This window comes from Bradyrhizobium sp. Crot121 (assembly GCF_059512385.1).
The window spans coordinates 1-55,055 of sequence record NZ_JCAMOR010000036.1; the positions used below are offsets into that span (position 1 = coordinate 1).

At 63.2% G+C, this 55,055-nt stretch carries 58 protein-coding genes (1 of these 58 running past the window's edge); 20 read left to right on the forward strand and 38 right to left on the reverse strand.

Features of this window, described 5'->3' with window-relative positions; all coding sequences use genetic code 11:
- Positions 1–546 precede the first annotated feature (546 nt).
- The 3 genes from AC5ZGW_RS26845 to hemH all read right to left on the reverse strand — a co-directional run bounded on the left by AC5ZGW_RS26845 (position 547) and on the right by hemH (position 3,347).
- Positions 547–993 (reverse strand): NfeD family protein, encoded by a 447-nt coding sequence (locus AC5ZGW_RS26845; protein WP_130229434.1) that lies wholly within the window; start codon positions 991–993, stop codon positions 547–549.
- Positions 994–1,040: 47 nt separating this feature from the next.
- On the reverse strand, positions 1,041–2,039 hold the full coding sequence (locus AC5ZGW_RS26850) for an SPFH domain-containing protein (RefSeq protein ID WP_028162981.1): 999 nt from the start codon (positions 2,037–2,039) through the stop codon (positions 1,041–1,043).
- 273 nt (positions 2,040–2,312) lie between these two features.
- Positions 2,313–3,347, reverse strand: coding sequence for a ferrochelatase (gene hemH / locus AC5ZGW_RS26855; protein WP_130229435.1), 1,035 nt, complete (start codon positions 3,345–3,347; stop codon positions 2,313–2,315).
- 87 nt (positions 3,348–3,434) lie between these two features.
- Here hemH and AC5ZGW_RS26860 point away from each other — a divergent pair, with 87 nt between their 5' ends.
- Complete coding sequence (locus AC5ZGW_RS26860) at positions 3,435–3,833, forward strand: MAPEG family protein (RefSeq protein ID WP_130229436.1); 399 nt, start codon at positions 3,435–3,437, stop codon at positions 3,831–3,833.
- 168 nt (positions 3,834–4,001) lie between these two features.
- On the opposite strand, the gene AC5ZGW_RS26865 is transcribed toward AC5ZGW_RS26860, so the two are convergent.
- The 3 genes from AC5ZGW_RS26865 to AC5ZGW_RS26875 are packed head-to-tail and all read right to left on the reverse strand — an operon-like array spanning position 4,002 to position 7,847.
- The gene (locus AC5ZGW_RS26865) at positions 4,002–5,132 is read right to left on the reverse strand and encodes a nickel/cobalt transporter (protein ID WP_130229437.1); all 1,131 of its coding nucleotides are present in this window, start codon (positions 5,130–5,132) and stop codon (positions 4,002–4,004) included.
- The gene (locus AC5ZGW_RS26870) at positions 5,129–5,764 is read right to left on the reverse strand and encodes a DUF1007 family protein (protein ID WP_130229438.1); all 636 of its coding nucleotides are present in this window, start codon (positions 5,762–5,764) and stop codon (positions 5,129–5,131) included. The genes AC5ZGW_RS26865 and AC5ZGW_RS26870 overlap by 4 nt, the downstream gene beginning before the upstream one ends.
- Before the next feature lie 10 nt (positions 5,765–5,774).
- Positions 5,775–7,847: a M3 family metallopeptidase gene (locus AC5ZGW_RS26875; protein WP_130229439.1), complete on the reverse strand. Its 2,073-nt coding sequence runs from the start codon at positions 7,845–7,847 to the stop codon at positions 5,775–5,777.
- Between the two features lie 129 nt (positions 7,848–7,976).
- Between AC5ZGW_RS26875 and AC5ZGW_RS26880 the strand changes: the two genes are divergently transcribed.
- The 6 genes from AC5ZGW_RS26880 (at position 7,977) to AC5ZGW_RS26905 (ending at position 12,913) form a co-directional block, all read left to right on the forward strand.
- Positions 7,977–8,237: a hypothetical protein gene (locus AC5ZGW_RS26880; protein ID WP_130229440.1), complete on the forward strand. Its 261-nt coding sequence runs from the start codon at positions 7,977–7,979 to the stop codon at positions 8,235–8,237.
- A 655-nt stretch (positions 8,238–8,892) separates the two neighbouring features.
- A complete protein-coding gene (locus tag AC5ZGW_RS26885; protein ID WP_028162988.1) occupies positions 8,893–10,035 on the forward strand; it encodes a type III PLP-dependent enzyme in 1,143 nt (380 codons plus the stop codon).
- 139 nt (positions 10,036–10,174) lie between these two features.
- Positions 10,175–10,765: a GNAT family N-acetyltransferase gene (locus AC5ZGW_RS26890; protein WP_130229441.1), complete on the forward strand. Its 591-nt coding sequence runs from the start codon at positions 10,175–10,177 to the stop codon at positions 10,763–10,765.
- An 11-nt stretch (positions 10,766–10,776) separates the two neighbouring features.
- A complete protein-coding gene (locus AC5ZGW_RS26895; protein ID WP_208823941.1) occupies positions 10,777–10,947 on the forward strand; it encodes a hypothetical protein in 171 nt (56 codons plus the stop codon).
- Between the two features lie 97 nt (positions 10,948–11,044).
- On the forward strand, positions 11,045–11,434 hold the full coding sequence (locus AC5ZGW_RS26900) for a RidA family protein (protein WP_130229443.1): 390 nt from the start codon (positions 11,045–11,047) through the stop codon (positions 11,432–11,434).
- Positions 11,435–11,482: 48 nt separating this feature from the next.
- Positions 11,483–12,913, forward strand: a complete 1,431-nt coding sequence (locus AC5ZGW_RS26905; protein WP_130229444.1) for a homospermidine synthase — start codon at positions 11,483–11,485, stop codon at positions 12,911–12,913.
- Positions 12,914–13,081: 168 nt separating this feature from the next.
- Here the strand turns inward: AC5ZGW_RS26905 and arsC are convergent, their stop codons facing one another.
- The 3 genes from arsC to AC5ZGW_RS26920 all read right to left on the reverse strand — a co-directional run bounded on the left by arsC (position 13,082) and on the right by AC5ZGW_RS26920 (position 14,628).
- Positions 13,082–13,486, reverse strand: coding sequence for an arsenate reductase (glutaredoxin) (gene arsC, locus AC5ZGW_RS26910; RefSeq protein WP_130229445.1), 405 nt, complete (start codon positions 13,484–13,486; stop codon positions 13,082–13,084).
- Positions 13,483–14,184 (reverse strand): aquaporin, encoded by a 702-nt coding sequence (locus tag AC5ZGW_RS26915; RefSeq protein WP_130229446.1) that lies wholly within the window; start codon positions 14,182–14,184, stop codon positions 13,483–13,485. Before AC5ZGW_RS26915 ends, arsC begins: the two co-directional genes overlap by 4 nt.
- Before the next feature lie 81 nt (positions 14,185–14,265).
- On the reverse strand, positions 14,266–14,628 hold the full coding sequence (locus AC5ZGW_RS26920) for an ArsR/SmtB family transcription factor (RefSeq protein ID WP_130229447.1): 363 nt from the start codon (positions 14,626–14,628) through the stop codon (positions 14,266–14,268).
- Positions 14,629–14,755: 127 nt separating this feature from the next.
- On the opposite strand from AC5ZGW_RS26920, the gene AC5ZGW_RS26925 reads away from it, so the two are divergent.
- Genes AC5ZGW_RS26925 through AC5ZGW_RS26935 form a run of 3 tightly spaced genes read left to right on the forward strand, consistent with a single transcriptional unit; the run spans position 14,756 to position 17,658 of the window.
- Positions 14,756–15,073, forward strand: a complete 318-nt coding sequence (locus AC5ZGW_RS26925) for an ArsR/SmtB family transcription factor (protein ID WP_028162996.1) — start codon at positions 14,756–14,758, stop codon at positions 15,071–15,073.
- Between the two features lie 49 nt (positions 15,074–15,122).
- Positions 15,123–16,490 carry an NAD(P)-binding domain-containing protein gene (locus AC5ZGW_RS26930; RefSeq protein WP_130229448.1) on the forward strand — a complete coding sequence of 456 codons (1,368 nt, stop codon included), beginning with the start codon at positions 15,123–15,125 and terminating at the stop codon, positions 16,488–16,490.
- A 10-nt stretch (positions 16,491–16,500) separates the two neighbouring features.
- The gene (locus tag AC5ZGW_RS26935; RefSeq protein WP_130229449.1) at positions 16,501–17,658 is read left to right on the forward strand and encodes an MFS transporter; all 1,158 of its coding nucleotides are present in this window, start codon (positions 16,501–16,503) and stop codon (positions 17,656–17,658) included.
- Positions 17,659–17,962: 304 nt separating this feature from the next.
- On the opposite strand, the gene AC5ZGW_RS26940 is transcribed toward AC5ZGW_RS26935, so the two are convergent.
- The 4 genes from AC5ZGW_RS26940 to AC5ZGW_RS26955 form a co-directional block, all read right to left on the reverse strand.
- Positions 17,963–18,703, reverse strand: a complete 741-nt coding sequence (locus AC5ZGW_RS26940; protein WP_130229450.1) for an acetoacetate decarboxylase — start codon at positions 18,701–18,703, stop codon at positions 17,963–17,965.
- Positions 18,704–18,827: 124 nt separating this feature from the next.
- On the reverse strand, positions 18,828–19,154 hold the full coding sequence (locus AC5ZGW_RS26945; RefSeq protein WP_463328068.1) for a hypothetical protein: 327 nt from the start codon (positions 19,152–19,154) through the stop codon (positions 18,828–18,830).
- A gap of 131 nt (positions 19,155–19,285) precedes the next feature.
- Positions 19,286–20,323 (reverse strand): cytochrome-c peroxidase, encoded by a 1,038-nt coding sequence (locus tag AC5ZGW_RS26950; protein WP_130229415.1) that lies wholly within the window; start codon positions 20,321–20,323, stop codon positions 19,286–19,288.
- A 166-nt stretch (positions 20,324–20,489) separates the two neighbouring features.
- Complete coding sequence (locus tag AC5ZGW_RS26955) at positions 20,490–22,151, reverse strand: ABC transporter ATP-binding protein (RefSeq protein WP_130229414.1); 1,662 nt, start codon at positions 22,149–22,151, stop codon at positions 20,490–20,492.
- A gap of 206 nt (positions 22,152–22,357) precedes the next feature.
- Here AC5ZGW_RS26955 and AC5ZGW_RS26960 point away from each other — a divergent pair, with 206 nt between their 5' ends.
- From AC5ZGW_RS26960 to AC5ZGW_RS26975, 4 genes are all read left to right on the forward strand, one after another.
- Positions 22,358–23,962, forward strand: coding sequence for a hypothetical protein (locus AC5ZGW_RS26960; protein WP_130229413.1), 1,605 nt, complete (start codon positions 22,358–22,360; stop codon positions 23,960–23,962).
- Between the two features lie 362 nt (positions 23,963–24,324).
- Positions 24,325–26,586 (forward strand): TonB-dependent receptor, encoded by a 2,262-nt coding sequence (locus AC5ZGW_RS26965; RefSeq protein ID WP_130229412.1) that lies wholly within the window; start codon positions 24,325–24,327, stop codon positions 26,584–26,586.
- Between the two features lie 18 nt (positions 26,587–26,604).
- Positions 26,605–28,137, forward strand: a complete 1,533-nt coding sequence (locus tag AC5ZGW_RS26970) for a hypothetical protein (RefSeq protein ID WP_130229411.1) — start codon at positions 26,605–26,607, stop codon at positions 28,135–28,137.
- A gap of 184 nt (positions 28,138–28,321) precedes the next feature.
- Positions 28,322–29,164 carry a Crp/Fnr family transcriptional regulator gene (locus AC5ZGW_RS26975; RefSeq protein ID WP_130229410.1) on the forward strand — a complete coding sequence of 281 codons (843 nt, stop codon included), beginning with the start codon at positions 28,322–28,324 and terminating at the stop codon, positions 29,162–29,164.
- 24 nt (positions 29,165–29,188) lie between these two features.
- Here the strand turns inward: AC5ZGW_RS26975 and AC5ZGW_RS26980 are convergent, their stop codons facing one another.
- Positions 29,189–29,386 (reverse strand): hypothetical protein, encoded by a 198-nt coding sequence (locus tag AC5ZGW_RS26980; protein ID WP_028163005.1) that lies wholly within the window; start codon positions 29,384–29,386, stop codon positions 29,189–29,191.
- 132 nt (positions 29,387–29,518) lie between these two features.
- Positions 29,519–30,136, reverse strand: a complete 618-nt coding sequence (locus AC5ZGW_RS26985) for a phasin (RefSeq protein ID WP_245475035.1) — start codon at positions 30,134–30,136, stop codon at positions 29,519–29,521.
- A 312-nt stretch (positions 30,137–30,448) separates the two neighbouring features.
- On the opposite strand from AC5ZGW_RS26985, the gene AC5ZGW_RS26990 reads away from it, so the two are divergent.
- The gene (locus AC5ZGW_RS26990) at positions 30,449–31,981 is read left to right on the forward strand and encodes an MFS transporter (RefSeq protein WP_130229409.1); all 1,533 of its coding nucleotides are present in this window, start codon (positions 30,449–30,451) and stop codon (positions 31,979–31,981) included.
- Positions 31,982–32,013: 32 nt separating this feature from the next.
- Here AC5ZGW_RS26990 and AC5ZGW_RS26995 read toward each other — a convergent pair whose 3' ends face one another.
- From AC5ZGW_RS26995 to AC5ZGW_RS27045, 11 genes are all read right to left on the reverse strand, one after another.
- The gene (locus tag AC5ZGW_RS26995) at positions 32,014–32,730 is read right to left on the reverse strand and encodes an MgtC/SapB family protein (RefSeq protein WP_130229408.1); all 717 of its coding nucleotides are present in this window, start codon (positions 32,728–32,730) and stop codon (positions 32,014–32,016) included.
- A 33-nt stretch (positions 32,731–32,763) separates the two neighbouring features.
- Entirely contained in the window at positions 32,764–33,780 is a 1,017-nt protein-coding gene (locus tag AC5ZGW_RS27000) for a WD40 repeat domain-containing protein (protein ID WP_463328070.1), read from the reverse strand.
- Positions 33,780–34,829: a CobW family GTP-binding protein gene (locus AC5ZGW_RS27005; RefSeq protein WP_130229407.1), complete on the reverse strand. Its 1,050-nt coding sequence runs from the start codon at positions 34,827–34,829 to the stop codon at positions 33,780–33,782. Before AC5ZGW_RS27005 ends, AC5ZGW_RS27000 begins: the two co-directional genes overlap by 1 nt.
- A gap of 61 nt (positions 34,830–34,890) precedes the next feature.
- Positions 34,891–35,763 (reverse strand): metal ABC transporter substrate-binding protein, encoded by an 873-nt coding sequence (locus AC5ZGW_RS27010; RefSeq protein WP_130229406.1) that lies wholly within the window; start codon positions 35,761–35,763, stop codon positions 34,891–34,893.
- Positions 35,764–35,768: 5 nt separating this feature from the next.
- On the reverse strand, positions 35,769–36,638 hold the full coding sequence (locus AC5ZGW_RS27015; RefSeq protein WP_130229405.1) for a metal ABC transporter permease: 870 nt from the start codon (positions 36,636–36,638) through the stop codon (positions 35,769–35,771).
- Between the two features lie 4 nt (positions 36,639–36,642).
- Complete coding sequence (locus AC5ZGW_RS27020; RefSeq protein ID WP_130229404.1) at positions 36,643–37,395, reverse strand: metal ABC transporter ATP-binding protein; 753 nt, start codon at positions 37,393–37,395, stop codon at positions 36,643–36,645.
- Positions 37,396–37,398: 3 nt separating this feature from the next.
- On the reverse strand, positions 37,399–37,602 hold the full coding sequence (locus tag AC5ZGW_RS27025; protein WP_130229403.1) for a hypothetical protein: 204 nt from the start codon (positions 37,600–37,602) through the stop codon (positions 37,399–37,401).
- A 51-nt stretch (positions 37,603–37,653) separates the two neighbouring features.
- Positions 37,654–38,154, reverse strand: a complete 501-nt coding sequence (locus AC5ZGW_RS27030) for a hypothetical protein (RefSeq protein ID WP_208823980.1) — start codon at positions 38,152–38,154, stop codon at positions 37,654–37,656.
- Positions 38,151–38,753: a permease gene (locus AC5ZGW_RS27035; RefSeq protein ID WP_130225394.1), complete on the reverse strand. Its 603-nt coding sequence runs from the start codon at positions 38,751–38,753 to the stop codon at positions 38,151–38,153. The genes AC5ZGW_RS27030 and AC5ZGW_RS27035 overlap by 4 nt, the downstream gene beginning before the upstream one ends.
- A gap of 281 nt (positions 38,754–39,034) precedes the next feature.
- Positions 39,035–39,421 carry a fluoride efflux transporter CrcB gene (gene crcB, locus AC5ZGW_RS27040; RefSeq protein ID WP_130225395.1) on the reverse strand — a complete coding sequence of 129 codons (387 nt, stop codon included), beginning with the start codon at positions 39,419–39,421 and terminating at the stop codon, positions 39,035–39,037.
- Between the two features lie 202 nt (positions 39,422–39,623).
- Positions 39,624–40,220, reverse strand: coding sequence for a superoxide dismutase (locus AC5ZGW_RS27045; RefSeq protein WP_130225396.1), 597 nt, complete (start codon positions 40,218–40,220; stop codon positions 39,624–39,626).
- A 262-nt stretch (positions 40,221–40,482) separates the two neighbouring features.
- On the opposite strand from AC5ZGW_RS27045, the gene AC5ZGW_RS27050 reads away from it, so the two are divergent.
- Both AC5ZGW_RS27050 and AC5ZGW_RS27055 read left to right on the forward strand, forming a co-directional pair.
- Positions 40,483–41,010: a GNAT family N-acetyltransferase gene (locus AC5ZGW_RS27050; protein WP_130225397.1), complete on the forward strand. Its 528-nt coding sequence runs from the start codon at positions 40,483–40,485 to the stop codon at positions 41,008–41,010.
- A 189-nt stretch (positions 41,011–41,199) separates the two neighbouring features.
- On the forward strand, positions 41,200–41,640 hold the full coding sequence (locus AC5ZGW_RS27055; protein ID WP_028163020.1) for a DUF2147 domain-containing protein: 441 nt from the start codon (positions 41,200–41,202) through the stop codon (positions 41,638–41,640).
- Between the two features lie 4 nt (positions 41,641–41,644).
- Here the strand turns inward: AC5ZGW_RS27055 and AC5ZGW_RS27060 are convergent, their stop codons facing one another.
- Both AC5ZGW_RS27060 and htpG read right to left on the reverse strand, forming a co-directional pair.
- A complete protein-coding gene (locus AC5ZGW_RS27060; protein WP_130225398.1) occupies positions 41,645–42,799 on the reverse strand; it encodes a DUF3095 domain-containing protein in 1,155 nt (384 codons plus the stop codon).
- A gap of 177 nt (positions 42,800–42,976) precedes the next feature.
- Positions 42,977–44,842, reverse strand: coding sequence for a molecular chaperone HtpG (htpG, locus tag AC5ZGW_RS27065; protein WP_130225399.1), 1,866 nt, complete (start codon positions 44,840–44,842; stop codon positions 42,977–42,979).
- A 165-nt stretch (positions 44,843–45,007) separates the two neighbouring features.
- On the opposite strand from htpG, the gene AC5ZGW_RS27070 reads away from it, so the two are divergent.
- Both AC5ZGW_RS27070 and AC5ZGW_RS27075 read left to right on the forward strand, forming a co-directional pair.
- Positions 45,008–45,250: a type II toxin-antitoxin system Phd/YefM family antitoxin gene (locus tag AC5ZGW_RS27070; RefSeq protein ID WP_130225400.1), complete on the forward strand. Its 243-nt coding sequence runs from the start codon at positions 45,008–45,010 to the stop codon at positions 45,248–45,250.
- On the forward strand, positions 45,247–45,696 hold the full coding sequence (locus AC5ZGW_RS27075; protein WP_130225401.1) for a type II toxin-antitoxin system VapC family toxin: 450 nt from the start codon (positions 45,247–45,249) through the stop codon (positions 45,694–45,696). The genes AC5ZGW_RS27070 and AC5ZGW_RS27075 overlap by 4 nt, the downstream gene beginning before the upstream one ends.
- A 42-nt stretch (positions 45,697–45,738) precedes the next feature.
- Here the strand turns inward: AC5ZGW_RS27075 and AC5ZGW_RS27080 are convergent, their stop codons facing one another.
- From AC5ZGW_RS27080 to AC5ZGW_RS27105, 6 genes are all read right to left on the reverse strand, one after another.
- Complete coding sequence (locus AC5ZGW_RS27080) at positions 45,739–46,545, reverse strand: MBL fold metallo-hydrolase (protein ID WP_130225402.1); 807 nt, start codon at positions 46,543–46,545, stop codon at positions 45,739–45,741.
- A 167-nt stretch (positions 46,546–46,712) separates the two neighbouring features.
- Complete coding sequence (locus AC5ZGW_RS27085) at positions 46,713–47,003, reverse strand: hypothetical protein (RefSeq protein ID WP_130225403.1); 291 nt, start codon at positions 47,001–47,003, stop codon at positions 46,713–46,715.
- Positions 47,004–47,285: 282 nt separating this feature from the next.
- Positions 47,286–47,471, reverse strand: a complete 186-nt coding sequence (locus AC5ZGW_RS27090; protein WP_130225404.1) for a hypothetical protein — start codon at positions 47,469–47,471, stop codon at positions 47,286–47,288.
- Between the two features lie 214 nt (positions 47,472–47,685).
- A complete protein-coding gene (gene rnk, locus AC5ZGW_RS27095) occupies positions 47,686–48,084 on the reverse strand; it encodes a nucleoside diphosphate kinase regulator (RefSeq protein ID WP_028163028.1) in 399 nt (132 codons plus the stop codon).
- 497 nt (positions 48,085–48,581) lie between these two features.
- A complete protein-coding gene (locus AC5ZGW_RS27100) occupies positions 48,582–49,223 on the reverse strand; it encodes a DUF4142 domain-containing protein (protein WP_130225405.1) in 642 nt (213 codons plus the stop codon).
- A 53-nt stretch (positions 49,224–49,276) separates the two neighbouring features.
- A complete protein-coding gene (locus AC5ZGW_RS27105; protein WP_130225406.1) occupies positions 49,277–50,671 on the reverse strand; it encodes a cytochrome B6 in 1,395 nt (464 codons plus the stop codon).
- A 360-nt stretch (positions 50,672–51,031) separates the two neighbouring features.
- On the opposite strand from AC5ZGW_RS27105, the gene zigA reads away from it, so the two are divergent.
- A complete protein-coding gene (gene zigA / locus AC5ZGW_RS27110; protein ID WP_130225407.1) occupies positions 51,032–52,237 on the forward strand; it encodes a zinc metallochaperone GTPase ZigA in 1,206 nt (401 codons plus the stop codon).
- Positions 52,238–52,260: 23 nt separating this feature from the next.
- Here zigA and AC5ZGW_RS27115 read toward each other — a convergent pair whose 3' ends face one another.
- The 4 genes from AC5ZGW_RS27115 to ada form a co-directional block, all read right to left on the reverse strand.
- The gene (locus AC5ZGW_RS27115) at positions 52,261–52,770 is read right to left on the reverse strand and encodes a methylated-DNA--[protein]-cysteine S-methyltransferase (RefSeq protein ID WP_130225408.1); all 510 of its coding nucleotides are present in this window, start codon (positions 52,768–52,770) and stop codon (positions 52,261–52,263) included.
- Between the two features lie 119 nt (positions 52,771–52,889).
- Entirely contained in the window at positions 52,890–53,639 is a 750-nt protein-coding gene (locus AC5ZGW_RS27120; protein WP_130225409.1) for a 2OG-Fe(II) oxygenase, read from the reverse strand.
- Between the two features lie 52 nt (positions 53,640–53,691).
- Positions 53,692–53,880 (reverse strand): hypothetical protein, encoded by a 189-nt coding sequence (locus AC5ZGW_RS27125; RefSeq protein ID WP_130225410.1) that lies wholly within the window; start codon positions 53,878–53,880, stop codon positions 53,692–53,694.
- Positions 53,881–54,073: 193 nt separating this feature from the next.
- On the reverse strand, positions 54,074–55,055 hold the 3' portion of the coding sequence (gene ada, locus AC5ZGW_RS27130) for a bifunctional DNA-binding transcriptional regulator/O6-methylguanine-DNA methyltransferase Ada (RefSeq protein WP_165435174.1). Its footprint extends 125 nt past the window's final position; the window shows 982 of its 1,107 coding nt (coding positions 126–1,107); the start codon falls outside the window, past its right edge; the stop codon is at positions 54,074–54,076.

Consider the following 55,055-nt stretch of genomic DNA (forward strand, 5'->3'; position numbering starts at 1 on the left):
TTCAACCGAAGCATTCCGGCTTTCCCTGCGCGATGGTGTTACGGTTTCCTTCGTGCTCTCCCCGGTGACCGGGCTCTCTTGCCACCGTCATCTCTCGCGCAACTTGTTCGCACGAAAAACTTAGCGCCAGCGTCGGGGCGCCAGGACCACACGACTTCGCCGTCCGTGATGCGTGTGCTCGTCAGTCACACCCATCACGTCCACCGCATCTCACCGCAACGTTCGTGACGATCGCGACCCGCCCCTCATTCGCGCTGAGACGCGCGGAGTTAAATCACTGATTTGCCCGACGGCGAAAGCGGAATGTTTTTCGCGCGAGGGCTGGACACGTTTCTGCTGATTTGCCCGACGGGTTGTTTTGTCGCACTCCAAGCATCCACATCGTCATTGCGAGCGCAGCGAAGCAATCCATAGCGCCGCAAGTGGAGGAATGGATTGCTTCGCTGCGCTCGCAATGACGGCTGCGTGGGGGTTAGAGGGAATGGCGGATTATGCCGTTCGCTTTCGCTGTTCGGGCGAGAGCGAAAAACTCATCCGCCTACACCGCTACGCCGCCGCCACCGTCAAACTGGCGCCGTCGGCGCTGACAACCTTGACGCGGCTGCCGGCGGGCGCGTCGGGGCCGGCGACGCGCCAGATCGTGTCATCGATCCGCACCGTGCCTGAGCCGTCGATGATCGGCTTCTCCAGCGTGAACTCGCGGCCGATCAGGGCTTCGGTGCGCCGGTTGAGGAACGGGCTGCTCGCGCTCGCCGAGGTCCCGCTCTTGGCGAAGTGCCGCCATGCCGGCACGGCGGCGACCGCGAACGCGGCGAACATGAGGAACTGCGTCTGCCAAAGCGGATTGATGACGAACGACACCAGTCCGACCATGAGCGCTGATAGCCCGAGCCAGAACAGGAACACGCCGGGCGCCGCCAATTCCAGCGCCATCAGGATGAAGCCGAAGATCAGCCAGTTCCAGGTACCCAGTGTCGAAAACATCTCGGTCATGACACGACCTCTAATTCCGCAGACGCAATGCTAGCACGCCCGCGCCCTCACCGCTCCGGCGCGATTGGCGGCGGCGTCGGGCCGGCCGGCGGCACCGAGGAGCGGCGCGCGGCGGCGGCTGCTGAAGCTGTGCTTTCGCCGAAGGTGGCGCGCGCGATCTCGCCGATGCCGGCAAGCGAGCCGAGCACGCTCGATGCCTCGATCGGCAGCATCACGATTTTCTGGTTCGGCGCTTCCGCCAACTGCCCGAACGCCTTGATGTACTTGTCGGCGATGAAGTAGTTCAGTGCGGCGACGTCGCCCCTCGCGATCGCTTCGGACACCATCTGCGTTGCCTTCGCCTCAGCCTCCGCCAGTCGCTCGCGCGCTTCGGCGTCGCGGAAGGCGGCTTCGCGGCGACCTTCGGCCTGCAGGATCTGTCCCTGCTTGGCACCCTCGGCGCGCAAAATCTCCGATTGCCGCTGGCCTTCCGCCTGCAGGATGTCGGCGCGCTTGACGCGCTCGGCCTTCATCTGCCGGCCCATCGCCTCCACGAGATCCGCCGGCGGCACGATGTCCTTGATCTCGATGCGATTGACCTTGACGCCCCAGGGCGAGACCGCGGCGTCGACGACGCGGAGCAGCCGCTCGTTGATCTCATCGCGATGCGACAGCACCTGGTCGAGGTCCATCGAACCCATCACCGAGCGGATGTTGGTCATGGTCAGCACCGTGATCGCCTGGTGCAAATTGGCGACTTCGTAGCTCGCCTTCGCGGCGTCGAACACCTGGAAGAAGGCAACGCCATCAACGGTGACGGTGGCATTGTCCTTGGTGATCACCTCCTGCTCGGGGATGTCGATCACCTGCTCCATCATATTCATCTTGCGCCCGATGCGGTCGAAATAGGGCACGATGAGATTGAGGCCAGGGAGCAACGTGCGCGTGTATTTGCCGAAGCGCTCGATGGTCCAGCCATAGCCCTGCGGAACGGTCTTGACCCCGGCGAACAGCGTGACGATGACAAGCAGAACAAGGGCGATGGCGAAAATGTCGAAACCACTCATAAAGTCCTCCAAGACCGGCGAAAGCCGGCGCGGCCCTGCATTTGGTCTGCAAAACCGCAACGCCGGTTCAGCCGGCTGTTGGTTGACACATAGTTAAGGAGCGGTTTGCGAGGCTGCCAGATATAGCCTGCGAACGTAAATGATGTGTGGGCCGTCACGCGGATGCTCGTTCAGTAGCCCGGGTGGAGCGAACGCGTAACCCGGGACATCTGCATCTGCGTTTGCGACTGGCCCCGGGTTGCGCTGGCGCTCCACCCGGGCTACGGGCCGACGTTAGATCCACCCTTGCAGTTCGCGCAGCACGAGTTGGCGGATCACGTCCATGCCGGGCTCGCTGTCGTTCAGGCAGGGAATCGCCGCAAACTGCTCGCCGCCATTTTGCTTGAAGATGTGCGCGTTCTCCTGCGCGATCTCTTCCAGCGTCTCCAGACAGTCGGCGGAGAAACCGGGCGTGACGACGGCAATTCGTCGCACGCCGTCCTTGGCGAGCTTTTCGACGGTCTTGTCGGTATAGGGCTGCAGCCAGACATCGTTGCCGAAGCGCGACTGGAAGGTCAGCATCAGCCTGGAGGCATCGAGCCCGAGGCGCTTGCGCAGGCATTCCGTCGTGGCGACGCACTGGGCGAAATAGGGATCACCCTGATCGACATATTTCTGCGGCATGCCGTGGAAGGACGCCAGGATCAATTCCGGCTCGAACGGCAGCGTCGCCAGGTGCGCGTTGATCGAAACCGAGAGCGCGTCGATATAGACAGGATCGTCATAGTATGGCGAGGACACCCGCAAGGTCGGCTGCGCACGCAAGCTGGAGAGCACCCGGAACGCCTCGTCGCAGACGGTCGCCGATGTCGCGGCGGAATATTGCGGATAGAGCGGCACCACCAACAACCGGTTACAGCCCTGCGCCGTCAGCGCCTCGATCCCCGCCCGGATCGAGGGATTGCCGTAGCGCATCGCCCAATCGACCACGACATGATCTTCCCCGATCGCCGCCGCTAGCTTCTCGGCCTGCGAGCGCGTGATCGTCTTCAGCGGCGACTCGTCCTTCTCGGTATTCCAGATCTTCCGGTAGTCGAGAGCCTTGGTGCGCGGCCGCGTGCGCAGGATGATGCCGTTGAGGATCAGCTTCCACAGCAGCCCCTGATCCTCGATCACGCGCGGGTCGGAGAGGAATTCCCTCAAATAGACCCGCACGCCCGGGGCGTCGGCGGTGTCGGGCGTGCCGAGATTGACCAGCAGCACGCCGATGCGATCCGGCTGGGCTTGCGCTGCCGGCGTCGTGTTTCGGACTGGGACGGCCACGGTCATGACGGCCGTGGCTTCGCGCGTTGCCCCATTCTTGTCAAGACAACGCACCGTTAGCTAGGCTCCCCTCCGCAATGCGGGGGAGGAACCATGACGGTTGCCGAATGGTGCGTGTTCGGAACGTTGATGCTGTATTTGTTGACGCTCGCAGCCGCCAAGTGGACTGCGAGCGGCCGTTTCGACAATTCCAACCCGCGCGATCCCGCCTTCTACGACGACCCGATCCGGGCCCGCGCGCTCGGCGCCCACCAGAACGGGATCGAGGCGTTTCCGTTCTTCGCCTTCGCCGTGCTGCTCGCCGAATTCCGCATCGGACCGTTACGGCTGATCGATGAGCTCGCAGTGCTGTTCCTGATCGTGCGGATCGCTTACGTCTTCACCTATCTCGGCAACCGCCCAACCCTGCGCTCGATCCTCTGGACCATCGGTTTTACGATCAATGTCGCGATCTTCTTCCTGCCGATGATAAAGCGATATCTGACGGTCTGAGTTCTCCCTCTCCCCGTTCTTACGGGGAGAGGGTTGGGGTGAGGGGCTGCCTTCGCGAAAAAGCTGGAAGTTGTGTTTGCGGAAACAGCCCCTCACCCGGCGCAATGCGCCGACCTCTCCCCGCGAAGAGCGGGGAGAGGTAACTTCAAAGGCCGCTCCGCGGCGCCGTCACATGAAATAGGCGCAGGTCGGCGGCTCGGTGGCGAGGTAGCCGAACAGCAATCCCAGCCCAAACAGCAGCACCAGGCCGGCGGCGCCGAACTCGATGCCGCGCATGAAGAGCATGCCGTTGCCGTCGCGGCCGGCGCTGACGCGTTGCGCCAGGCCGCGGGCGGAGACGGCGAGGATCGCGATCGTCGCGACCGTGATCGCGGTGCCGAGGCCCATCACGAAGGTCGCGGCGATGCCGGCCCAGAACAGGCCCTGCGCCAGCGAGAATCCCAGCACCAGGATCGCACCCGAGCAGGGCCGGATGCCGACGGTCACGATCGCGCTCAAGCCGCGGCGCCAACCGCCGGGGCCGGCGAGCTCGCTCGGCTCGGGACCGTGCGAATGGCCGCAATGCTCGTCATGGACATGAGCGTGGGCGTGCTGGTGCCCGGCGCCATGCCCGTGCTCGTGCCCATGATCGTGGTGATGATCGTGGTCGTGGTCATGGTGATGATCGCGGTGATGGTGATGACCGTCATCGTGGTGGTGATGCGGGACACCGGCGATGGCCGGCTGCGGCACATTCGCCTGCAGCGCGCGGAAGAAGCCGCCGCCCTTGCTCCAGACCAGCCGCGCACCAAAGGCGGCAATCAGGGCATAGCTGGCGATCTCGATCGCTTTTTCCGCGCCGCACGAGGTTTTCGCGGTGGCGTTGAGCAGCCAGGCGCCGATGACGACGAACACCACGGCCACCACGGCCTGCAGCAGGGCCGAGGCAAACGACAGCGCGATGCCGCGCGAGGCGGTTTCCCGGTTGGCGACGAGATAAGAAGAGATCACCGCCTTGCCGTGGCCGGGGCCTGCAGCATGGAAGATCCCATAGGCGAAGGAGACGCCAAGCAACGTCCAGACTGCATAGCCATCGGTCTTGGCAGCACGGATGGACGCGGAAATCTCGCGGTAGAATTCCCCCTGCTTGGCGAGCAGCCAGCCGATGATACCGCCGACCTGCGGCTCGGCCGCCCGCCGCGGGGCGCCGAAGGGGTTTTGCGCTGACAGCGCATGCATCGCGGCATCGGCCAGCGCAAAGACTGCGAGCGCCACGGCGGCAATCGCCAGGCTACGCGCGACGGATGATCCCTGCTTCATGGACACTCCACCACGATCTTGTTGGCGAACATCGCGCCGAAGTTGGAGCTTTCGCCGCTCAGGAAGTTCTGCTCCCCGAGCTGCTGCGCGCTCGCGGTGCCGTCATTCGGCCGCTGGAATTGCAGCTTGCAGTCGGCCGGTGCGCCGACCAGCTTGGCGGGGTCCTTGTCGGCATATTTGAAGTCGATGAAGAAGGCGGGGTCGAACACTTCGAGCGAAAGCTGCCTGGTCTTGAACGGAGTCTTCGCCGGCAGCGTGAAGTGCAGCGTCAATTCCGTGTTGTTGTATTCGAGGAAATAATCGACCGGCTCGGTGAACTTCTGCTTCTTGCCGTCGGCCTTGGCGAAGGTGAAGTAGGCGTATTCCTTCAGCGACTCGACATTGGTCTGGGCGAGCGGCGCCAGCTCCTCGCGGGTGAAGGCGCCCTTGGTCTTGGCCTCTATGCCCTGCAGCGCATAGGTCGAGAACATGTCGTCGAAGGTCCAGGCGTGGCGGACACCGGTGATGGTGCCGTCAGGCGCATAGATCACCTCGCTCCTCGCGGTGATCCAGACATGCGGATGGGCTTGTGCGGCGGCCGCGCCGAGCATCACGGCGCCGGCGGCCAGGAGGCCGAGCCAATTGCGGGACATGCGCCTCACTTCAGGCGGCCTCGGCAGTCTCGAGCAGCCCGCGCCGGCGGAGCAGTGCATCCGGCTCCGGCTCGCGGCCGCGGAAGGCGACATAGGCCTCTTCCGGATCGCGCGAGCCGCCCGACGAATAGATGTCGTCGAGCAGGCGCTTTGCGGTCGCGGGATCGAAGATGTCGCCGGCCTCCTCGAAGGCGCCGAAGGCGTCCGCGTCCATCACCTCCGACCACATGTAGCTGTAATAGCCGGCGGCGTAATGGTCGCCGGAGAAGATGTGGCCGAACTGGGTCGGCCGGTGCCGCAGCGCGATCTCGGCGGGCATGCCGGTCTTCTCGAGCTCCTGCTTCTCGAAGGCCCTGACGTCGCGGCTGGCTTCGGCCGGCTGGGTGTGGAATTCGAGGTCGATCAGCGCCGAGGATACGAACTCCACGGTGGCAAAACCCTGGTTGAACTTCCGCGCGGCGAGGAAGCGCTGCAGGAGATCGTCCGGCAGCGGCTCGCCGGTCTCATAGTGCCTTGCGAAGCGCTGCAGCACCTCCGGCCGCTCCTGCCAGTGCTCGTAAAGCTGCGACGGCAGCTCGACGAAATCGGTGAACACGGAGGTGCCCGACAGCGAGGGATAGGTGACGTTGGACAGCATGCCGTGCAGGCCGTGGCCGAATTCGTGGAACAAAGTGCGGGCATCGTCCGGCGACAGCAGCGCGGGCTCGCCGCCCGCGCCCTTGGCGAAATTGCAGACATTGATGACGAGCGGGGCAACCGCGCCGTCGAGCTGCTGCTGATCGCGCAGCGAGGTCATCCAGGCACCGGAGCGCTTCGAGGGGCGGGCGTAATAGTCGCCGTAGAACAGCGCCTTGTGCTTGCCGTCGCGATCCCTGACTTCCCAGACCCGGACGTCGGGGTGCCAGGCCGGGATATCCTTGCGCTCCTCGAAGGTGACGCCGAACAGGCGGGTGGCGCAGTCGAAGGCGGCCTCGATCATGTGGTCGAGCACAAGATAGGGCTTGATCGCGGCGTCATCGAAATTGGCGCTGATCTGCCGGAGCTTCTCGGCGTAGTAACGCCAATCCCAGGCTGCCAGCGCAAAATTGCCGCCCTCCTCCGCGATCAGCGCCTGCATCGCGTCGCGGTCGGCGAGCGCCCGCGCCCTCGCCGGCTTCCAGACCCGCTCCAAGAGGCCGCGCACGGCGTCCGGCGTTTTCGCCATGGAATCCTCGAGCCGGTAGGAGGCGTAGTTCGAGAAGCCCATGATCTTGGCGGCTTCCTCGCGCAGCGCCAGGATCTCGACGATGGTCGCGTTGTTGTCGTGGGCGTCGCCATTGTCGCCACGCGCGGTGAAGGCCTTGAAGACCTTTTCGCGCAGGTCGCGGCGATCGGAGGTTTTCAGGAACGGCTCGACCGAGGAGCGCGACAGCGTCACGATCGCCTTGCCGGCCATCCCGCGCTCTTCCGCCGCGGCCTTGGCGGCGGCGACAAAGCTGTCCGACAGCCCGGCGCGGTCGTCCTCGGCGAGCTCCATGAACCAGTCCTGCTCGTCGCCGAGCAGATGGTGGCTGAAGCTGGTGCCGAGATGGGCGAGCCGCTCGTTGATCTCGGCCATCCGCGCCTTGGCGGCGTCGTCGAGGCCGGCGCCGGCGCGGCGGAAGCGCGTATAGGTGCGCTCCAGCAGCCTGAGCTGTTCGCCGCTCAGGCCGAGCGAGGCGCGGTTCTGGTGCAAGAGCGCGATGCGGCCGAACAGCACGGCGTTCATCATGATCGGGTTCCAGTGCCGCGCCATCCGCAAGGAGACTTCCTTGTCGATCTCCAGGATCGCCGGATTGGAGTGCGCCGACACCAGGTCATAGAACACCGCCGAGACCTTGGAGAGCAGCTTGCCGGAACGCTCCAGCGCGGTGATGGTGTTGTCGAAGTCCGGCGCCGCCGGATCATGAACGATCGCGCCGATCTCGGCGGAGTGATCGGCAAAGGCCTGCTCGAAGGCCGGCAGGAAATGCTCGGGCTTGATCTCGTCGAAGGGCGGCGTCTCGAACGGCGTCTGCCAGCCCTGCAGCAGCGGGTTGGCCAAACCTTGCGAACTTGCCGACATGCGAAATCCTATTTTTGTCCAAGATATTGCGGCAAACTATACCACACCGTGCGGCAATTTTGGGCCTTTTGCGCTTGATCGCAGGGCCCATTTCAGGGACATTGCGCCCCTCAAAAAGGACCTTCTTCCATGAGCCTGCAGCCCTCCTCCACCGGCAACCGCCAGATCGTCTGGCCGAGCGTGATCACCGTGATCAGTGCGGCGATCCTGATCGGCGCGGAAGTGTTCGGCGGTGCCTTCGCCGGCGGCTGGGCGCTCGCGATCCTGTTCGGGCTCGAAGACACCGCCGCGCACATCCTGCAAGCGGTGCTGTTCGCGCTCGGCGTCCTCGTGATGATCGCGTTCATCCGCGCAGCGCAGCGCATCGAGCCGTTCACGCGGCGCGCGTGAGGCGCGACTGCGAAAACACTGTGGCAGAAGGCTCAAACGCGCAGCCGACTGCTAGCTTCTCTTAACGTCCATTCATATTCGACGTGGTGCGCGCGTGCAGCGACAAACAATCGCAAGCTCGCGTTAGGGAAATCTGCGCGCAGCCCAAAAAAATTCTTGCGCAGCTAAGTCAAAACACTTATTTCCAGCCTTGCCCAATTTCGCACGTGCCTGTGGTCGTGTGTCAGTCGGTAGGTATCCGGACAAGAGGCCGGACAGCCGCCAAGGGATGAAGAACCGAGGGTCGCCTCTGAAGCGGCCAGCATCTCTCTCAAGGGATGCCAATGAAGGTCTCTCCATCTCTTGCAACCGTGACTGGCAGCCGGAGGCGAACCGGCGCACCCCGCTCTCAACGGGGGACGCGACTTAAAGCAACGACGGAGCGGGCTTTTTTGGTCTCTACCGGCATTCCAACGCCGGCGCGGGCTACTGAAAAGGCTTGTCCTTCATTGCCAGGTGAGCGGGCGGGAAATCTCCCAACCAATCCACGGCAGCACAGTCTGGTTTGAGTTTTTTGGCTTCGTTGCGCCTCCATCGCGCAATTCGGCCAAGGCACTCTTATCCGGCGTCACGTTTTTGAATGCGGCCCCGTCGCTGGGGTCGTTGGGAGAGTGCCATGACCGAGCGCATCCAGGAATTCCTGCGTCACCGCCGCAGCGAGGGCCTCGACACCGAGCCGTGCCTCGTCGTCGACCTCGAAGTTGTGCGCGACAACTACCAGAGCTTCGCGAAGGCATTGCCGGACAGCCGCGTGTTCTACGCGGTGAAGGCCAACCCGGCGCCGGAAGTGCTGTCGCTGCTCGCCTCGCTCGGCTCCTGCTTCGACACCGCGACAGTCGCCGAGATCGAGATGGCGCTGGCCGCTGGCGCGACGCCGGACCGCATCTCCTATGGCAACACGATCAAGAAGGAGCGCGACATCGCGCGCGCCTTCGCGCTCGGCATTCGCCTGTTCGCGGTCGACTGCGCCGCCGAGGTCGAAAAGGTCGCCCGTGCCGCCCCCGGCGCCAAGGTGTTCTGCCGCATCCTCTATGACTGCGCCGGCGCCGAATGGCCGCTGTCGCGCAAGTTCGGCTGCGACCCGGAGATGGCGGTCGACGTGCTCGACCTCGCCAAGCGCCTCGGCCTGGAGCCTGTCGGCATCTCCTTCCATGTCGGCTCGCAGCAGCGCAAGGTGAAGGCGTGGGATCGGGCGCTGGCGATGGCCTCGACCGTATTCCGTGACTGCGCCGAGCGCGGGATCAACCTGTCCATGGTCAACATGGGCGGCGGCTTCCCAACCAAGTACCTGAAGGACGTGCCGCCGGTGGTGCAGTACGGCCGGTCGATCTTCCGCGCGCTGCGCAAGCATTTCGGCAACCAGATCCCGGAGACGATCATCGAACCGGGCCGCGGCATGGTCGGCAATGCCGGCATCATCGAGACCGAAGTCGTTCTGATCTCCAGGAAGAGCGACGAGGACGAGGTGCGCTGGGTCTATCTCGACATCGGCAAGTTCGGCGGTCTCGCCGAGACGATGGATGAGTCGATCCGCTACGCGATCCGCACGCCGCATGACGGCGCGGATATGACGCCGTGCGTGCTTGCTGGCCCGACCTGCGACTCGGCCGATGTGCTGTACGAGAAGCTGCCGTATCCGCTTCCGGTGACGCTCGAGATCGGCGACAAGCTGCTGATCGAGGGCACCGGCGCCTATACGTCGACCTACTCGTCGGTGGCTTTCAACGGCATCCCGCCGCTGAGGACCTACCACATCTGACGTCTCTTACCTCTCGCGTTTGCGGGAGAGGGAGAAGAAAACAGGGAGCCGGCCTGCCGGCTCCCTCCCCGACATTTTCGAATTTTCGAACGACGCTTTCACCGGTGTGCCCGCCGCTGGAAGCGGGGACTGACGTGCCATGACTGCTTTGCGGAAGACCACCGTTGCCCTCACCCCGAGCGCCGCTCCGTTCGCGATCCGTGCGGAACGTTCCTCGGACGTCGAGGCGCGTGAAATGCTGCTGGATGTCTGCTTTGGCGAGAACCGCCATCAGCGCACATGCCAGCGCCTGCGCGACGGACGCGCGCCCGCCGAAGGCCTTGCGCTGTCGGCGGTCGCAAGCGGCCGGCTGGTCGGTACCGTTCGGTTGTGGCACGTCAGCGCCGGGGGCAACCCCGCGCTGATGCTGGGGCCGCTGGCGGTGGATTCCACCTGCCGCGGCCTCGGTGTCGGCGCCGCGCTGATGGACCGCGCGATTTCGATCGCGCGGACGCGCGGCCATGGCGCGGTGATCCTGCTCGGCGATGCGCCCTATTACGCCCGCTTCGGCTTCTCGCCGGAAAGGATGAGCGAACTCGTGCTGCCCGGCCCGTTCGAGCGCGACCGGCTGCTCGGTCTCGAACTTGCCGAGGGCGCGCTCGACGGCGCCAGCGGCATGGTCACCGCGACCGGCGCATTGCTGCTCAAACGCAAGGCACGCGCATTGCGCGCCGTGCCGCAGGCCGCGTGACGGTTGCGATCATGGCCGAAAACCTTCCCGCAACCAGCGACGTCGCGCGTCCAGTTCTGCGCAGCATCATCACCACCATCGTCCTGATCCTGATCTCGGTCATGATCGTCAGGGACATCTTCGTGCGCCGCTGGAGCTCGCCGTCCGCTCCGGCAGCAGATACGACCCAGCACTCCCGCTGATCGCAAGACCGGAGCCAAAGGTTGCGCGGGCGGGAAAATCCCGTAAACCCGCGCAAGTACCCGTATGTCCCGCAACGCTGAGAATAGGAGGTCCTGAATGTCCCGACGCCTGATTTCGACCGGCTCGCCTTTCGAGAAGACCGCCGGCTACAGCCGCGCCGTGATCGACGGCGATTTCGCCTTCGTCTCCGGAACCACCGGCTATGACTACACGACGATGACAATGCCTGAAGATGTCACGAGCCAGTCACGGAACTGTTTCAAGACCATCGAGGCCGCCCTGAAGGAAGGCGGCTTCGCGCTGGCCGACATCGTCCGCACGACCTACTACCTGACGGATGCCAAGGATGCGGACGCCCACTTCGCGGTCTGCGGCGAGTTTCTCGGCGACATCCGCCCGGCCGCCACACTCTTGATCGTCGCGGGACTTTTGAAACCCGAGATGAAGGTCGAGATCGAAGTCACCGCGAAACGACGTACCGCCTGAACCACCAAACCTGTCCACCCGCTCGAGCCAATCTCCTGGAGATATTAGATGAGCCCCTCCTCGCAGATCCACGCCAAGATTTCCGGCCCCATTGTCATGATCGGCTTCGGCTCGATCGGCAAAGGCACGCTGCCTCTGATCGAGCGGCATTTCGATTATGACAAGTCGCGCTTCGTCATCATCGATCCGCATGAGGACGGCGAGCTCGCCAAGAAGCATGGCGTGCGCTTCATCAAGGATGGCGTCACCCGCGACAATTACCGCGAACTGCTGGTGCCGCTCTTGACCGCCGGCGGCGGACAGGGCTTCTGCGTCAACCTCTCAGTCGACACCTCCTCGGTCGACATCATGACGCTGTGCCGCGAGATCGGCGCGCTCTATGTCGACACCGTGATCGAGCCGTGGGCCGGCTTCTATTTCGACAAGAACATCGGCACCGAAGGGCGCTCGAACTACGCCCTGCGCGAGACCCTGCTGGCCGCCAAGCGCAAGAACCCGGGCGGCACCACCGCGGTCTCGACCTGCGGCGCCAATCCCGGCATGGTATCCTGGTTCGTCAAGCAGGCGCTGCTCGACATCGCCCGCGACACCGGCGTCGAATTCAACGAGCCGAAGAGCCGCGAGGGCTGGGGCCAGCTCGCCCATAAGCTCGGCGTCAAGGGCATCCATATCGCCGAGCGCGACACCCAGCGTTCGAAGAAGCCGAAGCCGATGAACGTCTTCGTCAACACCTGGTCGGTCGAGGGCTTCGTCTCCGAGGGCCTGCAGCCGGCCGAGCTCGGCTGGGGCACCCATGAGAAGTGGATGCCGGAGAACGGCCGCACGCACGCGCATGGCTGCCAGGCCGCGATCTATCTGCTGCAGCCCGGCGCCAACACCCGCGTGCGCTCCTGGTGCCCGACTCCAGGCGCGCAATACGGCTTCCTCGTCACCCATAACGAGTCGATCTCGATCGCGGACTATTTCACCGTACGCGACGGCGAGAAGGTGATCTATCGCCCAACCTGCCATTACGCCTATCACCCGGCCAACGACGCCGTGCTGTCGCTGCACGAGATGTTCGGCGCTGCGGGGCGGATGCAGCCGAAATGGCACATCCTCGACGAGAACGAGATCGAGGACGGCATCGACGAGCTCGGCGTCCTGCTCTATGGCCACGCCAAGAACGCCTATTGGTACGGCTCGCAGCTCTCGATCGAGGAGACCCGCCGGATTGCGCCCTATCAGAATGCGACCGGCATGCAGGTGTCCTCTGCGGTGCTCGCCGGCATGGTCTGGGCGTTGGAAAATCCGGAAGCCGGCATCGTCGAAGCCGACGAGCTGGATTTTCACCGCTGCCTGGAAATCCAGCGGCCGTATCTCGGCCCGGTGAAGGGTTTCTACACCGACTGGACCCCGCTGAACGACAGGCCGGGCCTGTTTGCCGAAGACATCGACACGTCCGATCCCTGGCAGTTCCGGAACGTGCTGGTGCGCTGACGCGCGCGCTCCTCTCGTCATTCCGGGGCGCGCGTAAGCGCGAGCTATGATGTGCAATTGCACATCAGAGAATCCATCGGACCGCGGGCGCGGGCGGAGAAATGGATTCCGGGTTCGGCGCTGCGCGCCGCCCCGGAATGACGGAGGCTACTTTTGCGAGGCCGGAATTTATCTGCGGCCTTCAACGACCTCGCCATCTTCCTTCACGAAACGTCCGACCGGATTCTCCAGAAGGTCGATGACCGCCTCGGACGGCCGGCAAAGCCGCACGCCCTTCGAGGTAACCACGATGGGGCGGTTGATCAGGATGGGATGCGCCATCATGAAATCCAGCAATTCGTCGTCCGACCATTTGGGATCATCGAGGCCGAGGTCCTTGTAGGGCGTGCCCTTCTCACGCAGCAGGGCGCGCGCCGGGATACCCATCGCAGCGATCAGCTCCTTGAGCTTCTCGCGCGACGGCGGCGTCTTGAGATATTCGACGATCGTGGGCTCGACACCGCTTTGCCGGATCATGGCGAGCGTGTTGCGCGACGTGCCGCAATCCGGGTTGTGATAAATGGTGACGCTCATCTGGTTGTCTCCGCAATTGGGACCGGGCCGCGCGCCTGAGGTCGCCCGAGCAGCCAAATCATCAACAGCATGCCGGCGAACGCTCCGCACAGTTCCGCAAGTATGAAGCCAGGCAAATCGATCGGGCGAATGCCTGCAAATGTGCTCGTCAGCGAGCGCGCGATTGCCACGGCCGGATTGGCGAACGATGTCGAGGCGGTAAACCAGTACGCGGCCGTAATGTACAGGCCCACCAGCCAGGGAACGGCGGCGCGCTGAAAACGGATGCCAGCCAGAATCGTTGTGATCAGGCCAAAAGCTGCCACGGCCTCCGCGAACCATTGCGGTCCACCTGTCCGCGTTTTGGTGGAGAAATCAATCAACGGTAGGGCGAACATCAAATGCGCGGCCATCGTTCCGGCGATACCGCCTGCGATCTGCGCCATCACATACAGTGCAGCCTCGTTCGCCGGCAGTTCGCGTTTGCCGGTGAAGACAAGTGTTACGGCCGGGTTGAAGTGCGCTCCGGAGATAGGTCCGAGCACGCTGATCAGCACAACCAGGATTGCGCCGGTCGGCAACGTATTGCAGAGAAGCGCGAGAGCGTCGTCCTTGGTCAGCGCCTCGGCCATGATCCCGGACCCGACCACGGCGGCGACGAGAATTCCGGTACCCAACGCCTCGGCCACAAGGCGCCGTGAAAGGTCGAAGGCCTCCATCAGCCGGCCCTTGGCGTCGGATGCGTCGCGCCCAAGCGCACCGAGTTGCCGGTGCAGAGGAGCAGAACCTTGTAGAGATGGTCAGCCACGGGTTCGCTCCTTTCGTTTTGGTGAACAGCACGATTGCAGGCTATTCACGACCGGCGCGCAGACCTCCGGTCGTCCGTCGCAGCAATCCCGAAGCAGGAACAGAGCGACATCGCGAAACTCACCCAGGTTGGCGCGGTAGACGATCGAGCGACTATGCCGTTCGGAAGTCACGAGGCGCGCTCTGGTCAAAATCGACAGATGCGCCGACAGCGTGTTCGGCGGCACTTCCAGCATGCGGGCAAGATCGCCAGCCGCAAGGCCGTCAGGCTCGTGCCTGACCAATGTCCGGAAGGCCTCCAGGCGGGTCGATTGCGAGAGGGCCGCGAGCGCCAAGACCGCTTCTTCGGTTTCCATATATCCAGATTTATGGAAATGTATGGCCAAGTCAACCCAATTCAGCATACCGGGATCGGCGGACTTATTTCGAATATTCTAGAAATATAGTTTGACAAGGAGACGGGTCGCGCTCATCTTGGTCACCATGAAGCTCGACGAAGCAGCAGCCCGCCTCGAAGCGCTGGGCAACCCGACCAGGTTGAAAATCTATCGCGCGCTGGTCCGTGCAGGGCGTGCAGGCATGCCGGTCGGGCGCCTGCAGGAGCGGCTCAAGATTCCGGCGTCGACACTGTCGCACCACATCAAGGCGCTGGTCTCCGTCGGTCTGATCTCGCAGGTACGCGAGGGCACGACACTTGCTTGCCACGCCGAATACGACACGATGCAGGGCTTGGTGGATTTCCTCGTTGCTGAATGCTGCATCGACGAGACCCAATGCAAAGACGCTCAGACGGCGGCCTGATTTTTTTTGTCCGATTATTCGGTAATTCTAGAAGGTTGGGAGAAGCAAAATGAGCGCAGCAAAGACCGTCGCGATCGTAGGAGCCGGACCCGTCGGCCTGGCGGCAGCCGCGCACGTGTTGGAGCGCGGCATGACGCCCGTCGTGCTCGAGTCCGGGCCAGAAGCGGGACATGCGGTCCGTCAATGGCAACACGTCCAGCTCTTTTCACCGTGGGAATACAACGTCGACCGGGCGGCCGCGCGGCTGCTCGCGCCAACTGGCTGGAATTCGCCGGACCCGCAGGTGTATCCGACCGGGGGCGAGCTCTTGGCACAGTACCTTGTCCCACTCGCGACGCGCACGCGCTTGAAGGACGTGATCCGCACGTCGAGCCGCGTCACCGCCGTTTCCCGCGTCGGCTTCGACAAGGCGAGGACAAGAGGCCGGGAGGCGGCTCCGTTCGAGATACGCTACCAGAACGGCAAAGGGCGCGAGACCCTGCGCGCTGAGGCCGTCATCGACGCCTCCGGAACGTGGGCCTCGCCGAATCCCGCCGGCGCCAATGGCCTGCCGGCGATCGGCGAACGCGAAGCACAAGCGAGGATCGCCTACGGCATGCCGGATGTCCTCGGGAGAGACCGTGAGCGCTACGCGGGCAAGATTGTCGCCGTGCTGGGCGCCGGACACTCGGCGATCGGTACCCTGACCGACCTGGCGACGCTTGCCCGTCAGGTGCCGGGCACCCGCCCGATCTGGCTGCTCCGGGGCAATGATCCGGCCAAGGCATTCGGGGGCGGCGCGAACGACAAGCTCGCTGCGCGCGGCGAACTCGGCACACACTTCGCATCGCTGGTCGCATCAGGTGAGGTACAGGTTGAGGCCGAATTTTCCGTCTCGGCGATCTCGCCGAGCGACGGCCGGCTTCGGATCGCGACGTCGTCAGCCTGCTGCGGACGCAGCGTCGTCGCCGACGAGCTGGTCATCGCAACCGGCTTCCGTCCGGACCTCTCCTTCCTCAGCGAGATTCGGCTTCGGCTCGATCCCGCGATCGAGGCGCCCGTCGCGCTCGCACCGCTGATCGATCCCAACGAGCACTCCTGCGGCACCGTGCGCCCGCATGGCGCGCGCGAACTGCAGCAGGACGATCCGGGCTTCTACCTCGCCGGCATGAAATCCTACGGCCGGGCGCCAACCTTCCTCATGATCACCGGCTACGAACAGGTGCGCTCGATCGCGGCCGATATCGCCGGCGACAAGGAAGCTGCCGAGCGCGTCGAACTCGAGCTCCCCGAAACCGGCGTCTGCACACGCGGCGGCGTGGAGGGCGGTATCGTCGCATCCGGCTGCTGCGGAGGGCCGGCACCCGCCGGCATCGACGCCTGCTGCTCCGACGATGCGATCGCGAAGGTCGCCGGCAAGCCCGGCTGCGGCTGCTAGGGCCGCCGGCGTGAACGGACAACGCTTGCGGGTGGTTGCCGCGCTGGGGACCGCCCAGACGCTGGCCTGGGGATCGAGCTACTATCTGCCGGCGATCCTGGCAGACCCCATTGCCCACGATCTCGGAATTTCGACCAACTGGTTCTTCGCCGCCTTCTCGGCCTCGCTTGTGATCTCCGGATTATTGGGTCCACGCGTCGGCCGCCAGATCGACCGCGTCGGAGGGAGGCAGGTCCTCTGTATCTCGAACGTGGTTTTTGCAGGCGGGCTCGCATTGCTCGGCGCATCGGCCTCGGTGTGGATGATGTCGGTGGCCTGGCTCCTGCTGGGCATTGGCATGGGCCTCGGACTCTACGACGCGGCGTTCGGCGCGCTGGGGCGTATCTACGGCAGCGACGCGCGCGCCTCGATCACCGGCATCACGCTGATTGCCGGCTTTGCCAGCACGGTCGGCTGGCCGCTGAGTTCATTCGGGCTCGAGACGATCGGTTGGCGGGAAACCTGCTACGCCTGGGCGATCGCGCACATAGTGATCGGTCTCCCCCTCAATCTCGCGCTGCCCAGCACGGCAAAGCCGGTCCGCTCAGAAGGACCCGTGGCGAAGCCGCATATTACGATCGACCGCACCATGGTTCTGCTCTCATTCGCGTTCGCGGCCGCCTGGACGGTGACATCGGCGATGGCGGCGCATCTGCCGCGGATCGTCGAAGCATTCGGCGCGACGCCAGCGCAGGCAGTGTTTGCCGGCATGATGATCGGACCCGCGCAGGTCGCAGCCCGTGTGATGGAAGCGAGCCTTCTTAACCGTTTCCACCCGCTCGTCTCGACACGGCTTGCCTGCATCACTCATCCCATCGGAGCGTGCGTAATCGGTATTTTCGGCGGTGGTGCTGCCGGCGTCTTCGCTCTGCTACATGGGGCCGGCAATGGTATTCTGACCATTGCACGAGGAACGCTCCCATTGGCGATTTTCGGACCGGAGAACTACGCCTATCGACTTGGATTGATCGGCGCACCATCCCGCATTTGCCAAGCATTGGCGCCCCTTGGATTCGGACTGCTCATAGATACCCTGGGCCGATCGATCGTGATCGTATCGGCCGGATTGAGTCTTTCGGCACTGATAGCGCTCTTGTCGCTCTCGCAATCTTCGGCGGTCAAAGCGTGATGATTTTTTGTTCGAATCGGCGTGACCGCAGTCGTTCACCTCTCCCCGATGGGGAGAGGTGAGGCACTTCCAGCGTGGCGCCAACTCGACCTGATCTCATCACGCCTAAAGCGACAGCGCAGTCGCCCGTGGATAGCGCCACCTGATCGGTGATCCGTGACGCATGCCGGGCCGGCGCTGCGGCCAACGAGGTCATGCGCGGCCTCGCGCCGCGCATGCACGCTTCGCCTCGGTTGGCCAAGACGTGGATTGCCGGGTCAAGCCCGGCCATGACGAAGCCGCGAGGGTCTGGCGCGGTCTCCGGTCATTTCGCCATATAATCGAACGCCACCGTGCCGAGCCCCAGCGTCAGGTCCGCCTTGAAATGCAGGGCGGAGACGACCTCGCGGACCGGAAGCCGCGCGACGTCGCAGAGCGCGTGTGGAAACAGGCCGAGAGCGGCAGGGCCGGTCCAGGCTTCCTTCAGCGTGATCTCTTCGAGATGGAAGCGCACGAGCTCGCAGATGCGCGGGCTGCCGTCGACATGCGGGATGATCTTCAGGATGAAGTTCGGCGCCTTCATGCCCTTCAGCACGGCGTCATGATCGACCGGACGGTGTTTGTAGCCCATGGTGGCGGAAGCGCAGAGCACCGAGCCGTAATGCAGGGAGCCGACCAGCACATCGCTCTCGACCTCGATCTTCGGCCTCGCCAGTTTCTTCGGGAATCCCCATAGCTCGCGGCCGCCGGCGATCGGCCCTTCGTCGTCCAGATACATCGCGTGGGTATAAGCCCCCTCCTCCCCTTTGAAGCGAACCGGGATCACCTGGCCGGTCTCGGTGTAGTCGCCAAAGCCGGTGGAGTCGGGCATCCGGATGAATTCGTATTTCACCACGGGCTCGGCGACCTCGAGTGGCTCGGGCACCACGGCGGCGAGCGCTTCGGGATCGGTCCTGTAGGTGATGACGAAATATTCTCGGTTGAAGAAGCGATAGGGCCCCGGCGGAAACGCGGGGCTGGTGAGCGGCATCGAATAGGCACTTCGCCTGACATCGTCGATCTTCATCTGCTGGCCCCAAAGGTCGTTGGTGTTTCGTTGACAACCACGATTATGCGGCGGCAGAGGGACGCAGGCGAGACTGTAAATTCGGCAGGGTACGTTCAGGCCGGTCCGCGGGAATGAGAGGACATCACTTTTTCTGGACCGGCGGGGCGGTCTTCTCTGCGGGTGCCGGTGGCAGCGCCGGCTGCGCGCCGGTCTTCTGCGCGTCCGGGTCGGGACGTGCGGGCTCGGGCGCCGGCGTGGTCGGCCGCTCGCCGCCTGGCTTTGATTCGGCTGGCTTCGTCTGCGGCTCGGGCGGGGAAGACTGCACTGGCGGCGTCGCCTGCGCCACCTCCTCGGATTGACGCGCGGCGATCTCCACCAGCGAAGCGGTCGAAATCACCAGTCCGCCTACAAACAGAGCGGATGCGATCAGAATATCCTTCCGGTAGCTGCGCTGCCTGTCGGTCGCCATCTCGTTCTACCCGCGTCATTGTCTGCGGGTTCAACGATTCCAGCGAGACCTGGTTCCACGCACGGGGCAACGGGAACTGTACCGACCTGGGGCGCGGGTGGCCCGAGCCACCGGACCCGGAAAAGAACGGCCTATTTTCCGAGCGACGGCGGCGGTGTTGCATCCGTGCGCGTGGGCAATATGGGATATTCGATCCTTGGCAATTGCCCGGTCAGCGAATTCAGGAACGCCACGATATCGTTCTCTTCCTTGTCAGTTAGCTTGGCACCAAGCTGAACTTCGCCCATCACGCCGACGGCTTGCTTCAAGCTCCAGACCTGGCCCGAGTGAAAGTACGGTGCTCGCAGGGCGACGTTGCGGAGAGGCGCGGCGCGAAACACGTACTCGTCACTCGCCGTCTTGGTGACCGCGAACCGGCCTTTGTCGCCGCTGGGCAACACGTCCGAACCCGGCTTTTCGATCACGCCGAACGGGAAGTAGTCCTGGCCGCCGATGTTGATGCCGTTGTGACAGGACGAGCACCCCTTGTCCATGAACAGCTTCAATCCCGCCTTCTGCTGCGCGCTGAGGGCGTTGGCATCCCCTTCAAGGTACTGATCGAAGGCCGCGGCCGGCGTAATCAGAGTCGCCTCAAACGCCTCGATCGCCTTGGCAAAGTTGTCGAAGGTAACTGGGGATGCTTCGTTGGGGAACGCCTTCCTGAACATCGCGACATAGTCGGGCATGGACGTCAGCGTCCTGATCACGTGATCGGGTGTCGCGTTCATTTCGACGCTCGCCTGCACAGGACCCTTCGCCTGCGCCTTGAGGTCCGCCGCGCGTCCGTCCCAGAACTGCGCCACATTGAACACCGCGTTATAGACCGTTGGCGCCCGGCGCGGCCCCTTTTGCCAGCCGTGACCGACGGAGGTCGGACCGGCGTCGACGCCGCCGGTGCCAACGTTATGGCAGGTGTTACAACTGATGATCTCGCTAGCCGACAGGCGCGGATCAAAGAACAGCATCTTGCCGAGCTCGATCTTGTCGCGCGTGACGGCGTTGTTTTTGACAGCGGGGAGCACCGAAGGGATTGGTGTGAAGAGCTGCTTGGCAGCCTTCATGAGATCGTCATCAGCGACAGCTTGTGAAGAGGCCAGCATCGCAACAGCGACAGATAAGAACTTGCGCATAGTATCGAGCTCCCAACCACGACCAATGTTGGAATAGGTCCAAATGCACTCGCTCCTCATTGATCGGGATCAAACGGCCCGCTTCAGGTCGAAACCTGCAATGCTGCCGCTGTTCGCGGACGCTATTGCATGCTGTCGATCGACCGACCTACGCAACCAAGGCTGATCACAAGGGCCGGGGATCGCTGAGATCCACGACATTGTCCGCGTCGCCAAGGACGGATCTTCGGTGCGTGATGGCCAGCACCGTGACATCGCGAACCAGGGTACGAACGTGGTTCATGATGTCCCGCTCGGTCGCGTCATCGAGCGCGGAGCTCGCCTCATCGAGGAAAAGAACGGTCGGGTTGCCATAGAGGGCGCGGGCGATCGCGATGCGCTGGCGCTCTCCGCCCGACAGCTTCAGGCCGCGTTCGCCGACCCTGGTCTCGAAGCCCTCCGGGAGCGCATCGATGAAAGACAGGATAGTCGCCTTCTCCGAGACGTCGCGAAGCCGGGCCTCATCGCGAGGGCGACCCAGAATGATGTTGTCTGCAAGGCTTTCGTTCAGCAGCGCGACGTCCTGAGGCACGACCGCTATGGCGCGGTACCAGTCGGCGCGCGCGATGCGCAGGAGGTCGATGTCATCGACCAGAATGCGACCTGAATGAGGCTCGATGGATTTCAGCGCGAGCTTGAAGATGGTCGACTTTCCAGAGCCGGTCTCGCCTACGATAAACGTGATGGAGCCGCGGCTTGCCGTGAAGCTGATGCCATCGACCCCACGACCATTGCCGTAATCGTACCTGATATCGTCGAAGGTGATGCGTCCCTCTCGGGGGACAAAGGTCTCTGCATGCGGCGATTCATTCTCTTCCGGAGCCCGCCACATGTCCGCGAGCGGAATGAGTTGCGCTCGGGAACGCGCGAAAACGTCCATCGTCTGGGCGATCATCTCGAACGGCAGGTTGAGCTGGAGCAACAGGGCGTTGAACAGCACGATATCGCCGACCGTCATCGCTCCGGCCTGATGGCGGGGCAGCAACAGCAGGAAATTGACGGCGAATTGGATCGAGAGACCCAGGCCCAGCAGGGCCGACGAGCCGGCGCGACGGAATGTGTAAGCCCGCCAGCCATCCTTTACCGCGCGAGCCTTCTCGGTGAAGCGGCGGCTCATCCACGCATGACTGCCGAGATGACGCAACGTCTCCATCGCGTTCATCGCGTTGCCGACGAATCGAGCATTTTCCTGCGCAGCCGAGACGGCGGCGTCGAGAAGGGCCTGCGATCGACGCGTCGAGACGAATGTCACCGTGATCATGGCGGCGCCGTAAGCGGCGACGATCGCCACAACCTCGATGCTCAAGAGAGCGCCGAGGGTGACGAGCGTGAGCGCGATCTGCGTTGCGCCCGGAATGAACACGATCAGCGCGATGTGCATGATCGTCGTCAGCGCGCCACGCCCCTGGGCGCCGGCAGTCTGGATCTCGGCCGGGTTATGCTCGACGAAGAAGTCGGATCTTTTCCTCAAAATGCGTTCGAAGAACCGCGTGCTCACGATGAAGCCGAGGTTTTCGGCCGTCATCACCGACAGGTGTTGCACCGCGCGCTGCAGCGCCGAGGCTAATCCCACCAGCGCGGCGTAGAGCAAGAACGCCCACAGAAGGTCCGAGACAACAGTCTCTTTGGTCAGCCGGTCCACAAGGCGGGAGAACAGGTACGGCGCAGCGATGCCGCTGGCGCTCGACAGGAAGACGACCGCCGCCACCAGCGACAGCGCCCGCCAGTCGGATTTCCAGTAGGCATGGAAGATTTCGGCGATAGGGGCGTTGCTCGCGGGCTTGGTCATAAGTTTCTGATTTGCAGCGATTCACGCAAATTGCGGTTGGCCAATTCTGTCTCAGAGGCCATGACCGATCAACGATAGCGGCGACGGCTTTAGGAAAAAACGTAAACCCTCTACTCAATGGGAGCATGGTCAGGTACCCAGTCCGCACTGAACACCCGCGAACGATGTGAAGCTGCTCACATTGCTCGTGGGAGTTTCCTGTTAGTTTGACGATGATCCATCCGATGCCGGAGGGCACGGCCATGCAAAGCACAGCTTGTTTGGAATGGATACAGCGTTGGCGTAAGCAGGGATCGCTTGTTGCTTTTGTCGGCTGCTGCAGCATCTGCCTGATCTCGGCCTCTGCCACGTGTGCCGCCCAGGCACCCCTCAAACCCGCGGATCAGCCTAACGGCACGTCATCGGAAGACCCGGCGGCAACCGCCGTCTTCATTGTCGACGCAAAAAAGTGCGAGAAGAAGGCTTCCGACACCTGGTCGGACCCTGAGGTGTGGGCATGGCAACAAATCTGCCGGCATCTCAATGTCGATTTCGACGAGAAGGAAGCGAACGACTACGCGGACAAAAGGGAGGGCAAGGATTCACCGAAGCGCGATGCAGTGTACCGGCAGAAGCTTGAAGCTCTTCGAACGGAAAACAACAAGAACCCCGAGAAGCTGGCCACCGACGAATCGCGAACGCTCAGCAGCAAATTTCTGGCGATGATTTTCGGCGATCCGGAATTGAGGCATCACACGTGGAATGTACCGCTCAGGTTGTTCGGGTTCAGTACCGACCGACTTGCTATCGACACCGCGGCGCTGAAATCGCTGGATATACAAAACGCTTACGTCGAGAGGTTCGTAATCCAGAATACGACCCTTGATGGCGATCTCAGGCTGGAGAACTCCCACTTGGCAAGCATCAAGATGCAATTGGTAGCGGCCAAGCATTTCCTCCTGAACAAGGTATCGGTTACCGCGAAGAAGGTCGGAGCGGACCATGTGGATCCCGATCCGCAGTCATTGGAGGCAGAGAAGCCCGATGGAGCACTGACGATTCATACGGCCCGGATCGAGGACCGGGTATCGATCCTGGAAGGGTCCTACGACGCCATCGACTTGAAGCGCGTGAAAGTCGGCGACCTGTTCATCCTCCATCCTGACTGGAACCGCTTCAGGGACCTCGATAAGCCAGAGCTGAGCATCACCGAGTCCGTGGACCACGGGGTCTTCGCCTTTCAGGCCAACCCTAAGGGCGCATCGCCTCGGCAGATCAAGCTCGACCAGTTCATCTTCGCCAATGCCTATTTCGGTCCGGACCCGATGCCGGTCGTCCGCGCCATGGATGCATACGCCGGAATCCGCACTCACGGTCGTCCCGACCTGGAGCCGTATACGCTGATCGCCAAGTCGTACGCACAACGCGGCGAAACCCACAACTCCGACAAGATCCTGATTGCCAAGAACAACCAAGACTGGCACTGGGCGGATATAGCGTCGGTGGATTTTCTTGGCCTCACTTTCACATGGCTTGTCGCCGATTACGGCTTCCATCCGGAAGTGGGTTTCTTGTGGATCGCCGGATTCGTGCTGCTTGGCTGGGGAATCTTCTGGCACGCCTCCACTCGTCTGGCAGCAGGCTCCTACCAACCGAAGAGTCCATTCCTGTTAGCTCTAGATTCAGTGATCCCGGGCATCCACTTGGACAAGAACCACCAAGATGTGCGCTATAATGGATGGCCTCAGGGCATGCTCTATCTGCTCCGGATCCTTGGCGCCGTGCTGGTCTTCGTTGCCTTCAGCTATCTGCAGAAGAAGGTGCTAGGCTGACCGCGGGAAGTCGCTTCTTCCGTTCAAATCCACGTCGTACATGCCTGCTTCGTTGGTGGCATGGAAGCGCAGCCGTAGCCAAGCGAGACGCGCGCCTGCACGTATCGAAGGGCGATTGTTTAGTTGAATTCTCGTGGATGACGGCAGCTTCCAAAGAACGAACGAAAGTCGAAGGTCAGACGCAAACGCTGTTGTCATATCGCGCCGTGCGCGGAGTTGTGTGCAGCCTTTCGCTTCTCAATCTGCGTGAAAAGCTAGATGGAATCTAAGCCCGCCGCATTGTGACCGCACCACGACCTCCTGTAGGTCGCGATCTCGGTAGCCGACAGAAGTCGGCTGGGGATTTTGGGGCGACTGATCTGATGACGTGCGGGACTACACTTCACAAGAAAACCCTTCTGGCTGCAGCGAGCGCACTTGCGTTGATGATTGATGGCGGGGACGCAGCCGTTGCGCAGACGTCGCACGAGCTGCCGGCCGTGCAGGTGCATGCGCCAACGCCGCGCGCGGCGCGTCGTGTCGCACCGCGCCAAAATGCCGCAACTGCGCCGCGTGCGGCTCCGCGCCCTGTCGAGCCTCGTGCGCGGACGACACCGCCGACCGGCATGATCGGCAGCCTGCCGCCATCCTATGCGGGCGGGCAGGTGGCTTCGGGCAGCCAGGTCGGCATGCTCGGCAATCGCAACGTGATGGACACGCCGTTCAACCAGACCAGCTACACCGCGCAGACAATCCAGGATCAGCAGGCGCGAAAGCTCGATGACGTGCTCGCCAACGATCCGTCGATCCGTTCCAACGTGCCGCGCGCCTACGGCTTCGACTTTGTGTCCATCCGCGGCTTCGACGTGCCGAGTTCGGCCTACGGCATCAACGGACTGTACGGCATCGCATCGGCTTTCTCGTTCTCGTCGCTGGCCGCGATCGAACGCGTCGAGATGCTGAAGGGGCCGGGCGCGCTGCTGAGCGGCATGCCGCCGGGCGGCGGCGTCGGCGGCAGCATCAATCTCGTCACCAAGCGTGCTGGCGATGATCCGATCGCACAGCTCACCAACACCTATGCGTCGCGCTCGCAGTTCGGCACGCATTTCGACGTCGGTCGCCGGTTCGGCGAAGCGAGCGAATTCGGCGTTCGGTTCAACGGCAGCTATCGCAACGGCGATACCGAACTCGCCAACCAGAGCCAGGAGCTCGGGACGGCAGCGCTAGGCCTCGACTACCGCGGCGAGCGCGTCCGCCTGTCCGCGGATGTCGGTTACGAGAAGAACAACGTCGACGCCATGACGCGCTTCGTGGTGTTAGGTCCGACGCTGACCGGCGTGCCGGTGCCGCCGGATGCACGCGCGAGCTTCATGCCAAGCTGGGGCTATTGGAACGGCGAAGGCAAATTCGGCCTCGTGCAGGGTGAGGTCGACATCACCGAGAACCTGACGGCCTATGCCCAGGCCGGCGTGGTGAAGGGGGAGACCAAGTATCTTTATTCGGATATCAGGGTCACCAACCTCAACGGCAATTTCGACGGTTCGCCACGACTGAACAGCCAGACCCGCGACCAGGCGGCGGTGCAAGCGGGCTTCCGTGCCTCGGTGGATACCGGGCCTATCCATCACGCGATCAATTTCAACGCGACGGGATCCGAAGGTGACGTCGGCATCATCAACACGACGGGCACGGCCTTCACGTCCAATCTCTATAGCCCGCGTCCGAGCCCGACGCCGCTGATCTCGGTTGGAGCACCGCCGAAAATCTCGGATACGCATCTGTCGAGCTTCGGCATTGCCGACACCATGTCGGTGGCAAACGGTCGCGTCCAGTTCACCGCGGGCGTGCGCCAGCAATATGTCGAGAGCCGCTCGTTCAGTGCGACGACCGGGCTGCAGACGTCCGGCTATGACACTTCGGCGACGACGCCGGCCTATGCGGTGGTGATCAAGCCGCTGGAGAACGTCTCCATCTATGCCAACTACATCGAAGGGCTCGAGGCCGGCACCGTGGTCGGCGCTCAGTATGCCAATGCCGGCCAGGTGCTGCCACCCTATCGGACCCGGCAGTATGAAGTCGGCGCCAAGGTCGATTGGGGCCGGATAACGACGACCGTCAGCGCCTTCGACATCAACCGGCCGCTGCAGCTCGTCGATTTCGTCACCAACACGCTGACGCAATCCGGCGAGAGCCGCAACCGTGGCGTCGAGCTGAATGTCTTCGGTGAGGTCACGCCAGGCGTGCGGCTGCTGGGCGGCGTGATGTTCATCGATGCGCGTCAGGACAAGACCGAGCGCGGGCAGTTTGACGGCTACCGGACTTTCGGCGTGCCCGACACACAGCTCAATCTCGGCGGTGAGTGGGACGTGCCGTTCCTGCACGGCCTGACGCTGACGGGACGCGCGATCTATACCGGCAGCTTCTTCGTCGATCAGGCCAACACGCTGCTGGTCTCGGACTGGACACGCTACGACGCCGGTGCGCGCTACACCTTTACGGCGCCGTGGAACAACAAGCCGGTGGTGGTGCGCTTCCAGGTCGAGAACCTGTTCGACAAGAACTACTGGCAGGGCGCGAACACCAACAGATACGTCTATCTCGGTGCGCCCAGAACCTATCTGGTCTCGACGACTTTCAACTTCTAGCGATGGCTGAACCAAATCATGTCTAACCGACGAACCGGAAGGCAGCTTGCCGTTGGTGCTCTGCTGATCGTCTTGCCAATGCTGTCTCATTGGGGAGCCGCGAGCGCGCAGACCGTCAACTCGTTCGAGGGCGACCGCGGACCAGGTCAGGCGGTGTGCAAATCGAACGGGGGGCCGATCCATTGTGATCGGGCGGAGATGGACGTTGCCGCGAGCGGCAAGCAGATTGTGCAGGTCACCTGGCAGAACGTCAACGTGTATGACACTACGGGCAAGCTGTTGAAATCCACGCCGCTGGCCGCACTGATCCGCGGTGCCGGGCTCGACCCGAACCCGGCGAAAGGCGGCGGGCCGTTCGAGCCGCATGTCGTCTACAACGAGTTCATCGAGCGCTGGATCATCACCGTGACCTGCGCCAACGACTGCACGCTTGTGAGCGCCAGCGCCGACGCGACGGATTCGTGGGGCGGCACCTACCTGTCCTGCCTGCAGGGCGGCCCCTGCCTCGACCGCAATCCCGGCATCAAGCTGGGCTACGACAAGAACGGTGTGTACATCTGCGGAGGCCACGTCGGCGACGACAATCCGAGCACGGTGCCGGGCGTGTCCTACGACTGCTTTGCAGTACCGCCGGATGAGATCAAGGCGATCGCGCAAGGCACAGCGCCAACCCATATCAACCGTGGCCACAAGCTGCCGCTCGACATCGTCCCTGCGGTTGACCACGATCGATCGAAGGCACCATCGGCTCTGGCGTTCTTTGCCAACAAGAGCTGCGACCACGCGGCGCAATACTCCTGCCAGCGGTCGACCAATTTCTCGTTTCACTGGATCGTGAACACCTTCAGGTGGAATGGCGCCACCGGCACCTACAATGCTGGCGGCGCCCAGCAGGTGATCAAGACCGATATCGGCTCGAAGGAGAACAAGTGGCTCTACAACACGCCGTGCTGCGGCCAGACCATGTCGATCCCGCAGGCCGGCAGCGACGTCACCCTTCGCGCCGCAACCAGCCACCGCCTGATGAATGTCGTCCAGCACGGCTCGCACCTGTATGGCGTCCTCGGGTCCGGGCCATGCACTGACTCCTGCGGGGCGCAGGGCGCTGATGCCAACAATTTGCTGATCTGGGTGGACCTCGATTGCTCGCAGCCGGCCGCCTGCGTGGTCAGCCAGACGGCAAAGATTGCCAGCCCTGACAATCACCTGGAGTTTGGCACGATTGGCGTGGACGATGCAGGGAACCTGGGCATCGTCGGCACGTCCTCAAGCGCGCGCGCAAACCTGTCGGTCCTGCTCTGGACCCGCCGCCAGGACGATCCGGCCAACACGTTCACCGGCCCGACGACGATCGTCGCGGGCACGCATCCCTACACCTGCCCGAATGAGAGGAACGTGAGCCCGATGGGGAATTCGGTCGGCATCCTGACCGCGCTCGACCCGGTGGACCGCAAGACATTGTGGGCGACCCAGCAGTGGGCCAATGATGCCACTCCCTGCGTCTGGAACACACGCATCGTCGGCTACAAGGTCGCGCCGGAGAAGCGCTGACGATCGAGGCCCCCCATCGGCTGTGTTGACTTTCCAGATGGCGTGGCGCACCCCGCCACCTGGCGCTGCGGCTCCCATTGGAACTTTCTCCCGCGCGGCCGTTTTTAGTGGTCCGGCGTGGTGGGTTAGTGCGCATGGCACTAAGTGCACCTCGCCTCCGTCTCTGGGAAGGAGCTTTCCCGCGATGGAGCATGAGACCAGGATTGAAAATCGACTGCTGGCCGCGCTGCCGCAAGCGGACCTGGATTTGCTTGCGCCCCATTTCCGGAACGTGTCGCTCAAACGCGACGCCGTCCTGGCGCGATCGGGCGATCTGATTGAACAGATCTATTTCCCGTCCAGCGGGCTGGTCGCGCACGTTATGGACATGCCGAACGGACAAACGGTCACCACCGCGATCGTCGGCAAAGAGGGCGCGGTAAACATCCTCACGGCGCTCGGGCCGGCCCGCTCGCCGATGACCATGGTGGTTCGGATCGCCGGAACTGCTTTGCAGCTCTCTCCGGCACGCTTCCATGCGGCGCTCGAGCACAGCCACGCGCTCAAGGCCGCCGTCAATAGGCTCAACAGGGCCCTGATAGTGCAGCTCCAGCATGTTGCGGCTTGCAATGCGCTGCACTCAGTCGAAGCCCGGTTGGCCCATTGGCTGCTGCACATCCACGACCGGACCGAAAGCGACATGCTGCCGCTGACGCAGGAGACGCTTTCGGAGTTGCTGGGCGTGCGACGAACGACGGTGACCCATGTCGTATCCAAGCTCCGCGCGTCGGGAGCGATCAGGTCCAATCGGCGAAGCTCGATCGAAATCGACAGGCCGCGGCTCGAAGCAGCGGCATGCGACTGCTACCAGATCATGCGCAGCAGGATCGAGCGCATCGTTTCGACGAACGAGATGACGCCGCGCGGTCACTCCTGGCCAGCGCATGAAAGGCCGCGCACGCACGCCCCGCTACCGACCGCCGAGAACGGAGCGCAGCACCGCGCGCACGCCCACGGAGCGGCCGCTCACCGTGCAAGGCACCGTTGAGGAACGGTTAGCTAGTGGCCAGCCTTAGCACACGCTCCTCACTCTTTCGTCCGTCTCGTAAACCCACGCTTCCTTGGCAAACCATTCATGGTTGGTCTGGCAGATCGAGCAATAAGTGCGCGCGAAGAACACCGTACTGCATCGAAACTTCTCGCGATCGGCTTTCATGCCCGTAGGGATCGCGCGTCCCGTCTGCGGGCATTTGATCATGACGATACCCATCTTGGTCCTCCCTCAATGTCCCGAGTTGCTGCATCAGCAGCATTCCGCGGGCCATCGGCTGGACTCCGCCTCTTCTCGCGGGAGGCGCTTTTCGTCCAGCCGATTCTCGGTGGTGCTTAAGAGAAGTTCGATCTAGGGACCTGTCCGCAGCACCCTGGCAAGACTCTTCCTGATAGGCTCGGCAGTCTCCTTCGCCACTTCCTGAGTGAGCTCCCACAGTTCCTTGTTCTGAGCGGAGGTGACCTCAAAATTCTTGCGGCCATGCGTGGCCGATAGCTGGATGATCTCTGGCAGCGACTTCGTCCCCATCAGATGCGTGAGAAATTCGAGAGCGGAGCTGGCGTTCGTGCCCGAGATCTCGATCAACTTGGCCGCGTAGTCGGCGGCGCCTTTCGCGTTGGTTGAGCAGGCCTCCTTGAGGATGTCGGCGATCTCGCCAGAAGCGGCCTTCATCTTTTCGCAATTTTCCTTCGCCCGCAGCATGCTTTGCTCGGCGATGTTCTGATACACTCCCGGTATCGCGAACAGCGGCATGTCGAATCCGCGTTTCGCGTCAGCACCGGCAGTCGGATTGGCATTCATTTCATTCGAGTATGCATCATTCACGGGTTGTAATCCTTTCAAGCGAGACTGGAACCAGCGGCAGTTCGATACGCAATCCCGGCTCTCTCGAAGCGAGCGTGCCACGAACGAGCCGGGAAGGATTTCCCAGATGTCGGACCGGACGGAGTTGTCGCGCCGTGCCCCCATCTACCGGACTATGCTCGACCAGCGCCGAGACTTCGGTTCGCTTTCTGACTCTCGAAACGTTTTTCGTAGGTAGCGACCGCCTCGCTCCGTAGGTCCATACGGCGCAAGTCTCCGGCGTATGAAGCGCGCCGCCTGACGGGGATTGTGTTCACGGCAAAAGAGCGGCCGAGCAACCAGCCGCTCCCTCCTTTTTTTGCGCCGGGTGACCCGGTGGTACGCAATCGCTGCTACCGCCCCGAGCCCATCGCGCTTGTCCTCAGCGACTGACAGGTGCAGCCTAACCCAGGACCAATGTCCTTACTCGGGCATCCAATGATTGGATTCACACAGCCGCCGTGCGACGCCGGGGTCATCGAGGCGACACCGGCTTTTGACGCTGCCCTGTCACAGAGACGCAAGTGGCTGACGCTGGCCGCAGCCGTCATTGGGTCCAGCATGGCTCTCCTCGACGGTTCTGTCGTGAACATCGCGTTACCCGCAATCCAACAGGCGCTGAATGCAGATGCGGCTGCGACACAGTGGATCGTCAACGCCTACCTGCTGCTGCTTGGTGCGCTCGTGCTGATCGGAGGTTCGGCGGCCGATCTCTACGGCCGACGCCGGATTTTTGTTATCGGCATCGCGGTCTTCACCGCCGCCTCCATCGTCTGCGGGCTCTCACCGAATATCATGGTGCTTATCGTCAGCCGTGCGGTTCAAGGTCTTGGCGCCGCGCTGTTAACGCCGGCCAGTCTGGCGATGTTAGGAGCGACCTTCGGCAAGGATGAACGGATCCGGGCAATCGGGATATGGGCGGGCGCAGGTGCACTGATGATGGCGGCCGGTCCGATGTTGGGCGGCTGGCTGGTCGACCAGGTATCGTGGCGGGCGATCTTTCTCCTCAATGTCCCGCTCGCCATTGCCGCGGCCGGACTTGCGCTTCGCTTCGGCTGCGAAAGCAGCGATCCCCGGGCGAAGCAACTCGACTGGAGCGGCGCCGCCTCAGTCGCGATTGGCCTTGCTGCGATGACATGGTCCCTCAGCGCCATTCCGGCGTCGGGATTTCGCGACAAGACAGTGCTGGTTGCCCTGGGAGTGGGAGCCGCTTTCCTGGCTTCGTTCGTCGTGATTGAAGCCCGTCTCCATGAGCGGGCGATGATGCCGTTGTCGCTCTATCAATCTCGCGATTTTTCAGCAACGAATGCGTTGACGCTGTTGCTCTACTTCGCGCTCGGAGGTGCGCTCTATTATCTGCCGTTCGGCCTGATCCGCGTCGGCGGCTACTCGGCGACCCAGGCCGGCGCAGCGTTGCTGCCTTTTGCCCTGATCATGGGATTCGGGGCGTCATTCGCCGGGACCATTGCTGACCGTTGGGGGCCGCGGCTGTTGCTCACTGTCGGGCCCATCGTCGCAGCCTGCGGATTTACGATACTTGCCTTTGTCGATCTCAGGCAGCCTTACTGGATTAGCGTATTTCCGTCGATGGTCCTGCTGGGCGGGGGGATGTCGATCACGGTTCCACCGCTGACGTCGACTGTGATGGCAGCCGCCGGCGAAGCCCACGCCGGGATTGCTTCGGGCATCAACAACGCGGTCGCTCGCGTTGGCGGCCTGCTCGCGGTTGCGGCACTCGGCGTGGTGTTCTTTGCAAACTTCTTGCATGATCTTGCCGGAGCAACGCCCGCGCAAGCCAACGAGGCCCTGAATGCCGTGATGTCCGGACAGGCGGACGCTCATGCAGGGGCAATAGCCGCATTCGAGCGGGCGCTGAGCACGATCATGCTGGTGCCCGCAAGCTGCGCCGCACTTGCCGGCCTCGCCGGTTGGGTGTGGATCGCGCCGCGCCCCAAGCGTGCAGGCACCTGACACAACCCCGCAGCCAGGCGCAGTTCGACGCCCTAATCGGCTGTGTTGACTTCCCAGGTGGCGTGGCGGACGCCGGCCTGACGCTGCAGGTCCACCGCGACGGCATTGAGCTCATTGGGATTGACTGACGTGCTGACCAGCGTCGCCACGATCTCCAGGAGATCGTCACCGATCTCCTGGAGATCGATATCAGCAACCGGGTAGCTGGCGGCCTCGAGCTTCTCGACCAATTGGTCGCGCATGGCCGGCAAGGCGTCGCTGGAGACCGCGAGCTTGAAATAGTAGGTCGCCTCCGATGCCTGCTCGTCGAGCGGGATGCGGTTGATGGCATTCACCAGCGGCCGCAGCAGCGTGTTGCCGGCGAGGATGAAGAAGGTGAGCGCTGCGGCCTGCGCCTCCATGTCGGCGCCGGCGCAAGAGCCGACCGCGGCTGATGTCCACAAGGTCGCCGCCGTGTTGAGCCCGCGCACATCCATGCCCTGCTTCATGATGACACCGGCGCCGAGAAAGCCGATGCCCGACACGACATAGGCGATCACCCGCACGGCGCCGTCCGCGCCCGACAGTCGCATCGCAAGATCGACGAACGCAGCCGCTCCGACCGCGACCAGCACATTGGTGCGCAGGCCCGCGGTGCGCTGGCGATATTGCCGCTCGGCGCCGATCAGCGTGCCCAGCACAAAGGCTGTGGTCAGGCTTATCAGCGTGTCGAAGAAATCAGCGAGTTGGAAGGTCGTCAGAAACCGCATAGCCCCTCAATACGGCTTGGACACGACAGGTGATTAAAACGCCAACAGACCTCCGTCGCCGTCTTCGTCCGCGAATGCCAATAGCGTACCTTTGGCGTTCCAGGCCAGTGCGGCGACTGGCACGCCCTGGTTGCGACGGAGCAGTATCTCGGCCCCGTCCTCCATCCGGACCATCAGCACGGTGCCGTCGCTATAGCCGGCCGCCAGGATGTCGTCCTTCGGATGGCAGGCGACGACCGCGACGCGCGCCTGCAACGGCGCCAGCATCGCCGGCTGCTTGCCCATCGGGCCATCCTTGCTGTTGAAGGGCCAGATGATGACGGTGTCGGCCCCTGAGGTAGCAAGCCCCTTGCCGCCGGCGCTCCACGACATCGACCGCACCCGGCCGGGATAGCCGCTCATCCGCATGTGCCTGTTGTCGGCGAGCCGCCAGCCATGCAGCGCCGGCTCATGCATCGCGGTGACCAGGAATTTGTTGTCAGGGCTGAAGGTGACGGCGTGATGCGAGCCCGCCCATTCCAGGAATTCCGGCTTGGCCGCCATGTTGGGAAACCACAGCGTCGCGCCGCCATAATGGGCGATTGCGAGCCGGAGGCCCTTTGGCGCAAAGGCAAGACCGCCGACGGTGGACGGCGCATCGAAGGATTTTTCCTCGCCCTTGGCCGGACGCACGAACGCGGTCTTGCCCACCGACCACGCCACCGCGCCATCGGAATGCAGCGCCACGGCATCGATCCAGCGCCGCTTCGGGTCGGTCGCCAAGGTCGAGACCTCGCCTTTAGCATTGAGCGCGACCAGCTTGCCATCGTCACCGCCCATGACGATCCGCTCGCCATCCGAGACGGAGCAGAGGATCGCGCCGCCATGCACCGGCGTCTGCGAGACTTCGCCCTCCCCGCCGACGACGGCGACATTCTCCTCGGCGCCGATGAAGTGGGCGGTGTCGCCAAGGAAATGCACTGATGTGACGGCCATGCCGAGCGGCACTGGCCGTACCTGATCGGTCATCGAAGCGATGGAGGGCACCTCGCCCGGGTCGAACTCGCTCATCACGAGACGATGCAGCGCTCAAAGCCGTCGCGGATCGCCTGCTCCGGCAATTCGCGGCCGATGAAGACCAGCCGGCTCTCGCGCGGCTCGTCCTCCTTCCACTTCCGCTGATGGTCGCCTTCCAGCATCATGTGGACGCCCTGGAACACGTAACGGTCGTCGTCGCCGGCGAAGGCGAGGATGCCCTTGGAGCGCAGGATCTTCTGGCCCTCGGTCGCCACCAGGTTCTGCAGCCACGGCATGAATTTCGTGGGGTCGAGCGCCTTGTCGGTGCGCAGCGACAGCGATTGCATCTCCTCGTCGTGGTAGTGCTTCATGCCGTGGCCATGATCATGGTGGTGATGATGGTCGTGGCCATGGTGGTGATGATCATGGTCATGATCGTGATCGTCGGCTTCCAGGAAATCCGGTTCGATGTCGAGGATGCGGTCGAGATCGAAGGCGCCCCGCTCCAGCACGTCGGCCAGTTCCACCTTGCAGCGCTCGGTCCGATGCAGCTTGGCGTAAGGGTTGATACCGCGGATGCGGGCCTCGACCTCGGCGAGCTCGGGCTTTGAGACGAGGTCGGTCTTATTCAGCACGATGACGTCGGCGAACGCGATCTGGTTCTTGGCCTCGGGCGCATCCTTCAGCCGGTCGCTGAGCCATTTGGCATCGGCCACGGTGACGACGGCATCGAGCCGGGCGTTCTTCTGCACGTCCTCGTCGACGAAGAAGGTCTGCGCCACCGGCGCCGGGTCGGCGAGGCCCGTGGTCTCCACGATGATGGCGTCGAACTTGCCTTTGCGCTTCATCAGGCCGTCCATGATGCGGACGAGGTCGCCGCGAACGGTGCAGCAGATGCAACCGTTGTTCATCTCGAACACTTCCTCGTCGGCCCCGATGATCAGGTCGTTGTCGATGCCGATCTCGCCGAATTCGTTGACGATGACCGCGTATTTCTTGCCGTGGTTCTCGGACAGGATGCGGTTGAGCAGCGTGGTCTTGCCGGCGCCGAGATAGCCCGTCAGCACGGTCACAGGGATCTTTTGCGAAGAAGGTTCTGGCATGGCGACTCCGGGGGCGGAACTAACGATCGCGCTGCCCGGGCCGGCAGGGAGGGCCCCTGCCCTAGTGGCCAAGCGCGCTGGTCAAGGCCTTTATATTGTGCCTTACCACCCCAATGTAAGTGGGGGCCTCGCCCTTTTCGGCAGTGAGACTGTCCGAATAGAGGGTCCCGCCGATCCTGGCCCCGGTCTCCTCAGCGATCCGCTGGATCAGGCGGGGATCGCTGACATTTTCGAGAAAAATCGCCGGAATTTTCGCCTTTTTGATCTGGGTGATGATCCCTGCGATATCGCGGGCGCTGGGCTCGGATTCGGTCGAGACCCCTACGGGGGCAATGAACTCGATACCGTAGGCGGCCGCAAAATAGCCGAAGGCGCGGTGGGTCGAGATCACCTTGCGGCGCGCCTCCGGGATGGTGGCGACCGCCTGCCGCGCTTCTCTGTCCAGCGCGTCGAGCTCTGCCAGATAGCTTTCCGCATTGGTGCGGAAGGCGGCGGCGTTCGCAGGCGCAGCGGCCACAAGCGCGTCGCGGATATTGGCGACATAGATCTTTGCATTAGCAACGGACTGCCAGGCATGAGGATCGGGCGCCGAGCCGAGCTTGAGCGGCGCAATGCCGTCCGTCACGGTGATGATGGTCGCTTTGCCGCCGGCGGATTGCACCAGCCGCGGCAGCCAGCCCTCCATCCCGAGCCCGTTGATGAAGAGCAGCTTCGCTTCCGCGACCTTTCTGGCGTCCGCCGGCGTCGGCCGGTACACGTGGGCATCGCCCTCGGGGCCAACCAGCGCCGCGACATTGACCTTGTCGCCTCCAACGTTGCGGACCAAGTCGGCGAGGATCGAGAAGCTGGCGACCACGTTGAGGCGCTCTTGCGCGCGCGCCGGACCTACAAGCGTGACGAGCGCGAGCAGCGCAAGCCAGAACCACCGTCGCATCGCCGCTAGGCCTCCAGATGCCGGCCGGGGAACATCTGGCGGACCAGTCCGCCGACATTGCCGAACAGGAGCGAGACCAGATAGAGCCCGGCCGCGACCAGAATGATCGCGGGGCCCGAGGGAATTCGCGTCTGGAACGACAACACCAGCCCGGCATAGCCCGAAAGGATCGCGCTTGCGACCGCGATGCAGATCATGCCGGTGATGTCGCGCGACCAGAACCGCGCGATGCCGGCCGGCAGGATCATCAATCCGACGCCGAGCAACGTGCCGAGCGCATGAAAGCCGTTGACGAGGTTGACCACGACCAGCGCCAGGAACGCCAGATGCGCCGGCGCGCCGGCGCGGCTGACCGTGCGCAGGAACACCGGATCGACGCATTCGATCACCAGCGGGCGGTAGATCACCGCGAGCACGAGCAGCGTGATGGTGGCGTTGAAGGTGATGACCAGCAGAGTCTGGTTGTCCATCGCGAGAATGTCGCCGAACAGCACATGCAGGAGGTCGATATTGGTGCCCTTGATCGAAACAATGGTGACGCCGAGCGCCAGCGAGACCAGGTAGAAGGTGGCGAGCGAGGCGTCCTCCTTCAGCTCCGTGTTGCGGGCGACGAGGCCGGCGAGCAGCGCCACCGTAAATCCCGCGGCCAGGCCGCCAACCGTCATCGCGAACAGATTGAGCCCGGAGAGCAGGAAGCCGATCGCCGCCCCCGGCAGGATCGCATGCGCCATGGCATCGCCGACCAGGCTCATCCGCCGCAGCATCAGGAACACGCCGATCGGCGCGGCGCCGAGCGAGAGCGCGACCACGGCGGCAAGCGCGCGGCGCATGAACTCGAACTCGGTGAAGGGCGCGATCAGCGCGTCAGTGAGCATGGCTTCAGGCGGCGCGCGAGGTGTCCACGGCACAGGCGGCGGCGCGGTCGTCGAAGGCTTCGCACATCCGCATCGCCACCGTGAGATTATCAGGCGTCAGCACTTCGGCGGTCGGCCCCCACGCCACCGGCCCGCGCGCGAGCAGCAGCGTTTCCGGGAAATTGGCGCGCACCATGTCGAGGTCGTGCAATGCCGCCAGCACCGTGCGTCCCTCGCTGTGCCAACGCTTGACCAATGCCAGCAGGTCGGCGGTGGTCTTGGCGTCGATGGCGTTGAAGGGTTCGTCGAGAACGATCAATCGCGCATTCTGTAGCAGCACCCGTGCAAACAGCATGCGCTGCATCTGGCCGCCGGAGAGCGTGCCGATCGGACGGTTCTCGAACCCGTTGAGCCCGACCGCGGCGATTGCGGCGAGGATCTTCTCGCGCGCGTCCTTGCCGATGCCGCCGAACAGGCCGATGCCGCGCCACAGGCCGGTGCCGACAAAATCAAACACCGAGATCGGGAAACTGCGGTCGATCTCGGCCGACTGCGGCAGATAGGCGATGTCCCTGTGGTCGAGGCCGCCGAGGTCGATCGCACCGGAGAGCGGCTTCAGGATGCCGGTGATGCCTCGCAAGAGCGTCGACTTGCCGGCGCCGTTCGGGCCGATCATTGCGAGCAGCGCGCCGGAGGCGACGTCGCCGTTCAGATGATGCACCGCCGGATGGCGGTCATAGCCGAGCGTGACGTTGCGGAATTGCACTTGCGCGGGCATCGCTCACCTCATCGCCAGCAGCACGAAGGCCCACAGGCCGGCACAGACCGCGAGCGCCGCGGCAAGGCGTGCGACGACCGTCATGCGCAGGATCGACCAAGTCGCCGCCTGCGCCGGATGCGGCGTTGTCGGACCATGGCTGTGGACGACATGGTCGTGGCCGTGTCCATGGACGTGGTCGTGGGTATGGGGATGTGCGTGAGCCATTTCGCGGGAACGTTACATTATAACATTACGCGAGTCCACCTGATCGATGGTTCACGGTTTGCCGATCGCCATCGCGATGGCGGCGGCCAGGAAGGGAAACGGCACCGAGACCGCGGCGCGGAACCAGACGAAGCGGGCCGGCATGAACGGTATCTCCCACAGGATCACCCTTTGGAAGGCGAACAGCGCCCAGGCGACGACATAGGCGATCACCTGGGGTGGCCCGCCGCCGGCCTTCAGCGCCACCGCGCCGATGGAAAAACCGACCACCGGCCCGCCCGGCGTCGCTGCGCCCGCGATGACGGCGGTCGCGACGCCGAGCCAGCCGCTGTCGGGCCCGAGCCAGCCGGTGATGATCTCCTGCGGGATCACGGCGGCGATATAGCCCGACCCGACCACGCCGATCGCGATCCGCGGCATGATATTGGCGAATTCGAGCGAGCCTTCGCGCAACGACGACACCAGCACCGTGCGTCCACGGCGCCAGGCGATGAAGCCGACGCCGGCGACCGAGCCCCACAGCAGGATGTCGATCAGGAGCGCGGCGCTCATTCCGGTGCGCCGTTCGGATAGACGCGGGCATAGACGAAGCGGCCGAAGGCGCCGGCGAGCACTGGCAGCGGCAGCGAGATCACGATCCGCCACAGCGTGAACTCGGTGCCCATGATCGGCAGTTCCCAGGCCACCGCGCGGCCGTAACCGATCAGCGTCCAGCTCACCACCATCGCGATCGTCGCGCCGAAATCGGCGCCAACGGTGAGCAGCGCCGCCGCCACCGGATAGGCGGTGAAGGGACCGCCTGGCAGGATCGCACCGAAGGCGGTGCCGATCAGAAGGCCCTTCAATCCCGACTTCGGTCCGAGCGAGCGCGAGACTTTTTCGTGCGGCAGAATTTCCGCGATGAACGCACCGAGCAGGCAGCCCGCGAGCACGCGCGGCAGGATCCCGCCGAACAGCGAGAGGTCGTGGGTGAGGATCTCGATCACGCCGTCAGCGCCGTCGCGCCGATAGACCAGGCCGGCGCAGATGAGGACGAGCACAAGGATTGAGATCATCGACCAGCCGATCGGCTTGCGCACACGGCCGGGAGGCGTCTCGGCCTCCGCGGCGTCATCGGCCGGCGGCGGATCCTTTAGCGGTGCATCTGACAAGGCAATGGGGCCAGGGCGGGGTGAGAATGTCCATCCTGCTTAGTCCCGTCACAAAGGCGACGCAAATGGAAGCTGGCCGCGTATCCATGCGCGCGCAGGCTATGGCCATGCGCGGTTGCGGCGCCCTCTCCATTTGTCATTCCGGGGCGATGCCAACGGGTCCGCGCAAAGCGCGGCCCGATGACAGGCTCCGCATCGAGCCCGGAATCCATTTCACAGCCTGTGCATGTGGCCCGTGGATTCCGGGTTCGCGCTTCGCGCGCCCCGGAATGACGGAGAGATCATGTGAGGTGGCGGACGATGGCGAGGCCGGCGAACAGGCCGGCGATCGAGAGCACGACCGAGCCGAGCACGTAGAATGCCGCGAGCCCGAGTTCGCCGCGTTCGTAGAGCAGCGCGGCGTCGAGCGAGAAGGCGGAGAAGGTGGTGTAGCCGCCGAGGATGCCGGTCATCAGGAACAGCCGCCAGGGCTGCGATGCCTCGCCCTTGAAGGCGAGATAGCCCGCGATCAGGCCCATCACGGTCGAACCGGTGATGTTGATGATGAAGGTGCCGTAGGGAAAATCGGTGCCGAGGCTGCGCGCGCAGGCGAGATTGATGAAATGGCGCAGCATTGCGCCGAGGCCGCCGCCGAAGAAGACCAGAAAATAGCTTGCTGCCGTTCCCACCACTGCCCCGCTGGTGTGCCGTCGAGAGGGACTATCACCTCTCCTTGAACGATGTGCGCACCCACAGTCTCTCCCTTGAGACGGTGCCCGCGTGGAGAGATGATCCCTCCCCGGTTCGCATTGCGCTTCGCTACATGCGAACAGACCCTCCCCTTTCGGGGGAGGGTCGGGAAAGTCGCATCCGGAACGACGGCCTAAACCGTCACACCTTGCCGAACAGCTCGTCGACGTAGTCCCAGTTGACGAGGTTGTCGACGAACGCCTTCAGATAGTCCGGACGGCGATTGCGATAGTCGATGTAGTAGGAGTGCTCCCAGACGTCGACGCCCAGGATCGGGACCGCGCCATGGACCAGCGGGTTCTCGCCATTCGGCGTCTTGGAGATTTCGAGCTTGCCGCCCTTGACCTGCAGCCAGGCCCAGCCGGAGCCGAACTGGCCGACGCCGGCGGCGGCGAAATCGGCCTTGAACTTCTCGAAGCCGCCGAGGTCCTCGTTGATCTTCTTCTCGAGACGGCCCGGCAGCTTGCTGCCGCCGCCATTCGGCTTCATCCACTTCCAGAAGTGAATGTGGTTGTAGTGCTGGCCGGCATTGTTGAAGACGGCCGCGTTCTTGTTGTACGAGCCCTTCACGATCTCCTCGAGGGACTTGCCCTCGAATTCGGTGCCTTTGATCGCGTTGTTGCCGTTGGTCACGTAAGCCTGATGATGCTTGTCGTGATGGTACTCCAGCGTTTCCTTCGACATGTAGGGCGCGAGGGCATCGTGGGCGTAGGGGAGGTCGGGTAGCGTGAAAGTCATGGTGTGATGTCCAACATGAGGGGAGACGACACTAACGGAGACCTCTTATAGAAGGTTCCATCACACTTAAACACCGCATTTTCGGCGCAGGCATGCAGGCCGTGCGGGCGATTCGCAGAACGTCAGCGCAACGAACCAACTCCAAAATAGTGTTGGGAATGAAATGCTTAAGATCAACTCCGAGCGGCAGGGTGCGGACGGAGGTGCGTTTTCCCGTTTGTGCGAGTAAGATCGCGCCGATGGAATGCAAGGACCCACTCAAGTGAGCATCGAGATCGAAGTCCTCAACGGCGATGCTTCCTGGAAGACGGTCGAGCCGCTGTTTCGGGCGGTCTGGCCGCGCGAAGTGGTCGCGAAATTGCCGTGGGGCCATATCAAGTGGGCCGGTGCCGACCTGCGCGTCTTGCTCGAAGCGCCCGAGGGCGGCGTCGGCTGCCATGTCGGCATCCATTTCCGCACCATCACCTGGAACGGACACCGGATCCATATTGGCGGCATCGGCGGTGTTGCGACCCGCGAGGACTGCCGGCGCCGCGGCTATGCCTCGATTGCGCTCAATGCCGCGGTCGAGACCGTGCGCGCCAATGAGGCGGCGCGCTTCATGCTGCTGTTCTGTGAGCCGCACAATTTCGCGTTCTACCAGGCGCGCGGCTGGCGGCCCTTCACCGGCGAGGTCTATTGCGAGCAGCCGGGCGGACGCGTCCGCTTCGAGGCGATGACACCGTTCGTGTTCGACATCAAGCGCGCGCCTGATACGGGGACCATCGACCTATGCGGCCTGCCGTGGTGATCTCTGCATAGGTTAGCCTGGCCTGCGCCGTCCGTAAGATGCGGGGCATCATCTTCACACAATCTTCAGGGCGAGACGCAGTGACAGATGCGCATCACTGGGGCAAATGATCGCGCGCCGACGCGCGGAAGTGAGATTGCACAAAGCCGATTTGTTGCTATGCAGGCGTGCCTTTTTGGGGAACGAATCATGGCTTGCAGATCAGCTCTCATCGCAGCGGTGCTGGCGGTATTACTGGCCGCACCGACGGCGCGCGCGCAAAACGCGGCCGATCCATCCGGCGTCTGGCAGACGCAGGCGGGCGACGCCCGCGTCAAGGTCAGCAAATGCGGCGGCGGGATTTGCGGCGTGATCGTCTCCCTGCGCGAGCCGATCGATCCCGCAACCGGCAAGCCGCAGGTCGACAACAAGAATCCGAATCCGTCGCTCACCACCCGTCCGATCATCGGGCTGCCGCTGTTTTCGGGCATGCGGCCGGCCGGCGGCAAGTGGACCGGTCAGATCTACAACGCTGACGACGGCGGCACCTATGCGAGCAGCATTTCGCTCGCCGGCCCCGATACGCTACGGGTCGAAGGCTGCGTCGGCGCGCTCTGCGGCGGCGAAAGCTGGACGCGGGTCGGGCGCTAACTCTTCAGATCTGCATCGCCTTCATGGCTGACGCGGCGGAGGCGTAGCCGCCGCGGGCGCCGTCGATGAAGTGCACGTGGTTGCTGCGCATCGCCGACGGCGTGAAGCAGGTCATCATCGCAGCATCCTGCCGGTGCAGGCCGTAACGCACGACGCCGTTGGCCGCGGCCTGCGCGAGACGTTCGGCGAGCGCCTGCGCCAACTCCTCGCTGCAGTCGAGGATCATCCGCAATCCGTCGTCATATTTGCGGAAGTCGGAATTGTCGACCACCTGCTGCATATAGTCCTTCGCCGCGAACTTGCCGATTTTGAGCTCGAAGCGGATGAGGGTGTAGACCCACAACGTGCTGACGAACACCAGCACGCGCCGCGCGAAGAGCGGACCGCCGCGCTTGGTGCGCGCCTCGAAGTCGAGGCCCTGCGGCGGCCAGCGCAGCGCCGGCCCGCCCGACGGCACCGGACGGCCAGCATCCGGGCTCTGCTCGGCGAGAGCGATGATGTCCTCAATCACCTTGCGGAACGCGGGGGGATCGCCGCCCTTCGCCGGCACCACCAGCACGGACAGGATGACACCGCGGGCGGAAGGGATCTCCTCGAAGCGGCAGGAGAGCCCGCTGAGATCGGGCTGAGTGCCCGGCGGCGCCGGCGCGACGGCAAATTCACCCCGCTTCATCGCGGCTTCCGCGAAGCCAAGCCCGCCACCGGAGAACATCGCGTAGGAAAGATTGGTCGACGGTCCGAAGCGCGCGACGCGCACATCAAGTCCTTGCGCACGGACTGCTTCGATCGGCACCAGCGCCACGCGCATGATGAGGTCGAGATCGTCCCTCACCCAGGTCGCGGTCGCCGCCAGCGCCTCGCGCGCGGCGTCGACATCGGCGGGCGCGACCGCAAAGCTCGCGCCATCGCCGCCGAACACGAAGGGGAATTCGCGGCCACTGAGTGCATTGGTGACGGCGGCGATGACGGCCGCGCCCGCCATGTTGACGGCCTTGTAGCGCTTTGCGGCAATCGCCTTGGTCGATTCCACGATGTCGGCGACGCCGATGGTCCAATCATCGGGCAAAGGCGAATACAGCGACGGCTCCATCAGGCGGGCAAAGCCGCGGAACACCGGAATGCCGCCGTAGAAGATCTCGCTGCCGCCTGCCGCCGCCATGGACCGCTCCGCTTTCGGCGCCTGTCTAGCAGATACGGCCGGTCTTGGGATCGGTTGCGTAGAACCGAACACCGTCATGGCCGGGCTTGTCCCGGCCACCCACGTGAGCGCCGCCTCCCAGAAAGGAAGACGTGGATGCCCGGGACGAGCCCGGGCATGACGGAGCAACAGTGCGCGTTACGCTTTCGCCAATCCGCGCAGCACGAGCTGGTTGAGACGGCCGGCAAAGGCGGCCGGGTCCTCCGGCAGTTCGCCTTCGAGAATCTGCGCCTGCTCGAGCAGAAGCAGCGACAAATCCCTCGCCGCGTCCTTTTCGCGCGTGATCGCGGCGACCAACGGATGGCGCAGATTGACTTCGAGGATCGGTTTGGTCACCGCACCGCGGTTCTGCTGCGCGAGCAGTCGCTCCAGCATGCGGTCGCGGCCGCCGCCGACCAGGCACGAAGCGCTCGAGGTCAATCGCTGCGAGGCGCGGACGTCGGCGACGCGCTCGCCGAGCGCTTCCTTGATCGCGGCGATCGTCGTGGCTTCATCCGCGGCCGGCTCGTCCTTCTTCTCGTCCGCCTTGTCGTCGACGAACGGGATCAGGCTGAAATCGACGTCGCCCTGGCTCAGCGACTTCAGCGGCTTGCCGCCGAAATCGATCGGCGCCGAGGTCCAGAACGCATCCACGGGATCGGTGAGCAGGAGCACCTCGACGCCGCGTGCTTGCGCGGCCTCCAGCTTCGGGTTCGACTTCAACCGCTCGATGCTCTCGCCCGTGAGGTAGTAGATGTCGGTCTGGTTCGGCCTGATAGCCTCAACATATTGCTTGAGCGAACGGTTCTCGCCCGCGGTGGTCGTGAAGCGCGCCAGGCCGAGCAGCTTCTCGCGCCGCTCATAATCCTCCCACAGGCCCTCCTTGAGGACCGGGCCGAACGCGTCCCAGATCTTGGCGAACGCGCCCTGCTCCTTATCCGCCAATCGCTCGAGTTCGCCGATGACGCGGCCGGTCACGGCATTGCGGATTTGCGCGAGTTGCGGGTTGTTCTGCAGCATCTCGCGGGAAATGTTGAGCGGCAGATCCTCGCTGTCGATCACGCCGCGAATGAAGCGCAGATACGCGGGCAGAAGATCGGCATCGTCGGCGATGAAGACGCGGCGGACATAGAGCTTCACCCTGCCCTTGCGCGCCGGCTCGAACAGGTCGAACGGCTTTGTCGACGGCGCAAACAGCAGCACGGCATAGGACTGCCGGCCCTCGGCACGATAATGCAGCGTCATCGCCGGCTCGTCGAAGGCGCCGGCGATCGATTTGTAGGCTTCCTTGTAATCCTCCGCCGACAGCTCCGATTTCGACCGCTGCCACAGCGCGCTCGCGGAATTGATCTGGCTTGGCTCGCCCTCCTCCGGCACCAGCTCGATCGGGAACTGGATGTTATCAGAATAGGCGCGGACGATGCGCTCGATCTCATAGGTCTCGAGATATTTCGCGGCGTCCTTCTTCAAATGCAGCACGATCTCGGTGCCGCGGGTGACGCGCTTGGCATCCTCCTCGCTGGCGGGCGCGATCTCGAAGCCGCTGCCGCCCGACGAGGTCCAGGTCCAGACCTCACCGCTCCCGGCGCGGCGGCTGATCACGACGATCCTGTCGGCGACCATGAAGGCGGCATAGAAGCCGACGCCGAACTGGCCGATCAAATTGCCGCCGTCCTTGGCCTCGGTGAGCCGCGCCAGGAACGACTTGGTGCCGGAGCGCGCGATGGTGCCGAGATTGTCGATCAGCTCCTGCCGGTCCATGCCGATGCCGCTGTCGATCACGGACAAGGTATCGGCCTTCTTGTCCGGCCTGATCCAGATTTTCGGCGGCGCACCATCGGCGATCAGGTCCGGCGCGGCAATCGCCTCATAACGCAGCTTGTCGCAGGCATCGGAGGCGTTGGAGATCAATTCGCGCAGGAAGATATCGGTTTCCGAATAGACCGAATGCACCATCAGGTGCAGGAGCTCGGCAACCTCGGCCTGGAACGGCTGGGATTCGGGGGAGGTCGTGGTGGCAGTCATTGCTGGGCTCAGGTGAAACCAATAGGGGGTAGGAAACTCCAGATATAGCGCAGCCATCTCCGCCCGCAAGATTTGCCGCGACGGCAGCGGGATGATCCGACCGCGGCATTGCGCTATGTCGTTGAACCTACTATAAATATGACCACTGTAGTCACACGAGGCAACATGCGCAAGATTCAGCTGAAAGACGCAAAGGCGAAATTGTCCGCCGTCGTCGATCAGGCCACGCGGGGCAAGCCGTCCGTCATTACCCGCCACGGGCGACCGGAGGCGGTCATCCTCGGCTTTGAGGATTGGGAACGGCTGTCGCGCGTACCCTCCTTCGGCCGTCTCTTGATGTCCGCGCCGATCGAAGCCGGTGACTTGCCCGAGCGTAACCAGGCGCCCTCCCGCGACGGCGGCCTGTGACGCGCTATCTGGTCGATACCAATATCATTTCGGCTGTGGCACCCACGTCGGCGGTGACGCCGCAGCAGCTTGTTGCCTGGATGGATTCTCATTCGCTTGCTTTGTTTCTGTCGGCCGTCACTGTGGCCGAGATCGCCGATGGCATCGCCAAGGCCAAGCGCGAGGGTGCCAAGCGGAAGGCCTCCAGGCTCTCGGATTGGTCGCGAACCGTGCTGCATCTCTATGGTGATCGGGTGCTCCCGTTTGATACGCCGACGGCAGAGATCGCTGGCCAGCTGACTGATCTTGCACGCAGCCGTGGGCATGCTCCAGGCTTTGCAGATGTCGCGATTGCCGCAACAGCTCATTGGCACAAACTGACGCTCCTAACCCGGAATGTTCGCCATTTTGTGCCTATGGACGTCACCGTCATCGATCCATTCCAGGAGCCGCCTCCAGCCAAATAGATCGCTATCAATTTCCCAGGCGAGAGCCCTCCCTTTCACGCCTCACCCAGTGATCGCCGCAAGATAGCGCGCGACCGACACATCGAACGCCGCCTTCGCATCGTGCTCAATGTTACGTCCCCACCAGGCGCCATAAATGCGACCGAACGCAAGTGGCGCGATCGCCTCAGCGATACGGCGCACGGCGACAGCATTCAGCGGCGTGTAGTTCGGATAGGAGTACATGAAGCTGACGTGACGGCGATCCATCGCCACCTGCGCGACATCGCCGGCCAGGAGCGCGCCGCTGCCGTCCGCCCCCGTGCGCCAATGCAGCACGGTGGCGCCGGTGAAATGCCCGCCGGCGCGGACCAGCCGAAGATCGTCCGATATCGCGAGTTCCTCCCCCCGCCACGGCACGATCGACGGATGCGGCCGCGTGATCCATTGCGCATCGTCCCCATGCAGATAGACCGGCGCGTTGCCGAACGCTTCGCTCCAGTCGGCCAGCGCCCCATAATAATGCGGATGCGATATCGCGATCGCCTTCAGTCCGCCGCGCGACCTGACGTAGTCGATCGCCTCGCGCGTCGCGAGCGGGATGCAGTCCCACATCACAAGAGCTTCGCCATCGGGGACCAGCAACGCACGCTGGCCGATCGCCAAGCGCGGCTCGACCGCGATGCCAACGAGCCCAAGATCGTCGCGCCAGACGACATGATGGCGTTTGGCCAGTTCCTCGCGGCTGAGCCAGACCTGTCCGTTCCAGTTCACGAACTGCCGCTCGTCCTCGCAGATCCGGCAAGACGGCGGCGGATTGGCGCTGTCGGAAAACTGCGCGCCGCATTGTTCGCAAGTCCAGGTTGGCATGAGGGTCACTCCATTTGGAGGCCCAAGATAGCATGCAATGCGGCGGTTCTATCTCGCCTATATCGGCTTCCGCTGCGTCTATCCGCCTGAACCCAAAGCATCGTGATGAGTGCTGCAAAATAAAAGCCCGCCAGAGGCGGGCTTTCACGATGGTCAATCAGAAACGATCAGTGCTTGGAGCCAAGACTGACGATGACGCCGGTCGGTTCAGGCTCGTGCGGCATCAAATTCGTCAGGGTGTCGTCGCTCCAATGGGCGAGGTTCACGATCTTGCCGATCTGTGTGTCCGTCTCCGTGGACTCGCTCGGCTCGAGTACGTTGAGCCCGTTGGTGTCAAGGAAGTAGGTGTGATCACCGAACAAGCGGTTTAACTGGGCGACCGCCGGATGATCGTCGGGAAGGCAGTGAGCATCGAATTGGCTCAAGGCCCGCTCGACCTGCGATGAGTTCAGTCTCATGTTCCTCGCTCCTCTGGATTGGAGGGTTGCACCGCGCAACGGCCTAAGCCGGACGCGGCCGCCTGCATTCGCGGGACAGCCATCCCGCCAACACGACGACGCACTGGAGCTTCACTTGTGCCGCCGCTGGATGATTTTCTTCGAATTGCCATCCTGTCGCCGGCTCTTCGCCAAATACGATCCGTTTCGACCGCGTTTCAACGAACGTGAAGTGCGGGACATTGGGTCCGAGCCCGCCTATTCAACCCCGCGCTCGCATTAAATTCGTGGGTTCCCCAAGGTTCATTCCTCGGGAACAGGATGCAACCTCGCCAATTCGTCGAGCGAAAGCGCGGCTTCGCGTTCCGTCAACGTAAAGCGCACGATCACATCCTGACGGGTGACCTGCCCCCAAAGTCCCTCCGTAGACCACTTTTGCGGCACGGGCCCACGCGGACCTTCGATCCAGACGAAGTACCACTGTGTCATGACAAGTGCCTCGCCTTAAGCGATGCGCAATTATAGCGCGTCCGCTGCAAGGATCGAACCCGGCCACCAAGCTCAAGCGGCCACCGGACTCACATGAACAAGCGCGCGAGGTAGCTCAGACCGACGACGAGCCCGATCAGCCCGATGGTGATGCAGATCACGATCAGCCCGGCTTGCTCAAACACACGGTCGCGCATGGGCGCAAAGCTCCTGCTCAATGCGAAACCCGCAACACAGTCAGCGCTCGCGTTCGGCGATCCGGCGTTTGAAATTCGATGGTCTGGCCGACTGATAGGCCGATCAGCGCGGCACCGACCGGAGTCAGCACCGAAATGCGCTTGCGCGAGATGTCGGCTTCGTGCGGATAGACCAGCACCACCTCCCTCGCCGCACCGGTGCTGTCGTCACGATAGTCGACCTGCGAGCCCATGCGGACGACGTTTCGCAAATCGGCATCGTCAGGCGCGATACTCGCTCGCTCCATCTCGCGCGCAAGGAAATAGGCCACGCGCGGAAAAAGCTCCATGCTTGAGTTGGCAAGTCCGCTCAGCCGCTGCTTCTCCTCCGTTGTCACCCGGATCGGCGGCAGATTGGGTTCGGTATTCTTACTCATTGTTGTCACCTTTGTTCAGGCAGCCGTTGGCCCTGGGTCGTCGTCGATCGCGCCATCTTTTTTCCGGACCACAGGCGCACGGAACAGCGGCACGACATTCGACTCGGCTTGCTTCACACTTTCGCGCGTGCGCTCGAGCCGGCGGTCATCGGATGCGGTGTGGACGGTCTCTGACGGAGGCGGCACGGCAAGTTCCTTCTGTTCAAAGTAAATCGGGCTCCTGCACGGAAGCCACGAACTCGAGATATCGATGAGAACAGAACCCGGACGGCTCGATCGGCCGTCCGGCTAAGTGCCTGCGTGCAGGCGGCCGGCGTGCAGACAGAAGCGCGCGATGCGCGGATCAATGTCGACAACGTATGTCATAATGCACTCAACATAGCCCCACATGGCACCGTCGCCATTGCGGCGAAAGCGCGCACCTCGCCCGACGACGCGCAATTGCTTGCCTTTGCGCGCGATCGAAACCTCTCAGGGGACCGCCGATCGCAGTATTGCTAGCGCCGCTCGCTGGGTCTTTCCGTTCGTGGTGTCTCTGCTGCCGCCTGCTGCGCCATTTCCGAGGCAATCGCCTGCGCCATCCGCAAATGACTCAGGACGGTTGGCAGAAGGTCTGACGCAAGATCCTTCAGTTCAGCGTTCTCCCCTGAACCGATCTCGTACTCCAGAAGCTGAGCAGTCTTCTGATGGTCGATGATTTGTCCTTCGATGTAGGCGCGATCGAATTGAGGACCGCTGAGCTGCTCCAACTTCGCACGCATGGCTTTGTGTTCTTCGTCGAGTTTGTCGGGCGCTGCAATCCCGTTCGCTTTTGCGAGTGCTGAAAGCCGATCATTGGCAGCACTGTGATCGCGAACCATGCGTTGTGCAAATTCCGTCACGGCGCGGCTCGCCCCTTGCTGCGCCGCGAATCTGCCAAGATCCACTTCGGCCAATCCTCCGGTTGCTGCGGCATTGATGAAGGCGCGATCCGCTTGATTGGCTTGGCGCGGCGCCGGCACACCCGGAGCAGATTGTCTCGTTCCCGGCGGCATGCCGCCGGGGTTACCCGGCGCGGGGCTCACGGGATTGGTCGACTGGCCGAAAGCCGCCGGAGAAAGAAATGCAATCGCGATCGCTAAGAGCGTTAGAAGACGCATCACTCAATCTCCTTTTGCGACTCGCTGGGATAACTGCCGGCACCCGACTGGCATCACAGCGTCAGCATGTACGCCACCAGCGAATCCTTCTCCTCCTGCGTCAGCTTCAAGCCGAGCACCAGATTGAAGAACTCGACGGTGTCGGCGAGCGTTAGCAAGCGCCCGTCGTGCATATAGGGCGGTGAGTCCTTGATGCCGCGCAGGGTGAAGGTCTTGATTGGTCCATCAGCCAATGCGACGAGACCATTGACGGTCTGACCGACATTGTAGAAGCGCTCGAGCTTCAGGTCGTGCATATTGTTGTCAAGGAATGACGTCTGCGGCACGTGGCACTGTGCGCATTGTCCCTTGCCCAGAAATACCCTTTCTCCCTCGAGTTCCTGCTGTGTCGCCTTGCTGGGATCGAGCCGGCTCAGTGGATCGAGCTTTGGCGCAGGCGGGAAATCGATGATGTTCTGCATCTGCGCCATCATCGGGACCTGATCGAATCGGTCGGGCAGGTGCACGCCTTTCCGCTGCGCGCTGACGTGATCGCCGTTGAAATAGGCCGTCCGCTGCTCGAACTGCGTGAAGTCCTCGATCGAGCGCAGCGACCGTTTCGAACCATGAATTTGCTGGTTGAACATGCCGCGAAGGCTGACCGTATCGAGGCGGAAGCGGGCCGCCTGAGGGCGCACGTCAGGCGTCTGGTGGAAGGCCGCGTTAGTGTGGAAATTCGCATGACAGTCGAGGCAGGTGACGCCAAGGCTTTGGTCTGCGCTCTTGCGATCTTCTGTCTGGTTGAACTCTTCCTGCGGGAACGGCGTCAGCAACAGGCGCATTCCCTCCATCTGCACGGGCGTGATGATGCCGATCATCAGTTGATAGTAGTTCTTTATCGTCAGGAGCTGGCCGTGTGAGACATCACCCAGTTCCGGATGGCTGGTCAGAAAGATCGGCGGCGGAAACTCCGGCGTGAATTGGTCGGGGAGATCGAAATCAACATCGAAGCGCCTGATGTTCCGCGATTCCTGCCGGTTGATTTCGTCGATTTGCTGGTTCGGGAAAACCTGGCCGCCGGTCGCCTGCTTGACATGCGGCAGCGGCATGAAAGCAGCCGGCAATAGTCCACGCTGCCTTATCTCGTCCGGACTCATCGCCGACAGACTGTCCCAGGTTACTCCTGCCGGCAGCCTGATGCGGACTCCGTCCTGCACGGGCTTTCGGCCGCCCGACATCATCACATTCGCGATCGGCCGGTTCGAGAGGTCGTAGCGCTGCTCCAACAGGGCCTGCTGGCGCTGCATGACCTGCGATTTCTGCGCCTCATCTAGCGCCTTCACCACATCAAGCGGCTGCGTCGGAAGCGGCCTGTAGGTCGCGTCTGGGGGCAGAGGATCGGCCAATGCAGCGACTGCAATCAAGCTCGCTACGGCCAGTGCGGCCGCAATTTTCGGGTATTTCGACATGAGCGACCTCCGGTTCGGAGCACGCACCAGAAGTGCCGATGCAGGACCTACGCAGATGCGGAGCGCAACGCGATCGAATCTGCTTCGTTCCTACATTCCCCGATGTTTGATCATTCCGGGAGCTCAAGCCACGGCGGTCAGGCGTGGCGTCTTGGTCAGGTTGTTGGGTCACTTGGCGTCAGTTGATGATCTGGCCGCTTCAACCGGCTGGCATTGCGCCAACACTGCACACGTTACCGTCGGTGCTGCTTGACAATCGAAAACAGCTCAGACTATGTAATGTTATAACATTACATATGGATGCCCCAATGCCCTCTGCCGGGCGAAAATTCCTCGAGTTGCAAAGGCTGTTCGATCTCCATGCAAAAACTGCCCGTCACCGTCTTGTCCGGCTTCCTCGGGGCTGGAAAGACAACTTTGCTGAACCACGTGCTCAACAACCGGCACGGCCTGAAGGTGGCCGTGATTGTGAACGACATGAGCGAGGTGAACATCGATGCGGACCTCGTCCGCGATGGCGGTGCGAATCTTTCCCGGACGAACGAGAAACTGGTTGAGATGACCAACGGGTGCATCTGCTGCACCCTGCGCGACGACCTGCTGAGGGAAGTGCGCGCGCTGGCTGAAGGCGGAAAGTTCGATTACCTGCTGATCGAATCGACCGGCATCTCCGAACCGCTGCCGATTGCGGCCACATTTGATTTCCGGACCGAGCACGGCGAGAGCCTGTCCGATGTCGCGCGGCTCGACACGATGGTCACGGTCGTCGATGCCGTGAACCTGTTGAGGGACTATTCCTCCACCGATTTCCTTAGCGAGCGCGGCGAGGCCCTCGACAACGACCGGCGCACGCTGGTCGATTTGCTTGTCGAGCAGATCGAATTTGCCGATGTCGTCGTGCTGAACAAGGTGGATGACGCAACACCCGTGCAGCGCGATGCTGCACGCAAGATCATCCGGGCGCTCAATCCTGAAGCCGAGATCCTGGAAGCCAATCACAGCAAGGTCCCATTCGACCAGATCCTCGATACCGGCCGCTTCGATTTTCAGAAGGCGCAACAGCATCCGCTGTGGTTCAAGGAATTATACGGCTTTGCCGACCATGTGCCGGAGAGCGAAGAATACGGCATCAAGAGCTTCGTCTATCGTGCGCGGCGGCCGTTTGAGCCGACGAAATTTCATCACTTCCTTCATGACGCCTGGCCAGGCGTCATTCGCGCCAAGGGGCATTTCTGGATTGCCACGCGTCCGCAGTGGGTCGGTGAGATGAGCCAGGCCGGCGCCATCACCAAGACCGAGGCCTTGGGATTCTGGTGGGCGGCGATACCGCGCGAACGGTGGCCACGGGATCCCGAGTGGCAGCGAATATTGAAGAAGAGCTGGAACGATCTCTATGGAGATCGCCGGCAAGAACTCGTCTTCATCGGCACCGCTATGGATGAAGCCGCGATCCGTGCACGGCTCGACGCGTGCCTTGTGAAAGGAAAGCAGGGGATGGATACGCAGGCCTGGGCCGGCCTGCCCGATCCGTTTCCGGTGTGGAAACGCGCCAACGACGCGGCCTGACGCGCCAGAGCCCTTCATAGAGTTCAGGATGCGCCGGAACGCCGTTCGCGTGCCAATAGTTCGCGCTTGCGCTGGACGCCCCAGCGATAGCCGGAGATCGAGCCGTCCTTCTTGATGACGCGGTGACACGGCACGAGGACCGCGACCGGATTGCAGGCGATCGCCTCCGTCACTTCGCGCGCGTCGCGGGTACCCAGCTTGGCCGCCAGGGCGCCGTAGTTGGTCGTTTCGCCGACGGGAATTGCACGCAGCATCGACCAGACTTCGATTTCATACGGCGTCCCGCGCAAGTCGAGCGGAATCGCGGGATCGAAACCCGGCGCTTCGATCACGCGTTGCACCTTCTCCAGCACATCGGTCAACTCCTGCTCGCTTCCAATGAAGTCGGCCTCCGGGAAGCGGAGGCGCAATGCGTCCTCCACCCCGGAATGATTCGTGCTGAATTCGAGGGCGACGAGCCCCTTGCCGGACATCGCCACCATGAAATCGCCGAGGGAACTGTTCCCCCAGGCAAAGCGAATGATTCCGCGCATCTTGCGCTCCTGCGAATTTCTTTCTGGCGAGACGATAGAAGACAGCGATAGCGTTGGCCGATCCGGTCCTTGCTTTCAAATCGAAAAACGACAGCAACAAGATCGCGTCTGCGGCGCCGCTAGGTCGCGTCGTGAAAAATAATCCCGACGGTGTGCCGCATGCCGGAACGCACGCGACTCACGCCGTGACGAAGGCTCACGCGGTAATTGCCCTTCGATCCCTGCACCGGCCGGTTATGGACCGCGAAGGCCACTGCGTCGCCCTGCCGGAGCGGCACGACTTCGACGCGGCTTTGCATGCGCGGCCGCTGCTCGGTCAGAACGAACTCGCCACCTGCGAAGTCCGCGCCGGGTTGCGAGAGCAGAATCGCGACCTGGACCGGGAATGCGAGATCGCCGTAGAGATCCTGATGGAGGCAGTTGAAATCACCCGGGACGTATTGCAGCAGAAGCGGCGTCGCGCGCGTCTGGCCGGCGTCGTGGCATTGCTTGAGGAACGAGGCGTGGTCGCCTGGATAGCGCTCGCTTATTCCCATCCGGGCGTTCCATTCGTTGGCAACGCCTGCAAGGCGCGGGTAGAGCGCCGTTCGCAAGGAGCCGATGAGGTCGGGCAGCGGGTATTTGAAGTAGCGATACTCGCCCTTGCCGAAGCCGTGCCGCGCCATGTGGATATGACTTCGGAAATGGCTCTCGTCGGGATAGAGGCTTGCGATGGTGCGGCATTCCTCAGGTGAAAGCAGCTTGGGCAAGACGGCGCAGCCGTAATTGTCGAGCTCACCTGCGAGCACCTGCCAGTCGTAAGCGGCCACCCGTGCCTCTGCGGACGCAACCGCGGGGGCACGGGTGATGGTGGACGAACGGACTGTCATGAGATCGTTCCTTATCAGTATCTGCGCTTATGATCGAAAATGCTCCGTCAGCTCACGCGATGCGGATGATTGTCGTCTTCGCGAGAAGATAGGTCTCGCCGGTGCGAAAGCGGAGCCGGATATCTCCGTTCTCGAGCATCTGCCACTCTGCATGGCCGTCGGCGACGAGCCGGCGGAAATAGGCCATCACGCGCCCTTTTGCCGGATCGGCGTGAACGAGACCTGCGGTCGCATCGGGCATTGTCCTGGTGCGGCGGCGATTCTTGCGCTTTATTCTTGCGTCCAATGCACTCCGAGGAAACATCGTCTGAAGCGTTCCTTGCCAGTCGATCGGTGCCGGCGATCACCAGCGACTTCAACAGGCATGCATCGATCACCTGAATGACCGAGTAAAAATGCACGGGAATGCGACCAGGGCACTCCGAATATTGCTTTCAAACTCGCGATGTTCTTGTACCGTGCGTGCATTCCCGATCGAGCAGCGCGCGCTTGCGTTCGATGCCCCAGGCGTAGCCGGAGAGCGAGCCATCTTTCCGAACGACGCGATGGCAGGGAATGGCGATGGCAAGCTTGTTCGCCGCGCAAGCGCCGGCCACCGCGCGCACCGCCTTGGGGGAGCCGATACGCTGTGCGATTTCGGCATAGGACACCGCTTCGCCGACTGGGATCTCCTGCAGAGCCCGCCACACCCGCTGCTGGAAGGCGGTGCCGCGGACGTCGACGGGAAGGTTCAAGCCGATCGCCGGCGCTTCGACAAAGCCGACGACCCGGGCAACCAGCGCTTCATAGTCGTGATCACCGCCAATGAGATGCGCTTTCGGAAAACGATCCTGGAGATTGCGGACGAGTTCGTCCGGATCGTCGCCCAGGAGGATCGCAGCCACGCCCTTCGTGCTCGAGGCAACGAGGATCGCGCCGAGAGATGTCTGCCCGACAGCGAACTTGATCTCCTCGTTGGTGCCCCCGGCGCGATACTGCGACGGCGTCATGCCGAGCATGTCCGTCGACTTCTCGTAGAAGCGCCCGCTCGAATTGAAGCCAGCGTCGTAGATCGCCTCGGTGACGGAGTTGCCCGAGGCCAATCCCCGGCGAACCTTCCCGGCACGATGGCCGGCGGCGTATTCCTTCGGCGTCAGCCCGGTCGTGGCCTTGAACACGCGATGGAAATAGCTCGGACTCCGGCCGATCGCCGCGGCCAATTGCTCCAGCGAAGGTTCTTCCTCGCTTTCCTCGATGATCCGGCACACCTTCGCCACCAGGGCCGCGTTCTCGGCTTCGGTCGAAAGGCCTTCCGGATTGCAACGCTGGCAAGGCCGGAAACCTGTCGCCCTGGCGCTTTCCAGACTGTCGTGGAGCTGCACGTTCCTCGGGTTGGGAACGCGCGAAGGGCAGGACGGCCGGCAATAGACGCCTGTC

Bases quoted from the DNA above. Each gene is read 5' to 3' on its own strand.
- AC5ZGW_RS26845 (WP_130229434.1), bottom strand. From the start codon at position 993: ATGACCGAGATGTTTTCGACACTGGGTACCTGGAACTGGCTGATCTTC.
- AC5ZGW_RS26850 (WP_028162981.1), bottom strand. From the start codon at position 2,039: ATGAGTGGTTTCGACATTTTCGCCATCGCCCTTGTTCTGCTTGTCATC.
- hemH (WP_130229435.1), bottom strand. From the start codon at position 3,347: ATGACCGTGGCCGTCCCAGTCCGAAACACGACGCCGGCAGCGCAAGCC.
- AC5ZGW_RS26860 (WP_130229436.1), top strand. From the start codon at position 3,435: ATGACGGTTGCCGAATGGTGCGTGTTCGGAACGTTGATGCTGTATTTG.
- AC5ZGW_RS26865 (WP_130229437.1), bottom strand. From the start codon at position 5,132: ATGAAGCAGGGATCATCCGTCGCGCGTAGCCTGGCGATTGCCGCCGTG.
- AC5ZGW_RS26870 (WP_130229438.1), bottom strand. From the start codon at position 5,764: ATGTCCCGCAATTGGCTCGGCCTCCTGGCCGCCGGCGCCGTGATGCTC.
- AC5ZGW_RS26875 (WP_130229439.1), bottom strand. From the start codon at position 7,847: ATGTCGGCAAGTTCGCAAGGTTTGGCCAACCCGCTGCTGCAGGGCTGG.
- AC5ZGW_RS26880 (WP_130229440.1), top strand. From the start codon at position 7,977: ATGAGCCTGCAGCCCTCCTCCACCGGCAACCGCCAGATCGTCTGGCCG.
- AC5ZGW_RS26885 (WP_028162988.1), top strand. From the start codon at position 8,893: ATGACCGAGCGCATCCAGGAATTCCTGCGTCACCGCCGCAGCGAGGGC.
- AC5ZGW_RS26890 (WP_130229441.1), top strand. From the start codon at position 10,175: ATGACTGCTTTGCGGAAGACCACCGTTGCCCTCACCCCGAGCGCCGCT.
- AC5ZGW_RS26895 (WP_208823941.1), top strand. From the start codon at position 10,777: ATGGCCGAAAACCTTCCCGCAACCAGCGACGTCGCGCGTCCAGTTCTG.
- AC5ZGW_RS26900 (WP_130229443.1), top strand. From the start codon at position 11,045: ATGTCCCGACGCCTGATTTCGACCGGCTCGCCTTTCGAGAAGACCGCC.
- AC5ZGW_RS26905 (WP_130229444.1), top strand. From the start codon at position 11,483: ATGAGCCCCTCCTCGCAGATCCACGCCAAGATTTCCGGCCCCATTGTC.
- arsC (WP_130229445.1), bottom strand. From the start codon at position 13,486: ATGAGCGTCACCATTTATCACAACCCGGATTGCGGCACGTCGCGCAAC.
- AC5ZGW_RS26915 (WP_130229446.1), bottom strand. From the start codon at position 14,184: ATGGAGGCCTTCGACCTTTCACGGCGCCTTGTGGCCGAGGCGTTGGGT.
- AC5ZGW_RS26920 (WP_130229447.1), bottom strand. From the start codon at position 14,628: ATGGAAACCGAAGAAGCGGTCTTGGCGCTCGCGGCCCTCTCGCAATCG.
- AC5ZGW_RS26925 (WP_028162996.1), top strand. From the start codon at position 14,756: ATGAAGCTCGACGAAGCAGCAGCCCGCCTCGAAGCGCTGGGCAACCCG.
- AC5ZGW_RS26930 (WP_130229448.1), top strand. From the start codon at position 15,123: ATGAGCGCAGCAAAGACCGTCGCGATCGTAGGAGCCGGACCCGTCGGC.
- AC5ZGW_RS26940 (WP_130229450.1), bottom strand. From the start codon at position 18,703: ATGAAGATCGACGATGTCAGGCGAAGTGCCTATTCGATGCCGCTCACC.
- AC5ZGW_RS26945 (WP_463328068.1), bottom strand. From the start codon at position 19,154: ATGGCGACCGACAGGCAGCGCAGCTACCGGAAGGATATTCTGATCGCA.
- AC5ZGW_RS26950 (WP_130229415.1), bottom strand. From the start codon at position 20,323: ATGCGCAAGTTCTTATCTGTCGCTGTTGCGATGCTGGCCTCTTCACAA.
- AC5ZGW_RS26955 (WP_130229414.1), bottom strand. From the start codon at position 22,151: ATGACCAAGCCCGCGAGCAACGCCCCTATCGCCGAAATCTTCCATGCC.
- AC5ZGW_RS26965 (WP_130229412.1), top strand. From the start codon at position 24,325: ATGACGTGCGGGACTACACTTCACAAGAAAACCCTTCTGGCTGCAGCG.
- AC5ZGW_RS26970 (WP_130229411.1), top strand. From the start codon at position 26,605: ATGTCTAACCGACGAACCGGAAGGCAGCTTGCCGTTGGTGCTCTGCTG.
- AC5ZGW_RS26975 (WP_130229410.1), top strand. From the start codon at position 28,322: ATGGAGCATGAGACCAGGATTGAAAATCGACTGCTGGCCGCGCTGCCG.
- AC5ZGW_RS26980 (WP_028163005.1), bottom strand. From the start codon at position 29,386: ATGGGTATCGTCATGATCAAATGCCCGCAGACGGGACGCGCGATCCCT.
- AC5ZGW_RS26985 (WP_245475035.1), bottom strand. From the start codon at position 30,136: ATGGGGGCACGGCGCGACAACTCCGTCCGGTCCGACATCTGGGAAATC.
- AC5ZGW_RS26990 (WP_130229409.1), top strand. From the start codon at position 30,449: ATGATTGGATTCACACAGCCGCCGTGCGACGCCGGGGTCATCGAGGCG.
- AC5ZGW_RS26995 (WP_130229408.1), bottom strand. From the start codon at position 32,730: ATGCGGTTTCTGACGACCTTCCAACTCGCTGATTTCTTCGACACGCTG.
- AC5ZGW_RS27000 (WP_463328070.1), bottom strand. From the start codon at position 33,780: ATGAGCGAGTTCGACCCGGGCGAGGTGCCCTCCATCGCTTCGATGACC.
- AC5ZGW_RS27005 (WP_130229407.1), bottom strand. From the start codon at position 34,829: ATGCCAGAACCTTCTTCGCAAAAGATCCCTGTGACCGTGCTGACGGGC.
- AC5ZGW_RS27010 (WP_130229406.1), bottom strand. From the start codon at position 35,763: ATGCGACGGTGGTTCTGGCTTGCGCTGCTCGCGCTCGTCACGCTTGTA.
- AC5ZGW_RS27015 (WP_130229405.1), bottom strand. From the start codon at position 36,638: ATGCTCACTGACGCGCTGATCGCGCCCTTCACCGAGTTCGAGTTCATG.
- AC5ZGW_RS27020 (WP_130229404.1), bottom strand. From the start codon at position 37,395: ATGCCCGCGCAAGTGCAATTCCGCAACGTCACGCTCGGCTATGACCGC.
- AC5ZGW_RS27025 (WP_130229403.1), bottom strand. From the start codon at position 37,602: ATGGCTCACGCACATCCCCATACCCACGACCACGTCCATGGACACGGC.
- AC5ZGW_RS27030 (WP_208823980.1), bottom strand. From the start codon at position 38,154: ATGAGCGCCGCGCTCCTGATCGACATCCTGCTGTGGGGCTCGGTCGCC.
- AC5ZGW_RS27045 (WP_130225396.1), bottom strand. From the start codon at position 40,220: ATGACTTTCACGCTACCCGACCTCCCCTACGCCCACGATGCCCTCGCG.
- AC5ZGW_RS27055 (WP_028163020.1), top strand. From the start codon at position 41,200: ATGGCTTGCAGATCAGCTCTCATCGCAGCGGTGCTGGCGGTATTACTG.
- AC5ZGW_RS27060 (WP_130225398.1), bottom strand. From the start codon at position 42,799: ATGGCGGCGGCAGGCGGCAGCGAGATCTTCTACGGCGGCATTCCGGTG.
- htpG (WP_130225399.1), bottom strand. From the start codon at position 44,842: ATGACTGCCACCACGACCTCCCCCGAATCCCAGCCGTTCCAGGCCGAG.
- AC5ZGW_RS27070 (WP_130225400.1), top strand. From the start codon at position 45,008: ATGCGCAAGATTCAGCTGAAAGACGCAAAGGCGAAATTGTCCGCCGTC.
- AC5ZGW_RS27080 (WP_130225402.1), bottom strand. From the start codon at position 46,545: ATGCCAACCTGGACTTGCGAACAATGCGGCGCGCAGTTTTCCGACAGC.
- AC5ZGW_RS27085 (WP_130225403.1), bottom strand. From the start codon at position 47,003: ATGAGACTGAACTCATCGCAGGTCGAGCGGGCCTTGAGCCAATTCGAT.
- AC5ZGW_RS27090 (WP_130225404.1), bottom strand. From the start codon at position 47,471: ATGACACAGTGGTACTTCGTCTGGATCGAAGGTCCGCGTGGGCCCGTG.
- rnk (WP_028163028.1), bottom strand. From the start codon at position 48,084: ATGAGTAAGAATACCGAACCCAATCTGCCGCCGATCCGGGTGACAACG.
- AC5ZGW_RS27100 (WP_130225405.1), bottom strand. From the start codon at position 49,223: ATGCGTCTTCTAACGCTCTTAGCGATCGCGATTGCATTTCTTTCTCCG.
- AC5ZGW_RS27105 (WP_130225406.1), bottom strand. From the start codon at position 50,671: ATGTCGAAATACCCGAAAATTGCGGCCGCACTGGCCGTAGCGAGCTTG.
- zigA (WP_130225407.1), top strand. From the start codon at position 51,032: ATGCAAAAACTGCCCGTCACCGTCTTGTCCGGCTTCCTCGGGGCTGGA.
- AC5ZGW_RS27115 (WP_130225408.1), bottom strand. From the start codon at position 52,770: ATGCGCGGAATCATTCGCTTTGCCTGGGGGAACAGTTCCCTCGGCGAT.
- AC5ZGW_RS27120 (WP_130225409.1), bottom strand. From the start codon at position 53,639: ATGACAGTCCGTTCGTCCACCATCACCCGTGCCCCCGCGGTTGCGTCC.
- AC5ZGW_RS27125 (WP_130225410.1), bottom strand. From the start codon at position 53,880: ATGCCCGATGCGACCGCAGGTCTCGTTCACGCCGATCCGGCAAAAGGG.